This is a genomic window from Halochromatium sp., from assembly GCF_046541315.1.
Taxonomy (GTDB): Bacteria; Pseudomonadota; Gammaproteobacteria; order Chromatiales; family Chromatiaceae; genus Lamprobacter.
This window is the reverse complement of record NZ_JBKHDN010000001.1, coordinates 1-57139: the sequence shown is the minus strand read 5'-3', so window position 1 is coordinate 57139 and position 57139 is coordinate 1. Positions and strand designations below refer to the sequence as shown.

At 65.2% G+C, this 57139-nt stretch carries 49 protein-coding genes, 3 tRNA genes and 1 pseudogene; 41 read left to right on the top strand and 12 right to left on the bottom strand.

What is annotated here, in order from left to right; genetic code table 11:
- Positions 1 to 38: 38 nt before the first annotated feature.
- The 3 genes from ACLFQI_RS00265 to ACLFQI_RS00255 form a co-directional block, all read right to left on the bottom strand.
- Complete coding sequence (locus tag ACLFQI_RS00265; RefSeq protein WP_410756787.1) at positions 39 to 1517, bottom strand: M48 family metalloprotease; 1479 nt, start codon at positions 1515 to 1517, stop codon at positions 39 to 41.
- 124 nt (positions 1518 to 1641) lie between these two features.
- A complete protein-coding gene (locus ACLFQI_RS00260) occupies positions 1642 to 3036 on the bottom strand; it encodes a DUF2201 family putative metallopeptidase (RefSeq protein WP_410756786.1) in 1395 nt (464 codons plus the stop codon).
- A gap of 20 nt (positions 3037 to 3056) precedes the next feature.
- Positions 3057 to 4100 carry an AAA family ATPase gene (locus tag ACLFQI_RS00255; RefSeq protein WP_410756785.1) on the bottom strand — a complete coding sequence of 348 codons (1044 nt, stop codon included), beginning with the start codon at positions 4098 to 4100 and terminating at the stop codon, positions 3057 to 3059.
- Positions 4101 to 4450: 350 nt separating this feature from the next.
- On the opposite strand from ACLFQI_RS00255, the gene ACLFQI_RS00250 reads away from it, so the two are divergent.
- The 10 genes from ACLFQI_RS00250 (at position 4451) to ACLFQI_RS00205 (ending at position 14120) form a co-directional block, all read left to right on the top strand.
- Entirely contained in the window at positions 4451 to 4648 is a 198-nt protein-coding gene (locus ACLFQI_RS00250; protein ID WP_410756784.1) for a hypothetical protein, read from the top strand.
- Positions 4649 to 4798: 150 nt separating this feature from the next.
- Positions 4799 to 5161 (top strand): sel1 repeat family protein, encoded by a 363-nt coding sequence (locus tag ACLFQI_RS00245; RefSeq protein ID WP_410756783.1) that lies wholly within the window; start codon positions 4799 to 4801, stop codon positions 5159 to 5161.
- A gap of 66 nt (positions 5162 to 5227) precedes the next feature.
- A complete protein-coding gene (gene tig, locus ACLFQI_RS00240) occupies positions 5228 to 6532 on the top strand; it encodes a trigger factor (RefSeq protein WP_410756782.1) in 1305 nt (434 codons plus the stop codon).
- Between the two features lie 50 nt (positions 6533 to 6582).
- The gene (gene clpP, locus ACLFQI_RS00235) at positions 6583 to 7221 is read left to right on the top strand and encodes an ATP-dependent Clp endopeptidase proteolytic subunit ClpP (RefSeq protein WP_410756807.1); all 639 of its coding nucleotides are present in this window, start codon (positions 6583 to 6585) and stop codon (positions 7219 to 7221) included.
- Positions 7222 to 7427: 206 nt separating this feature from the next.
- Entirely contained in the window at positions 7428 to 8699 is a 1272-nt protein-coding gene (clpX, locus tag ACLFQI_RS00230; RefSeq protein WP_410756781.1) for an ATP-dependent Clp protease ATP-binding subunit ClpX, read from the top strand.
- Between the two features lie 183 nt (positions 8700 to 8882).
- The gene (gene lon, locus ACLFQI_RS00225; protein ID WP_410756780.1) at positions 8883 to 11330 is read left to right on the top strand and encodes an endopeptidase La; all 2448 of its coding nucleotides are present in this window, start codon (positions 8883 to 8885) and stop codon (positions 11328 to 11330) included.
- 289 nt (positions 11331 to 11619) lie between these two features.
- A complete protein-coding gene (locus tag ACLFQI_RS00220; protein ID WP_410756779.1) occupies positions 11620 to 11892 on the top strand; it encodes an HU family DNA-binding protein in 273 nt (90 codons plus the stop codon).
- Between the two features lie 31 nt (positions 11893 to 11923).
- Positions 11924 to 11999, top strand: a tRNA-Val gene (locus ACLFQI_RS00215).
- 27 nt (positions 12000 to 12026) lie between these two features.
- Positions 12027 to 12103: transfer RNA gene (locus ACLFQI_RS00210), tRNA-Asp, on the top strand.
- A gap of 82 nt (positions 12104 to 12185) precedes the next feature.
- Positions 12186 to 14120, top strand: coding sequence for a SurA N-terminal domain-containing protein (locus ACLFQI_RS00205; RefSeq protein WP_410756778.1), 1935 nt, complete (start codon positions 12186 to 12188; stop codon positions 14118 to 14120).
- 93 nt (positions 14121 to 14213) lie between these two features.
- Here the strand turns inward: ACLFQI_RS00205 and ACLFQI_RS00200 are convergent, their stop codons facing one another.
- A complete protein-coding gene (locus ACLFQI_RS00200) occupies positions 14214 to 14990 on the bottom strand; it encodes an enoyl-ACP reductase (protein ID WP_410756777.1) in 777 nt (258 codons plus the stop codon).
- Between the two features lie 105 nt (positions 14991 to 15095).
- Between ACLFQI_RS00200 and ACLFQI_RS00195 the strand changes: the two genes are divergently transcribed.
- The 7 genes from ACLFQI_RS00195 to ACLFQI_RS00165 all read left to right on the top strand — a co-directional run bounded on the left by ACLFQI_RS00195 (position 15096) and on the right by ACLFQI_RS00165 (position 25194).
- On the top strand, positions 15096 to 17261 hold the full coding sequence (locus ACLFQI_RS00195; RefSeq protein WP_410756776.1) for an ABC transporter substrate-binding protein: 2166 nt from the start codon (positions 15096 to 15098) through the stop codon (positions 17259 to 17261).
- Positions 17258 to 18235 carry an ABC transporter permease gene (locus ACLFQI_RS00190; RefSeq protein WP_410756775.1) on the top strand — a complete coding sequence of 326 codons (978 nt, stop codon included), beginning with the start codon at positions 17258 to 17260 and terminating at the stop codon, positions 18233 to 18235. Before ACLFQI_RS00195 ends, ACLFQI_RS00190 begins: the two co-directional genes overlap by 4 nt.
- 10 nt (positions 18236 to 18245) lie before the next feature.
- On the top strand, positions 18246 to 19766 hold the full coding sequence (locus tag ACLFQI_RS00185) for an ABC transporter permease (RefSeq protein ID WP_410756774.1): 1521 nt from the start codon (positions 18246 to 18248) through the stop codon (positions 19764 to 19766).
- Positions 19763 to 21820: a dipeptide ABC transporter ATP-binding protein gene (locus ACLFQI_RS00180; protein ID WP_410756773.1), complete on the top strand. Its 2058-nt coding sequence runs from the start codon at positions 19763 to 19765 to the stop codon at positions 21818 to 21820. The genes ACLFQI_RS00185 and ACLFQI_RS00180 overlap by 4 nt, the downstream gene beginning before the upstream one ends.
- Positions 21821 to 21933: 113 nt before the next feature.
- Positions 21934 to 23145, top strand: coding sequence for an EAL and HDOD domain-containing protein (locus ACLFQI_RS00175; RefSeq protein WP_410756772.1), 1212 nt, complete (start codon positions 21934 to 21936; stop codon positions 23143 to 23145).
- A gap of 222 nt (positions 23146 to 23367) precedes the next feature.
- The gene (locus ACLFQI_RS00170) at positions 23368 to 23613 is read left to right on the top strand and encodes a hypothetical protein (RefSeq protein ID WP_410756771.1); all 246 of its coding nucleotides are present in this window, start codon (positions 23368 to 23370) and stop codon (positions 23611 to 23613) included.
- Between the two features lie 150 nt (positions 23614 to 23763).
- A complete protein-coding gene (locus tag ACLFQI_RS00165; RefSeq protein WP_410756770.1) occupies positions 23764 to 25194 on the top strand; it encodes a hypothetical protein in 1431 nt (476 codons plus the stop codon).
- 195 nt (positions 25195 to 25389) lie between these two features.
- Here ACLFQI_RS00165 and ACLFQI_RS00160 read toward each other — a convergent pair whose 3' ends face one another.
- The 7 genes from ACLFQI_RS00160 to ftsY all read right to left on the bottom strand — a co-directional run bounded on the left by ACLFQI_RS00160 (position 25390) and on the right by ftsY (position 33990).
- On the bottom strand, positions 25390 to 27411 hold the full coding sequence (locus ACLFQI_RS00160) for a sodium-translocating pyrophosphatase (protein ID WP_410756769.1): 2022 nt from the start codon (positions 27409 to 27411) through the stop codon (positions 25390 to 25392).
- 117 nt (positions 27412 to 27528) lie between these two features.
- The gene (locus ACLFQI_RS00155; protein ID WP_410756768.1) at positions 27529 to 28314 is read right to left on the bottom strand and encodes a hypothetical protein; all 786 of its coding nucleotides are present in this window, start codon (positions 28312 to 28314) and stop codon (positions 27529 to 27531) included.
- Between the two features lie 99 nt (positions 28315 to 28413).
- On the bottom strand, positions 28414 to 29958 hold the full coding sequence (locus ACLFQI_RS00150) for a hypothetical protein (protein ID WP_410756767.1): 1545 nt from the start codon (positions 29956 to 29958) through the stop codon (positions 28414 to 28416).
- 183 nt (positions 29959 to 30141) lie between these two features.
- Positions 30142 to 30990, bottom strand: coding sequence for an RNA polymerase sigma factor RpoH (gene rpoH, locus ACLFQI_RS00145; protein ID WP_410756766.1), 849 nt, complete (start codon positions 30988 to 30990; stop codon positions 30142 to 30144).
- 205 nt (positions 30991 to 31195) lie between these two features.
- Positions 31196 to 32176: a permease-like cell division protein FtsX gene (gene ftsX / locus ACLFQI_RS00140; protein WP_410756765.1), complete on the bottom strand. Its 981-nt coding sequence runs from the start codon at positions 32174 to 32176 to the stop codon at positions 31196 to 31198.
- Positions 32177 to 32845 carry a cell division ATP-binding protein FtsE gene (ftsE, locus tag ACLFQI_RS00135; RefSeq protein ID WP_410756764.1) on the bottom strand — a complete coding sequence of 223 codons (669 nt, stop codon included), beginning with the start codon at positions 32843 to 32845 and terminating at the stop codon, positions 32177 to 32179. It lies immediately after the preceding gene.
- The gene (ftsY, locus tag ACLFQI_RS00130) at positions 32842 to 33990 is read right to left on the bottom strand and encodes a signal recognition particle-docking protein FtsY (RefSeq protein ID WP_410756763.1); all 1149 of its coding nucleotides are present in this window, start codon (positions 33988 to 33990) and stop codon (positions 32842 to 32844) included. Before ftsY ends, ftsE begins: the two co-directional genes overlap by 4 nt.
- A 136-nt stretch (positions 33991 to 34126) precedes the next feature.
- Between ftsY and ACLFQI_RS00125 the strand changes: the two genes are divergently transcribed.
- The 6 genes and pseudogenes from ACLFQI_RS00125 to ACLFQI_RS00100 form a co-directional block, all read left to right on the top strand.
- Positions 34127 to 35536: a M16 family metallopeptidase gene (locus ACLFQI_RS00125; RefSeq protein ID WP_410756762.1), complete on the top strand. Its 1410-nt coding sequence runs from the start codon at positions 34127 to 34129 to the stop codon at positions 35534 to 35536.
- Complete coding sequence (locus ACLFQI_RS00120) at positions 35526 to 36968, top strand: M16 family metallopeptidase (RefSeq protein WP_410756761.1); 1443 nt, start codon at positions 35526 to 35528, stop codon at positions 36966 to 36968. The genes ACLFQI_RS00125 and ACLFQI_RS00120 overlap by 11 nt, the downstream gene beginning before the upstream one ends.
- Positions 36969 to 36978: 10 nt before the next feature.
- Positions 36979 to 37554: a 16S rRNA (guanine(966)-N(2))-methyltransferase RsmD gene (gene rsmD, locus ACLFQI_RS00115; protein WP_410756760.1), complete on the top strand. Its 576-nt coding sequence runs from the start codon at positions 36979 to 36981 to the stop codon at positions 37552 to 37554.
- A 71-nt stretch (positions 37555 to 37625) separates the two neighbouring features.
- The gene (coaD, locus tag ACLFQI_RS00110; protein WP_410756759.1) at positions 37626 to 38102 is read left to right on the top strand and encodes a pantetheine-phosphate adenylyltransferase; all 477 of its coding nucleotides are present in this window, start codon (positions 37626 to 37628) and stop codon (positions 38100 to 38102) included.
- Between the two features lie 84 nt (positions 38103 to 38186).
- Complete coding sequence (locus tag ACLFQI_RS00105) at positions 38187 to 38441, top strand: YfhL family 4Fe-4S dicluster ferredoxin (RefSeq protein ID WP_200247696.1); 255 nt, start codon at positions 38187 to 38189, stop codon at positions 38439 to 38441.
- Between the two features lie 90 nt (positions 38442 to 38531).
- Positions 38532 to 38990, top strand: a pseudogene (locus ACLFQI_RS00100) (gamma-glutamyltransferase); the annotation flags it as partial.
- Between the two features lie 45 nt (positions 38991 to 39035).
- Here ACLFQI_RS00100 and smpB read toward each other — a convergent pair.
- Complete coding sequence (gene smpB / locus ACLFQI_RS00095) at positions 39036 to 39515, bottom strand: SsrA-binding protein SmpB (RefSeq protein ID WP_410756758.1); 480 nt, start codon at positions 39513 to 39515, stop codon at positions 39036 to 39038.
- Positions 39516 to 39628: 113 nt separating this feature from the next.
- On the opposite strand from smpB, the gene tpiA reads away from it, so the two are divergent.
- The 18 genes from tpiA to ACLFQI_RS00005 form a co-directional block, all read left to right on the top strand.
- Positions 39629 to 40393 carry a triose-phosphate isomerase gene (tpiA, locus tag ACLFQI_RS00090; RefSeq protein ID WP_410756757.1) on the top strand — a complete coding sequence of 255 codons (765 nt, stop codon included), beginning with the start codon at positions 39629 to 39631 and terminating at the stop codon, positions 40391 to 40393.
- A gap of 63 nt (positions 40394 to 40456) precedes the next feature.
- A complete protein-coding gene (secG, locus tag ACLFQI_RS00085) occupies positions 40457 to 41002 on the top strand; it encodes a preprotein translocase subunit SecG (RefSeq protein WP_410756756.1) in 546 nt (181 codons plus the stop codon).
- A 74-nt stretch (positions 41003 to 41076) separates the two neighbouring features.
- Positions 41077 to 41161: transfer RNA gene (locus ACLFQI_RS00080), tRNA-Leu, on the top strand.
- A 176-nt stretch (positions 41162 to 41337) separates the two neighbouring features.
- Positions 41338 to 41694, top strand: a complete 357-nt coding sequence (locus ACLFQI_RS00075) for an NADH-quinone oxidoreductase subunit A (RefSeq protein WP_410756755.1) — start codon at positions 41338 to 41340, stop codon at positions 41692 to 41694.
- Positions 41695 to 41749: 55 nt separating this feature from the next.
- Positions 41750 to 42226 (top strand): NuoB/complex I 20 kDa subunit family protein, encoded by a 477-nt coding sequence (locus tag ACLFQI_RS00070; RefSeq protein ID WP_200247712.1) that lies wholly within the window; start codon positions 41750 to 41752, stop codon positions 42224 to 42226.
- 8 nt (positions 42227 to 42234) lie between these two features.
- A complete protein-coding gene (locus ACLFQI_RS00065; RefSeq protein ID WP_410756754.1) occupies positions 42235 to 43080 on the top strand; it encodes an NADH-quinone oxidoreductase subunit C in 846 nt (281 codons plus the stop codon).
- Entirely contained in the window at positions 43073 to 44332 is a 1260-nt protein-coding gene (locus ACLFQI_RS00060) for an NADH-quinone oxidoreductase subunit D (protein ID WP_410756753.1), read from the top strand. The genes ACLFQI_RS00065 and ACLFQI_RS00060 overlap by 8 nt, the downstream gene beginning before the upstream one ends.
- Positions 44332 to 44859 (top strand): NADH-quinone oxidoreductase subunit NuoE, encoded by a 528-nt coding sequence (gene nuoE / locus ACLFQI_RS00055; protein ID WP_410756752.1) that lies wholly within the window; start codon positions 44332 to 44334, stop codon positions 44857 to 44859. Before ACLFQI_RS00060 ends, nuoE begins: the two co-directional genes overlap by 1 nt.
- 13 nt (positions 44860 to 44872) lie before the next feature.
- On the top strand, positions 44873 to 46162 hold the full coding sequence (gene nuoF, locus ACLFQI_RS00050) for an NADH-quinone oxidoreductase subunit NuoF (RefSeq protein WP_410756751.1): 1290 nt from the start codon (positions 44873 to 44875) through the stop codon (positions 46160 to 46162).
- Positions 46163 to 46239: 77 nt separating this feature from the next.
- On the top strand, positions 46240 to 48681 hold the full coding sequence (gene nuoG, locus ACLFQI_RS00045; protein WP_410756750.1) for an NADH-quinone oxidoreductase subunit NuoG: 2442 nt from the start codon (positions 46240 to 46242) through the stop codon (positions 48679 to 48681).
- 12 nt (positions 48682 to 48693) lie between these two features.
- Positions 48694 to 49749, top strand: a complete 1056-nt coding sequence (gene nuoH / locus ACLFQI_RS00040) for an NADH-quinone oxidoreductase subunit NuoH (protein WP_410756749.1) — start codon at positions 48694 to 48696, stop codon at positions 49747 to 49749.
- 67 nt (positions 49750 to 49816) lie between these two features.
- Positions 49817 to 50308: an NADH-quinone oxidoreductase subunit NuoI gene (nuoI, locus tag ACLFQI_RS00035; protein WP_410756748.1), complete on the top strand. Its 492-nt coding sequence runs from the start codon at positions 49817 to 49819 to the stop codon at positions 50306 to 50308.
- Positions 50309 to 50549: 241 nt separating this feature from the next.
- Positions 50550 to 51200: an NADH-quinone oxidoreductase subunit J gene (locus ACLFQI_RS00030; protein ID WP_410756747.1), complete on the top strand. Its 651-nt coding sequence runs from the start codon at positions 50550 to 50552 to the stop codon at positions 51198 to 51200.
- The gene (gene nuoK / locus ACLFQI_RS00025) at positions 51197 to 51502 is read left to right on the top strand and encodes an NADH-quinone oxidoreductase subunit NuoK (protein ID WP_410756746.1); all 306 of its coding nucleotides are present in this window, start codon (positions 51197 to 51199) and stop codon (positions 51500 to 51502) included. The genes ACLFQI_RS00030 and nuoK overlap by 4 nt, the downstream gene beginning before the upstream one ends.
- Positions 51503 to 51533: 31 nt before the next feature.
- Complete coding sequence (nuoL, locus tag ACLFQI_RS00020; protein WP_410756745.1) at positions 51534 to 53528, top strand: NADH-quinone oxidoreductase subunit L; 1995 nt, start codon at positions 51534 to 51536, stop codon at positions 53526 to 53528.
- Between the two features lie 19 nt (positions 53529 to 53547).
- A complete protein-coding gene (locus ACLFQI_RS00015; RefSeq protein WP_410756744.1) occupies positions 53548 to 55107 on the top strand; it encodes an NADH-quinone oxidoreductase subunit M in 1560 nt (519 codons plus the stop codon).
- Positions 55108 to 55119: 12 nt separating this feature from the next.
- A complete protein-coding gene (gene nuoN / locus ACLFQI_RS00010; RefSeq protein ID WP_410756743.1) occupies positions 55120 to 56571 on the top strand; it encodes an NADH-quinone oxidoreductase subunit NuoN in 1452 nt (483 codons plus the stop codon).
- Between the two features lie 209 nt (positions 56572 to 56780).
- Positions 56781 to 57139, top strand: a 359-nt coding sequence (locus ACLFQI_RS00005) for a DUF4336 domain-containing protein (RefSeq protein WP_410756742.1), incomplete at its 3' end; no start/stop codon positions are given.

Sequence of the window (57139 nt, the reverse complement as noted above, 5' to 3'; positions counted from 1 at the left end):
CGCGCGGCCCGCCCCGCGCGGCCCCCGCGCTGAAAGAGTCAGTTGCGCGCCTCGCGCGCGCGCTCGAGGGCCTTCAGCTCGGCGAGGCGCACCTGAAGCCGCGAAGCCAGGTGAAAATCGAGGTCATCGAGGCGGAGGGCAAGCTCGAGCTGGCGGATCGCCGGTTCCAGCTCATTGCTGTGGTAGAGGTATTCGGCGCGATAGCGATGGTTCAGCGCGCGCTGGCCGGCTTGCCCGGCCGCATCCGCCATCAGCTCGTAGATCGGGGCGATATCGGAACGCTGCGCCACGAAGCGCTCGAGGGCCGCGAGGGCCTGCGCGGGCTTGCCGGCGGCCATCAATGCTTCGGCATAGGCCTGATTGAGCGGCCAATTGCCGGGCGCCAATCCCACCGCGCCCTTGAGGTCGCGCACCGCTCGCTCGGGCTTGCCGGCGCGGCGGTCGATCTCGGCGCGCAGGACGAGGAACTCGGTCTGGCTCGGATGCGCCTCGATGAGGGGCGCGAGTTGCTTGCGCGCGGTCTCGAGGCGCCCGGCCCGGGTCAGCGCGAGCGCATAGCCATAGCGTTGCGCGGTCTCGTCGCGGTAACGACCCTGTTCGAGGGTGTTGGCGAAGTGTTCGACGGCGCGCGCTGGATTGGATTCGCGGCGCTGGCGCAGGTTGGCGCGTGCCAGATGGAAGCGCAGGCTGTCCGGACGCTGGCGCACGCCGTGTTGACGGGCGCGGTTCATGGCGTCGGCGATGCGGCTGGTGGTCACCGGATGGGTGCGCAGGAACGCGGGCGCCGCGCTGTCCGCGATCCGCGTCGTCCTTGCCAAGCGCTGGAAGAAGCCCGGCATCGCATAGGGGTCATGGCCGGCGCGCGCGAGGGTGTCGATGCCGATGCGATCGGCCTCTTCCTCGTTGGCGCGGGTGAAGTTGATCTGTTTCTGCGCGGCGGCCCCCTGAACGCCCATCAGCCCGGCGGTGCCGATCTCGGCATCGACCGTCGCCCCGAGCACGGCGGCGGCGAGCAGCAGCGCGGTGGCTGGCAGGGCCATCTGCTTCTGCGTCTCGAAGCGGCGCATCAGATGGCCTTGGCTCACGTGCGCGAGCTCGTGCGCGATGACACTGGCGAGTTCGCCCTCGGTTTCGGTGGCGAGGATCAAGCCGGCGAAGACACCGATGTGGCCGTCGGGACCGGCAAAGGCGTTGATCGTCGGCTCCTCGATCAGGAAGAAGCGGTAGCGCCCCGGATGCCCGCTCGCGGCGACCAGCTGTTGGCCGAGCGTCTCGAGGTAATCGGTCAGCACCGGATCATCCGAGATCGGTAGCGCCTTGCGCACCCACTTCATGAACTCCTGGCCGAGATCACGCTCTTCGGCGCGCGACATCAGGCGATCGGCCGAGCTGCCGAAGTCCGGCAGCGCGAACGGGTCCGCCGACCCCATGGCCGGCAGCAAGACCAGCATGATGGCGACGATCAGTGCCGGCATGCGCGCCCGAGTCGAGAGGCGCGCCGACATGCGCGCCGACATGTGCGCCGGGGTGCGGGCTGAGGGACGAGCCCGAGCCGGGAGGCGCGCCGGGAGACGCACGGGGATGTGAGCCCGGATGCGCCGGCTGAGGAAAGGATGGGGGAGCGTCATTCGGGATTGCGCCTCAGTTCAATTGCACGCGCTGTCCCCAAGGGACGCTCGCGCGACCCTTGACCAGCCAGATGACCGGATACGGTGGCTCCTGGTCCGGGAAATGGCCGTTGGCATCGGTGAAATACACCAGCAGGTCCGGACTCAGTCCCTGGTCTTGCACCCATTGGAACACGGGCCTGAAACTCGTGCCGCCACCGCCCTGGAGGTCGCGTGGGCGCTGGAAGCGTTCCCAGGGCTCGAAGCGGAAGGGGGCGCCCGCAGCGAGCGCGCTGTCGCACGGCAGCAGCATGACCCGCGCCTGGACTTGCGCCTTGAGGGCATCGACTTCATCGATGAAGGCCTGCACCTCGGTGTCCTTGATCGAGCCGGAGGTATCGATCGCGACCACCAGATCGATGTGCTGGCTGCGCAGGCTTGGCAGGATATGCGCGCCCTCGCGCCGGGAGGGCCGCGACCAGCTGTAGTCGTGGCGCGAGAGGGCGTTCATGTAGCGGGCGAGGAGCATGCGCCAGGGCAGTTGCGGCTGCAGGAGGTGGTCGATCATGCGCTTGAGTTCGCCGCTCAGCCGGCCGGCCTGCATCGCCTGTTGCGCGGCACCGGCGAGGCGCTGCTGCCATTGCACCTGCAGGGTCTCCTGCTCGTCCGGAGTCAGCGGCGGCGGGGCGCTGGCGGCATCGGTGCTGGCGTCGGCCTCGGGCATGGCCTCGGGTGCCGCATCGGACCCTTGCCGGCCGCGCGCAGGCGTCGGCGGGCGCTGGTTGCGCTGTGGCGCGCCCTGGCCCTGTTCGCCGCTCTCGGCCTGGCTCGGCTGGCGTTGCTCCTGGACGGCGCGCTCATCCATGCCGGAGTGCTGACCCTGACCCTCGGCCTCGCGATCGTAGGCATGGGTGTCGAGGGTCTCGGACCGATCGTTGTCGTCGATCAGCGGATAGATCTCCTCGGCGGTCATGCCCTTGTACATCGGCATCAGCAGCGCGTTGGGCGGCGGTTTCAGCCCGTCCTCGACCAGCAATGGATTGATGGCATAGTCGCAGGCCAGATCCCAGCGCTGTTTGATCCGGTGCTGGCGGCGCGCGAAGTGCGAGAGGGCGCAATGCAGGGCCTCGTGGGCCAGCATGAATTGGGTCTCGTCGAGGCTGAGCGCATCGAGATAGTCCGGGTTGTAGTAGAAGGCGCGCGCATCGGTGGCCGTGGTCGGGCACCAATCGCCGCTGGCGGCCCGTAGCGGCAGGCGCAGCACGAGCGCCCCCAGGAAGGGCTTGTCGAGGATCAGCCGGGTCCGCGCCGCCGCGAGCTTGGTCTCGATGGCCGCGCGCGCGTCTGCGTCGAGCGCGGGCGCGCCGGCCGCGCTCGGGCCTTCGCCGTGCGGATGGGTCTGGATGTCGCCGATGGAATCAGCAGCCATGGGTGTGGATCGTCGCGAGGTCAGTGATAGAGCATGACATCGGCGATGGCGTTCGCCCAGTCGGCGAAGGCCGGCACCTCGAACAGCGCGCCGCCGATGGCGCGGTGCAGATCGGACACCAGCATGACGCCCATCTCGCGCTGCGGGAAGCGTCCGGCATAGATCAGGATATGACCGATCACGGCCGGTTGCTCGGGACTGCCCTGGGCGCGGATGGCCTTGCCGACCAGCGCCGCCGCGACCGCGTACTGCAGATCGATCTCGCTCGGCACCGGCACCGGCTCGCCGCGACAGATGGCGTCGAGATCCGGCATTTGATCGATACTGGCGACGAATGCGGCCAGCTCGATCCCGGCCGCCGGTCCCACGCAGGCCTGCAAGGTGCCTTGCAACAACTGTGGATCATCCTGGAATTTCTGCAAGGCACGATGGGCGAACTCCCAGGAGCGCGGTGACGGGAAGGCCACCGGGTTATGCGCCGGATCGAAGTCGAACAACAGTTCCGGGCGAAAGCGCAGGAAGGCGATGACGCGCTCATCGATCCCCTTGGCATAGGCCCAGGCGACCCAGTCGTCGAGGTGCGTGTCGACCTCGAAGTGGGAGAACCGGTTCGCCAAGGGCGCAGGCATGCTGTAGGTCACGCCGCGGTCGCCTTGGCGATTGCCGGCGGCGAAGATCGCCCAATGCGCCGGCACCTGGTACTCGCCGAGCCGGCGATCGAGGATCAGCTGATAGGCGGCGGCCGACACCGCTGGCGGCGCCGAGGTGATCTCGTCCAAGAAGAGGATCCCGGCCCGACCGTGGCGCTGGACATCCGGCAGTAGCGCGGGGATCGCCCATTCGACGTGCTGGTCGACCCGAAACGGGATGCCGCGCAGATCGCTCGGCTCCATCTGCGAGAGGCGGATATCGATCACCGGCACCCGATGACGCTGCGCGACGAGCGCGATCATCTGGGACTTGCCCACCCCCGGCGGCCCCCACAGCATGACGGGCGTGTGATGCCCCTCGGCGGCACTGGCGAGTTCGCGCTCGAGGACGGATAACAGCTGGGCGGGACGCATGATGGGGCGATCTCCTCTCAATCGATCGGGCTCGGCGCCGAAGCGAGACTCGGCTGTAAGATTCGTCGGCTAAGGTTGGGTTGCGCCGCCGCCGATCGCAAGCGCGGCGCGCCCGACCCTGGACTCCGTGGGCCGCTTGTCCGGCCTGCTGCGAGTGCCTCGGCGCTGCGGCCCTGGTGCGCATTAGAAAGAAACGGTATTCTTATCCGTTAAGCCAGATTCGGGCGAATGCGCGCCGTGGCGATCCCCCGCGCGCGCGGCGCTTCGGCAACCGGTCCGACGCGCTCCCGTCAAGGGCTTGGATCAGATCATTGCAACCGAATCTCATTTAGTTGACCGGAGACTGGACGATGAACCAATTCTATTACGACGCCGTCACCAAGATGGAGCAGCTCGGCGTCGACGACGAGTATATCCAAGGCTGGCAATGCGGGTTCCTGCAGAACCCGAAGCGCGAAGAGCAGCGCTTGACCGAGGCCTACGAGGCAGGTTACGCCGATGGCGAGGAGAAGAACACCGACAACTTCTCTCAGTGGGCCAAGGGCTGATCGCCGGTCCTCGTCAAGCGGGCCGGCGGTTGCCGCGCAGATTGGCGTCGACCGGCGCCTCTTGGCCCGGCGGTTGTCAAGGCGGGATGTTCCCGCCTTTTTTATGCCCCATGATCCGTCGATGGATCCCAAGCTCGGGAGGGAGCGGCGATGGCCGATAATAGCTATCTCAAGCATCTCGTCTTGCTACGCAACGATCCTTCCGTCGTCCCGCAGGTGCGCGCGGCGGCCGCGCGCGGCGAGGTGGATGCGTTCTATGCCCTGGGGTTGATCTACGCCGAGGGTCGCGGGGTCACCATCGATCTGGCGCAGGCGCACTATTGGCTCTCGCTCGCCATCGAGCAGGGCGATCAGGATGCCGACCTGTTGCGCAACATCGTCGGCAGTCGGATGAGCGACGATGAATACGCGGCCGCGCAGCGGTTGCGCGCGAAGCCGGCGCTCGAAATCATCGGCTCCAAGCCGGCGGCTCCGCCCGGATCAGGATCCAGCGGGCGCGCGGACTTGGTCTAGCGCCGCTTTTAGTGGTATTTTTAACCGTTTTCCCGGTGCCGCCGGCACCATGGCCGGAGGACAACAATGCAAGTATCGGTCGAGACCGGGGACGGTCTCACGCGACGGTTGAGAGTCGAGCTGCCTGCCGAGGAGATCGAGCAGGAGATCGAGAAACGTCTGCAAAACTATGCCCGCTCCGCGCGTTTGCCGGGCTTCAGGCCTGGCAAGGTGCCGCTGCGCATGCTCCGCCAGCGCTATGGCGACTCGGTGCGCCTGGAGGTGTTCGGCGAGCGCATCGAGGCGAGCTTTCCGCAAGCGATCGCCGAGGCCGAACTGCGCCCGGCCGGTCGTCCCGACATCGAGCCCGATCTGGATCGGGACGCCGGGCGTTACGCCTATCTCGCTGAATTCGAGGTCATGCCCGAGCTGACGCTGACCTCGCTCGACGGACAGTCGGTCCGCCGCCCGCAGGTCGAGGTCACCGAGGCCGATGTCGACGAGACCCTTGAGCGGATACGCCAGCAGCGCAAGCGCTGGGAGCCCGTCGAGCGGGTGGCGGCGAGCGGCGATCGCCTCAGTCTCGACTTCGAGGGCTTTATCGATGGCGAGCCCTTCGCCGGCGGACGCGGCGAGGGGGTTCAGCTCGAGATCGGCAGCGGGCGCTTCATCCCCGGCTTCGAGGAGCAGCTGATCGGCACCGCCGTGGGCGACAAGCCCGTGGTCGAGGTGACCTTCCCCGAGGATTACCAGCAGACGGCGCTGGCGGGTCGGTCGGCCCGCTTCGATGTGGTGGTCAAGCGCGTCGAGGAGCCGATCCTGCCCGCACTCGATGCCGATCTCATCGCCGAGTTCGGCGTCGAGGATGGCGATGTCGAGCGTTTTCGCGCCGATGTGCGTGCGAATCTGGAGCGCGAGCTAGCGCAGCGGGTCAAGGCACGGGTCAAGGAGCAGGTCATGGACGCGCTGCTCGAGGCCCATCCGCTCCCCATCCCGGCGGCGCTGCTCGCCGACGAGATCGACTCGCTGCGCCAGATGACGATGCGGAATCTGGGCGGTGCCGGCTCCCAGATCTCCGAGAGCAAACTGCCAGACGAGCTGTTTGCCGATAATGCGCGCCGTCGCGTCGCGCTCGGGTTGATCATCGCCGAGGTGATCAAGCAGCAGGAACTCTCGCCCGATCCGGAGCGCGTGCGCGCCGCGCTCGAGGAGATGGCGGCGAGCTATGATGATCCACAGGCCGTGATCGACCATTACTATGCCGACCGGCAACGGTTGGCGTCGATCGAGTCCATGGTGCTCGAGGACGTGGTCGTCGAGCATCTGCTTGAACAGCTCCAGGTCACCGACGAGCCGATCAGCTTCAGCGAGCTGACGGCGCAGCAACAGTGATGCCTGATGCTGGCTGATCCTTCCTCAACCAAGCCGAGCCCTAGATGACGATGAACACCGAAAACGCCCATCAGCGCAGCGATCCGCAGGCGCTGGGTCTGGTTCCCGTGGTGGTGGAGCAGACCGCCCGCGGCGAGCGCTCGTTCGATATCTTCTCGCGCCTGCTCAAGGAGCGCGTGGTCTTTCTCGTCGGTCCCGTCGACGATCATGTCGCCAACCTGGTGGTGGCGCAGCTGTTGTTCCTGGAATCGGAGAATCCCGACAAGGACATCCACTTCTACATCAACTCCCCTGGCGGTTCGGTGACCGCTGGCTTGGCGATCTACGACACCATGCAGTTCATCCGCCCCGAGGTCAGCACCATGTGCGTCGGGCAGGCCGCGAGCATGGGCGCGCTGCTGCTCGCCGGCGGCGCCGCCGGCAAGCGCTCTTGCCTGCCGCATTCGCGGATCATGATCCATCAGCCGCTCGGCGGCTTCCAGGGCCAAGCCAGCGATATCGATATCCACGCGCGCGAGATCCTGCATGCGCGCGAACAACTCAACCAGATCCTGTCCCATCACACCGGGCAACCGATCGAGCGCATCGCCGACGATACCGAGCGGGATCGCTTCATGGGGGGCGCGGACGCGGTGGCCTACGGCCTCATCGACAAGGTGCTCGATCGACGCGCCAAACCCGCTGACTGAGGCGTCGACCGGCTTGAACGCGGCGCCGGCGGTGCTGAGTTGGTAAGACGGTTGCAATGACCTATATCCGGATGCAGGTCGAGATGTGCATGTTGCCATCTGGACAGCTCGGGTTATGATCGGGAAACGCTTGGCGGCCGATCGTTCCGTCCTCCCCGCCCCACTTCCGTCCGGCCCCGCAGCGCCCAATCTTGGAGAGATGATCTATGAGCGGAAACACCCATGGAAAGAGCGATGAAGGCAAGCTCCTGTATTGCTCATTCTGCGGTAAGAGCCAGCACGAGGTTCGCAAGCTGATCGCGGGTCCCTCGGTCTTCATCTGCGATGAATGCGTCGAACTCTGCAACGACATCATCCGCGAGGAGATGCAGGAAGGCCTCGGCGAGGCCACCAGTCGCCTGCCCAAGCCGCGCGAGATCAACGACTCGCTCGATCAGTATGTGATCGGCCAGGAAAAGGCCAAGAAGGTTCTCTCGGTCGCGGTCTACAACCACTACAAGCGCCTGGAGGTCGCTGACGCCAAGGAAGAGATCGAGATCTCCAAGAGCAACATCCTGCTGATCGGGCCGACCGGCTCGGGCAAGACCCTGCTCGCCGAGACCCTGGCGCGGTTGCTCAACGTCCCCTTTACCATCGCCGACGCCACCACGCTGACCGAGGCCGGCTATGTCGGCGAGGATGTCGAGAATATCATCCAGAAGCTCCTGCAGAAGTGCGACTACGATGTCGAAAAGGCGCAGAGCGGCATCGTCTACATCGACGAGATCGACAAGATCTCGCGCAAATCCGACAATCCGTCGATCACCCGGGATGTCTCCGGCGAGGGCGTGCAGCAGGCGCTGCTGAAGCTGATCGAGGGCACCATCGCCTCGGTCCCGCCCCAGGGTGGGCGTAAGCACCCGCAGCAGGAGTTCCTGCAGGTCGATACCAGCAACATCCTGTTCATCGTCGGCGGCGCCTTCGCCGGGCTCGACAAGGTGATTCGCGACCGCTCGAAGAAGACCGGCATCGGTTTCTCGGCCGAGGTCCACGGCAACGACGACCGGGCGATCGGCGAGTTGCTCAGCCATGTCGAGCCCGAAGACCTGATCCGCTATGGGCTGATCCCCGAGTTCGTCGGCCGCCTGCCGGTGATGGCGACGCTCGAGGAACTCGACCAGGAGGCCCTGATCCGCATCCTCACCGAGCCCAAGCATGCGCTCACCAAGCAGTATGCGCGCCTGTTCGAGATGGAGGGGTGCGAGCTTGAGCTGCGCGAGGACGCGCTGCGCGCGATCGCGGCCAAGGCGATGGAGCGCAAGACCGGCGCGCGCGGCTTGCGCACCCTCATGGAGCAGGTGTTGCTCGATACCATGTACGACCTGCCGTCGATCAACGACGTGAGCAAGGTCGTGGTCGATGCCTCCGTGGTCAACGGCGAGAGTCCCCCGTTCGTGATCTACGACGGTGGCGAGCAGCAACGCGCGGCCTCCGAGTGACCCCTCGGTCTTTCTCTTGCAGCTGCGCCTGCGGTGCTGATTGAAGCATCCGGGCGCCGCCCTAACCTCGTTCCCAATCGGGCATTCCCAATCGGGTATTCACGCAACACCTGCCACGTCGGCCGATGATCCCCACGGGGTCAGCCCCTCGGGCCGACGGGCATCAGCAGATGGGCACAGTCTATGGGCAAGAGTGATTCGGGCTCTGGGGTCGTTGATGCACTGACCTCCGGCCAGGCCATTCCGGTACTGCCGCTACGCGACGTCGTCGTGTATCCACACATGGTGATCCCGCTCTTCGTCGGCCGTGACAAGTCGATCAAGGCGCTGGACGCGGCCATGACCAGCGACAAGCAGATCCTGCTGGTCGCACAGAAGAACGCCGAGGTCGATGATCCCTCGGTCAAGGATCTGCACGCGATCGGCACCCTCGCCAACGTCCTGCAGCTGCTGAAGCTGCCGGACGGCACGGTGAAGGTGCTGGTCGAGGGGCATCAGCGCGCCAAGGCGAACCGCTACATCTCGACCGACGATGCCTTCACCGCCACCGCGTCCCCGCTCGCCGAGACGCTCGAGGCCGACGAGCGCGAGCAAGAGGTGCTGATGCGCTCGGCGGTGGCCCTGTTCGATCAGTACGTCAAGCTCAACAAGAAGGTGCCGCCGGAGGTGCTGACCTCGCTCGCCAGCATCGACGAGGCCAGCCGCCTGGCCGATACCATGGCCGCGCACATGTCGCTGAAGCTCGACGAGAAGCAGCGCGTGCTGGAGATGATCGATGTGCAGCAGCGCCTCGAACATCTGATGGGGCTGATGGAGTCGGAGAACGACATCCTGCAGATGGAGAAGCGCATCCGTGGCCGCGTCAAGCGGCAGATGGAGAAGAACCAGCGCGAGTACTATCTGAACGAGCAGATGAAGGCGATCCAGAAGGAGTTGGGAGAACTCGAGGACGCGCCGAACGAACTCGAGGATCTCGGCAAGCGCATCGAGGCCGCAGGGATGCCCAAGGATGTGAAGGAGAAGGCGACAGGGGAGCTGAACAAGCTCAAGCTGATGTCGCCGATGTCGGCCGAGGCGACCGTGGTGCGCAACTATATCGACACCCTGGTCTCGGTGCCTTGGAAGAAGCGCACCCGCATCCGCAACGATGTCGGTGTCGCCGAGAAGGTGCTCGATACCGATCACTACGGGCTGGAAAAGGTCAAGGAACGCATCACCGAGTACCTGGCCGTGCAGCAGCGAGTGCGCAAGCTCAAGGGGCCGATCCTCTGTCTGGTCGGCCCGCCCGGCGTCGGCAAGACCTCGCTCGGTCAATCGATCGCCCGCGCTACGAATCGCAAGTTCGTGCGCATGTCGCTTGGTGGCGTGCGCGACGAGGCCGAGATCCGCGGTCACCGACGCACCTATATCGGTGCCTTGCCGGGCAAGATCATCCAGAATCTGTCCAAGGCCGGCTCGCGCAATGCGTTCTTCCTGCTCGACGAGATCGACAAGATGGCAATGGACTTCCGCGGCGATCCAGCCTCAGCCTTGCTCGAGGTGCTCGACCCGGAGCAGAACAACACCTTCAACGACCATTATCTCGAGGTCGATTTCGATCTCTCCGAGGTGATGTTCGTCGCCACCGCCAACACGCTGAAGATCCCGCCGGCACTGCTCGACCGCATGGAGGTGATCCGTCTCTCGGGCTACACCGAGGACGAGAAGATCAACATCGCCGAGCGCTACCTGATCCCGAAGCAGATGAAGAACAACGGGCTCAAGCGCGGCGAGCTGACGATTCGCGAGGCCGCCTTGCGCGACCTGGTGCGCTACTACACGCGCGAGGCCGGGGTGCGCAATCTCGAGCGCGAGATCTCGAAGATCTGTCGCAAGGTGGTCAAGGAGATCCTGCTGAAGAAGCCGGACAAGACGGTCACGGTGACGCCCAAGTCGTTGGACAAGTACCTCGGCGTGCGGCGCTTCCGCTTCGGCCTGGCCGACGAGCACGATCAGGTCGGGCAGGTGACCGGTCTGGCCTGGACCGAGGTCGGCGGCGAGTTGTTGCGCATCGAGGCGGCGTTGGTGCCGGGCAAGGGCAAGTTCATCTTTACCGGCCAGCTCGGCGATGTGATGCAGGAGTCGATCCAGGCGGCGATGACGGTGGTGCGCTCGCGCGCCGAATCGCTCGGTATCGAGACCGATTTTCATCAGAAGTACGACATGCACATCCATGTGCCCGAGGGCGCGACGCCGAAGGATGGGCCGAGCGCGGGCGTGGCGATGTGCACCGCCCTGGTCTCGGCGCTGACCCAGATGCCGGTGCGCGCGAGTGTCGCCATGACTGGCGAGATCACGCTGCGCGGCGAGGTGTTGCCGATCGGCGGCCTCAAAGAGAAGCTGCTGGCGGCGCATCGTGGCGGTATCGAGCAGGTGCTGATTCCGCACGAGAACGAGCGCGATCTGGTCGATATCCCCAGGAACATCAAGCAGAGCCTGGACATCCGACCGGTGCGCTGGATCGACGAGGTCCTGGAGTTGGCGCTGGCCGGCCTGCCCGCCCCGCGTCCGGACGAGGAGAATGCGGTGGGGGAGGCCGCGCCTCCGGTCGAGGAGAAGAAGCCCGACGCGGGTGTGCGCACGCACCACTGAGTCAGGCGGGCATCTGACGGCGGGCATGGCTCGGCGGATGCGCGAGGCCTGAGCGGCCGAGCGGGTGCGGCCTCGCGGCTGGACTCTTGCGGGTGCCGCGTTCTCGTCCCCGGCGCGCATCGCCGCTGCTTTTGGGTTGACACCTCCGGGGACCTCCTTAACAATCCTGGACTCATCAGGGCGACACAGTCGTTCTCATCCATGTCGTGAGTCGAGCCAGTGTTGGCTCGACTCACGCGTTTACGCACGGCAAAACGGCCCCAGGGCATGGGGTCAATCAGGGGGATCAATGAATAAATCAGAACTCGTGGACGCGATGGCCGATGCGGCCGATATCTCCAAGTCTGCGGCAGCTCGCGCGCTCGACGCGCTGACCGACTCCGTCGCGGCCACCCTGAAGAACGGTGAATCCGTCTCGATCATCGGATTCGGTACCTTTTCCGTGAAGGAGCGTGCCGCGCGCACCGGGCGCAACCCGCAGACCGGCGAGGCGATCCAGATCGCGGCCTCAAAAAATCCGTCATTCAAGGCTGGCAAAGCCCTCAAGGATGCGATACAATGACTGCTTCATTCGGGCGGGTGCCTAGCAGATCGGGTGCTTAGCTCAGCTGGGAGAGCATCGCCCTTACAAGGCGAGGGTCGCAGGTTCGATCCCTGCAGCACCCACCACCCAGGGTTGCGGCACCACAGTTTTTTGGAGTGGTAGTTCAGTTGGTTAGAATACCGGCCTGTCACGCCGGGGGTCGCGGGTTCGAGTCCCGTCCACTCCGCCATCACGTTGAAACGGGGTATCCTCTTGGGGTACCCCGTTTTCATTTGTCCCGTCATTTCTTCGCACGCTGAGTCCGACACGCTATGTTGCAGGAGATCCGAGAACGCGCGCAGGGCTGGGTCGCCTGGGCCGTCATCATTCTGATCAGTATCCCCTTCGCCTTCTGGGGCATCGATTCCTACTTCGGCGGAGGGAAGGAGCCGGTGGTCGCCAGCGTCAACGGTACCGAGATCACCGAGCAGGCCTTCAATCAGAACGTCAATCGCACCCGCATGCAGCTGCGGGATCAGTTGGGCGATGCCTACGATCCCGCCTTGTTCGGCGACGCGCGCATCCGCGCCGAAGTCCTCGAGCGCATGATCCGCGAGACCCTGCTCCTGGAGGACTCCGAGGCCATGGGGCTGCGGACCTCGGATCAGGCCGTGCGCGCGGCCATCCTCGGCGAGCCCGCCTTTCAGCGTGACGGCGCCTTTTCCAAGGCCGAGTACGAACAGGTGCTGCGGCTCCAGGGCCTGACGCCATCCGCCTATGAGGCCTCGTTGCGCCGTCAGTTGTTGATCACCCAGCTACCGCGCGCGATTCGCGCAACCGCCTTCGTCACCGATGCCTTGGCCGAACGCAGCCTGAGCCTGGTGCGACAGCAGCGGGCGTTGACCTATGTGCCGGTGCCGAGCGTCGCCTTCGAGGAGGGCGTTGAAGCGCCGAGCGATGCGGCCATCGCCGCCTACTACGATGAGCATCCGCAGCAGTTCGCCACCCCGGAGCAGGTCCGCATCGCCTATCTGCTGCTCGATGCGGCCCGTCTCTCGGCGCCGGATCAGCGCCTCGACGAGGCGACCTTGCGCGAGCAGTATGAACAGCGCCGCGACGAGTTCACCGCCCCGCGCGAGCGGCGGGTCCGTCATATCCTGCTGACGGTCCCGGAGGAGGCCGATCGGGCCACGCGCGCGGCGACCCGCGAACGTCTGCTAGCCATTCAGGAGCGGCTGCGCGACGGCGAGGCCTTTGCCGAGGTGGCCGCCGAGGTCTCCGAGGATCCAAGCAGCGCCGACAGCGGCGGGGCACTTGGCTGGATCGGCCGTGGCATGCTCGATCCGGCCTTCGAGCAGGCCGTCTTCGCGCTCGAACCCGAGACCCTGAGCGACCCGGTGCGCAGCCGCTTTGGCTACCATCTGGTCGAAGTCTTGGATGAGCGTGGCGGCGAGCCACGGCCGTTCGAGGCGGTGAAGGACGAGCTGAAGGCCGAGCTGCGTGACGGTGGCAGCGAGGGCATCTTCTTCGAACAGGCCGAGCAGCTCGCAACCCTGACCTATGAGTCGCCCGACAGCCTGGTGCCGGCGGCCGAGACCCTCGAACTCGAGATTCAGGAGAGCGATTGGATCGACCGCAGCGGCGGCGAGGGCCTGTTTGCCCATCCGAAGGTCATTGACGCCGCCTTCAGCGAGGAGGTGTTGGAGCGGGGCCATAACAGTGAACTGCTCGAGCCCGATCCCGACGGGTTGCAGGCCATGGTGCTGCGGGTCGTCGAGCATCGCGAGCCCGCGGTGCGGCCGTTGGCGGAGGTGAGAGACGAGATCGTCGCCCGGCTCGAGGCCCAACAGGCCGCCGAGGCCGCCCAAGCCGAGGCCGAGGCCATCGCGGAGCGGGTGCGGGCGGGACAGACGCTTGCCGAGGCGGCCGCGGGTTTTGAGGTCATTGACGCGGGCCAAGTCGGGCGCGCTGCGGACGAGCTGCCGCCCGCGGTGATTCGGCTCGCGTTCTCGCTGCCACGGCCCGATGCGGATGCCGAGATCCGGGTCGGCAGCACCAGCGCCGAGGACGGCGGCGATGCCTTCGTGGTGCTGGTCTCCGAGGTCATCGACGGCGATCCGGCGCGGCTCGACGCGGCTGAAATCGAGGCCGAGGCCGGCGTGCTCGAACGGACGCTGGCGACCGCCGATGTCGATGCGGTGTTGGCCGATATGCAGGCGCGGGCGAAGATCGAGCGCAAGCCGGTCGTCGCGGACGACTCCTTGTAGACCGGCGGCGCCCAGACTCGAACCCGGACGCTCGAATCCGGACGCTCGGATCCAGGGTCGAGGATCCAGCGCCGAACTCAGGTCAGCAGGATTTCAGCCCAGACCGAGGATGTGGTAGCCGGTGTCGACGTAGAGCACGTCGCCGGTGATGCCGGAGGCGAGATCGGAGCAGAGGAAGGCGCCGGCGTTCCCCACCTCATCGATGGTGACGTTGCGCCGCAGCGGCGTGCGTTCCTCGACCTGCTTCAGCATCGAGCGGAAATCGGCGATGCCGGCGGCGGCCAGGGTGCGGATCGGACCCGCCGAGACGGCATTGACGCGCGTGCCCTCCGGTCCGAGCGACGCCGCCAGATAGCGCACGTTCGCCTCCAGGCTGGCCTTGGCGATCCCCATCACGTTGTAATTCGGCACCGCGCGCACCGCGCCCAGGTAGCTCATGGTGAGGATGGCGCCGTTGCGCCCCTGCATCAGTGGCCGGCCGGCCTTGGCCAGCGCCGCCAGACTGTAAGAGCTGATATCGTGCGCGGTGGCGAAGCCCTCGCGCGTGACGCAATCGACGTAATCGCCCTCGAGCTGTTCCTTGGGCGCGAATGCGATCGAGTGCACGATGCCATCGAGCGCGTCCCAGCCCTCGCCGAGCATGGCGAAGCAGTGTTGGATCTCCTCGTCGTTGGAGACATCGAGCGGCAGCACGAAGTCGGCATCGCATTGCGAGGCCAGATCCTCGACCCGGCTCTTGAGCTTGTCGCCCTGATAGGTGAAGGCCAGGGTCGCGCCCTCGCGATGCATGGCCTGGGCGACGCCCCAGGCGATCGAGCGGTTACTGGCAACGCCGGTGATGAGGATACGTTTATCGGACAAGAAGCCCATAGAGTCTCTCCAAACGGATATTGTGTAGGATAGGGGCGCGGCAAACCGCCCGTGTTCCAAGCGGCCCTTAACGTTACCGAAACTCAGCCTGCGCGGAAAGTATCCATGTCCAGAGCCCGCCGCTTCTTGCCGTTGCCGATGGTCGTCGTGCTGCTGCTCGGCGCTTGTGGCCAACCGCCCTGGAACAATCCCTATCCAGCCTCGCAATCCGGCGAGAACATCCTCTACGGCGCCTTCACCGAGCGGCCCAAGCACCTCGACCCGGTACGCTCCTACAGCGAGAACGAATACGCCTTCATCGCCCAAATCTACGAGCCGCCGCTGCAATACCATTTTCTCAAGCGCCCGTACGAGCTGGTGCCGCTGACCGCCCGGGCGCTGCCCGAGGTGCGCTATCTGGACGCGGACGGGGAGCCGCTGCCGGCGGATGCCGATCCGCGCCAGGTCGCGGTGAGCGAGTATCTGATCGAGATCGCGCCTGGCATCCACTATCAGCCGCATCCCGCCTTCGCCAAGGATGCGCAGGGCGTCTACCGCTATCATCGGCTCGATGCCCAGGCGATCGCGCGCGTCAACACCTTGCATGACCTGCCCGAGACCGGCACCCGCGAGCTGATCGCCGAGGACTATGTCTACCAGATCAAGCGCCTGGCCACGCCCTGGCTGCATTCGCCGATCGCCGGGCTGATGGGCGAGCACATCCTCGGCTTCAAGGCCCTGCGTGAGCGCATCGCCGCCGAGGCGCCGGCCCCGGTGGACGCCGAGCGGCTGTTCTTCGATCTGCGCCAGGTGCCCTTCGAGGGCGCCGAGGTGATCGACCGCTATCGCTATCGGATTCGGCTCAAGGGCCGTTATCCGCAGTTCGTCTATTGGCTGGCGATGCCGTTCTTCGCGCCCATGCCCTGGGAGGCCGAGGCCCTCTACGGCCAGCTCGGCATGAAACAGAGCAACCTGACGCTGGATTGGTATCCGGTCGGCACCGGGCCCTTCATGCTCAGCGAGAACAATCCAAACCTGCGCATGGTGCTGGCGCGCAATCCGCACTTCCACGGCGAGCGCTACCCGAGCGAGGGCATGCCCGGGGACCGGGCCGCCGGGCTGCTCGCGGATGCCGGCCAGCCGCTGCCCTTCGTCGATCGGGCCATCTACAGTCTGGAGCAGGAGAGTATCCCGTACTGGAACAAGTTCCTGCAGGGGTTCTACGACAGCTCGGGCGTCAGCTCCGATGCCTTCGATCAGGCGATCCAGTTCGATGCGGCGGGCGAGGCCGATCTCACCGATGAGATGCGCGAGAAGGGCATCGAGCTGGTCACCGCGGTGCAGACCTCGATTTGGTACATGGGCTTCAACATGCTCGACCCGCTGCTCGGCGGCGAGTCGGAACGCGCGCGGTTGCTGCGCCAGGCGATCAGTATCGCGGTCGATTTCGATGAATACATCTCGATCTTCGCCAACGGCCGCGGCGTCGAGGGGCAGGGGCCGCTGCCGCCCGGCATCTTCGGCCACCGCCAGGGCGAGGCCGGGATCAATCCCTATGTGTTCGATTGGCGCGATGGACGCGCGCGGCGAAAATCGCTGGACGAGGCGAAGGCGCTGCTCGCTGAGGCCGGCTACCGGGACGGACGCGATCCCGACAGCGGCCGCCCGTTGACCATCTACTATGAGGCCATGGATGCCGGGCCCGACGGCAAGGCGCGGCTGAACTGGATGCGCAAGCGGTTCGCCAAGCTCGGCATCGAGCTGGTCGTGCGCGCCACCGATTACAATCGCTTTCAGGAGAAGATGCGCAAGGGCACCGGTCAGGTCTTCATGTGGGGCTGGAATGCCGACTATCCGGACCCGGAGAACTTCTTCTTCCTGCTCTATGGTCCCAACCGCAAGGTCGATGGCGGCGAGAACGCGGCCAATTACCAGAATCCGGAGTTCGACCGGCTCTTCGAGCGGATGAAGAACATGGATGACGGCCCCGAGCGCCAGGCCGTGATCGATCGGATGACCGAGATCGTGCGGCACGACGCGCCCTGGTCCTTTGGCTTCTATCCCAAGGCCTTCAGCCTGCACCACCAGTGGCTCGACAACGTGAAGCCGAATCTGATGGCGAATAACACCCTCAAGTATCGGCGACTCGATCCCGCGTTGCGCGAGCAGCTGCGCGCGCGATGGAATCCACCGGTGCTCTGGCCGATCGCGGCGCTGGTGGCGATCCTGATCCTCGGCGCCATCCCTGCGTTCCTGGTCGCGCGCCGGCGCGAGCGGAGCCGCGCCCGATGAGTGCCTATATCCTGCGCCGCCTGCTCTACGCGATCCCGATCCTGATCGGTGTCAATCTGATCACCTTCGTCTTGTTCTTCGTCGTCAATTCGCCCGATGACATGGCGCGGATGCAGCTCGGCGACAAACGCGTGACCCAAGAGGCGATCGACACCTGGAAGGCCGAGCATGGCTACGACAAGCCGCTGCTCTACAACGCCGAGCGCGGGGGGTTGGAGGCACTGACCGACAGCATCTTCTTCGAGAAATCGCTGAAACTGTTCGCGTTCGACTTCGGTCAATCGGACAGCGGTCGCGATATCGGCTTCGACATCCGCCAGCGCATGTGGCCGAGTCTGGCGATCGCGCTGCCGACCCTGCTGGTGGGGCTGGCGATCGCGATCAGCTACGCCTTGATGATCGTGTTCTTCCGCGCCACCTATATCGATTTTGGCAGCGTGGTGCTGTTGGTAGCGATGATGTCGATCTCCGGGCTGTTCTACATCATCGGTGGTCAGTTCCTGATCGGCAAGCTGTTGCATCTGGTGCCGATCTCGGGCTACGACACCGGGTTCGAGGCGCTGAAGTTCTTGATCTTGCCGGTGGTGGTCGGCGTCGTCGCCGGCATCGGCAGCAGCACGCGGTTGTATCGCACCTTCTTCCTCGAAGAGATCAATCGCGACTATGTGCGCACCGCGCGCGCCAAGGGGCTGCGCGAGCGCGCGGTGCTGTTTCGCCACGTGCTGCGCAATGCGCTGATCCCGATCCTCACCGGCGTGGTCGCGGTCCTGCCGCTGCTGTTCATGGGCGCGCTGATCATCGAGTCCTTCTTCGGCGTGCCCGGTCTTGGCAGCTACACCATCGATGCGATCAACCGCCAGGACTTCTCGATCGTGCGCGCGATGGTCTTCCTCGGCTCGGTGCTCTACATCATCGGGCTGATCCTGACCGACATCTCCTACACCCTGGTCGACCCCCGAGTCAGGCTGTCTTGAGGGCCATGCCGTGCCAGTCATCCTGATCACTGACGCCCTCGTTTTCGTGCTGATCGCGGTCGCTATCGGCTTTGGCCTCTATGCCGCGCGCCATGAGCATCTGCGCGGGCCCTGGCTGCAAGTCGGGCGCTCGCCGGTGGGGGTCGCCGCACTGGTGGTGGTCCTGTTCTATGTCGGCATCGGACTGCTGGATTCGCTGCATTTCCATCCGCGTGTCGAGCCGGTCGCGCAGGCCGCCGCAGCCTCCCAGAGCGCGGTGGGCAGCGATCCGGCCGCTGATGGAGGAGAGCCGGCGGCGGTCGCGCAGGCTCAGGGGGCCGACGAGACGGCGGGCCAATCCGCCAGCACGAGGACGCCGACCTATTCGACCCAGATCATCTCGGTGCTCGATCTCTGGCTCAGCGGGCTGCGCGAGCGCCAGGAGAAGACCTTCTCCGCGCCCTTTGCCACGCATCTCTTCGTCAAGGAACCGATCGAGCAGCCGGATGGCAGCGTCACGCGCGGCTATCCCCGCCTCGAACATGGCGGCACGCATCTGGCCGATCCCGCGCGGCGCGCTGTCGATATCGGCCTGCGCGGGCTGTTCGGGATGGTCAAGGGGCTGCTCGTCTGGGCCGCGCTGATGGCGGTGCTGATCGGGCTGCTCGCGATGCGCTGGCGCCAGTCCTTCAATGAGCGCGCGCGGGCGATCTGGCGCGGCGAGACCGAGCTGCCCTGGCGCGTGGGGCTGATCACGCTGGCGCTGATGCTGGTGCTGAGCTTCGTCGCCGCCGAGCTGGCGGCCAAGTACCACATCCTGGGCACCGACAAGGTCGGCGAGGACGTGTTCTATCAGAGCCTGAAGAGCATCCGCACCGGCCTGGTGATCGGCACCCTGACCACGCTGGTGATGCTGCCGGCGGCGGTGATCCTGGGCATCATGGCCGGCTATTTCGGCGGCCGCACCGATGATGTGATCCAATATCTCTACACCACGCTGAATTCGATTCCGGGCGTGCTGCTGATCGCGGCCGCGATCCTGATGCTGCAGGTCTATATGACCAACAACGCCGACCAATTCCAGAGCTTGGTCGAGCGCGCCGATCTGCGCCTGCTGTTCCTCTGCATCATCCTCGGCGTCACCAGTTGGACCGGTCTCTGCCGACTGCTGCGCGGCGAGTCCCTGAAGCTGCGCGAGGCCGACTATGTGCAGGCGGCGCGCGCGCTCGGGGTGCGGCATTCGACCGTGATCGGCCGCCACATCCTGCCCAATGTGCTGCATATCGTGATGATCACCCTGGTGCTGGATTTCAGCGGCCTGGTGCTGGCCGAGGCGGTGCTCTCCTATGTCAACATCGGGGTCGATCCGACCATGAACAGCTGGGGCAACATGATCAATAGCGCGCGGCTGGAGCTGGCCCGCGATCCGGTGGTCTGGTGGTCGCTGGCGGCGGCCTTCGTGTTCATGTTCACCCTGGTGCTGGCCGCCAATCTGCTGGCCGACGTGGTGCGCGATGCCTTCGATCCCCGCTTGCGGAGTGCGGTTCGATGAGCGACGGCTTGCTGCAGGTCTCGAATCTGACGGCGCAGCTCGGCGCCGACGAGCGGCCGGTGCGGGTCTGCGATGGCATCGATTTCGAGATCCGCCGGGGCGAGACCCTCGCACTGCTGGGCGAGTCTGGCTGTGGCAAGTCGATGACGGCGTTGTCGCTGATGCGCTTGCTGCCGCTGTCGGGTCGCATCACCGATGGCTCGGTGCGGCTCGCTGGCCGCGAGCTGCTGGCCTTGACCGAGCGCGAGATGCGCGGCGTGCGCGGTGGGCGCATGGCGATGATCTTCCAGGAACCGCAGACCTCGCTGAACCCGGTGCTCAGGGTCGGCGAGCAGATCGCCGAGGCGGTGCGGCTGCACCAGCGTCTGCCGAAGGCGGCGGTCGGCGCGCGGGTGGTCGAACTGCTGCGGGCGGTGGGGATTCCCGATCCCGCGCGGCGCGCGCGCGAATTCCCGCACCAGCTCTCGGGTGGCATGAAGCAGCGGGTGATGATCGCCATGGCGCTCGCCGGCGACCCGCAACTGCTGATTGCCGATGAACCAACCACCGCGCTGGATGTCACCATCCAGGCGCAAGTGCTGCAATTGCTCAAAGGGCTGCAAGCGCGAACCGGGATGGCGGTGCTGCTGATCACCCATGACCTCGGGGTGGTCGCCGAGACCGCCGACCGGCTGGCGGTGATGTATGCCGGGCAGATCGTCGAGCAGGCCAGCGTCGCGACCTTCTTTGCGGCGCCGGCGCATCCGTACAGCCGCCAGCTGATGGCGAGCGTGCCGAGCGCGCGCAAGCGCCGTGGCGAGCTGGCGGTGATCCCGGGTCGGGTGCCAGCGCTGGATCGGGCCTTCGTCGGCTGTCGCTTTGCCGAGCGCTGCCCTCAGGTCATGCCCGCCTGTCGCGCGGCCCCGATCGGTTGGTTTCGGCCCCACCACGAGCAACAGGTGCGCTGTCTGCTCTGGGCCGAGGGGGCAGCGGGTTTCCAGGAGGCAGGCACTGGAGCGAGCGCGGCGGAGGCGGCCGCCGGCGAACCGGGCTTGGACGCGGCGCGAGGGGAACCCGCCGAGCCCGCCGCGCCGGTATTGCTCAGCGTTGAGGGGCTACGGGTCCACTTCCCGATTCAGCGCGGTCTGTTCCGCAGCACGGTTGGCCATGTGAAGGCGGTCGACGGGGTCGATCTGAGCCTGCGGGCCGGGCGGACCCTGGCCCTGGTCGGCGAGTCGGGGTGCGGCAAGACCACCGTTGGCAAGGCGCTCCTGCGGCTGGTGTCGCCCACCGCTGGCCAGGTGCGCTATAACGGCGTTGATCTCGCTGCGATTGGGGCTGGGCGGATGCGCCGCTATCGCAAGGATCTGCAGATCATCTTCCAAGACCCCTTTGCCTCGATGAATCCACGCATGTTGGTCGGCGATATCGTTGGCGAGGGGCTACAATCGCTGGCCCTCGAACAGGGCCGCGCGGCACGGCGGCGGCGGGTGGCGGCGTTGCTGGAGCAGGTCGGCATCGGCGAGCAGGCGATGGATCGCTACCCCCATGAGTTCTCCGGCGGCCAGCGTCAACGCATCTGCATTGCCCGCGCGCTCGCGGTCGAACCCAAAGTGATCATCTGCGACGAGCCGACCAGCGCCCTGGATGTCTCGGTGCAGGCGCAGATCCTGAACCTGCTCAAGCGGCTACAGGACAGGCTTGGGCTTAGCTATCTGTTCATCACGCACGATCTCTCGGTCGTCGCCTATCTGGCGCATGAGGTCGCGGTGATGTATCTGGGCCGGATCGTCGAGCAGGGTCGCGCCGCCGAGGTGCTCGATGAGCCGCGCCATCCCTATACGCAGGCGCTGCTCTCGGCGGTGCCGATGATGGACAAGGCCGAGCGCCGCCAGATCATCCGGCTCGCGGGCGATATGCCGTCACCCGCGACGCCTCCGGCCGGTTGTCACTTTCATCCGCGCTGCCCACTCGCCATTCCCGAGTGCGCGCGGGCCTACCCGCAGATCCAACGACTGCCAGGAGGACGCTGGGTGCGCTGTTCCCGACTCGATGCCGCCGGCGCGGGCACCTAGCGGACCGCCGGCTGCCGTTGCCGTTCCCGCTCGGTGATAGACTGCGCGGTTGCAGGCAGTGGCGCGAGCGATGAACAACGCGTCGCGAGACAGCACCCCCAAGGAGAGACACGATGGACGAGATTTTCGTCGGGCGTCAGCCGATCTTCGACCGTCACTCAAAGCTCTACGGCTATGAACTCTTGTTCCGCGATGGTTCCGGCAACGCTGCGGGGGAGGTGGATGGCGACCGGGCGACCTCGCAGGTGATCGTGAACGTGTTCCTGGAGTTCGGCCTCGATCGCATCGTTGGCCCGCATCGCGCCTTCATCAATCTCTCCCGGCGCTTCTTCGTCGAGCGTCAGTCGCTGCCATTACCCGCGCAACGCGTGGTGCTGGAGGTGCTGGAGGACGTGCAGCCCGATGCCGAGGTGATCGCCGGCTTGCGGGCCTATGTGGATGACGGCTTCATGGTGGCACTGGATGATTGTGTGTTCCAGGCGTCGGTGCGACCCTTGATGGAGTTCGCGCACATCGTCAAGCTCGATATCATGAACTGGTCGCGAGAGGAACTCGTTGAGCAAGTCCGATCGTTCCAGGCCTACGATGTCAAGTTGCTGGCGGAAAAGGTTGAAAACGAGGAGGCCTTCGAATACTGCAAACAGCTCGGGTTCGATTACTTCCAGGGCTACTTCCTGTCCCGGCCGACGATCGTGCAGGGGACCCAGATCCCGCTCAACCGGCTCAAGCTGCTGGAGCTGACGACCAGGCTGCAGAATCCGGAGGTCGATGTCGCCGAACTCGAGGAGATCATCGGCCATGATGTCAGGCTCAGCTACAAACTATTGCGCCACCTCAATTCCGCCTTCTTCGCGTTGCCCAGGGAGGTGGAATCCTTGCGCGCGGCGGTGGTCTATCTTGGCCCCCAAAGGATCCGGCGCTGGGCCTCGTTGTTGCTGCTCGCCAAGCTCGACAACCAGTCCAGCGAGCTGATGGCTCAAGGGATTCAGCGCGCCAAGATGTGCGAGCTGCTGGCGATGCTCGCCGGGCGCGCGCATGCCGACATCTATTTCACCGTGGGGCTGTTCTCGCTGCTGGATGCGATGATGCGGGCGCCGCTGGCGGAGGTGCTCGATGCGCTGCCGCTGACCAGCGAGGTGCGTGACGCGCTGTTACATCGCCAGGGGCCTTATGGCGAGGCGCTGACGAGCGTCATCGCCTACGAACAGGGTGATTTCCAACAAGCCCGGTTTGCGCGGCTGACCCCTGCGCAGATGACCGAAGCCTATCTCCAGGCGGTGGCGTGGGCGGACCAGTCCGCAGATGTGCTGACTTCGCCGCACTGAGGAGGGCGATCGGCGTCTTCCGGGGGTGAAGAAGGCGACGGTGGGGCTGGCCAGCGCGGCGGGACTGGGTCGGCGAGATCTTTCAATGCGCGATCGACAAGACAGCGTCCCGCCACTATGGCAGGATAGCCCCTCGACCTTCGGGGTAGGGTCCTCCCTCAAGCGTAGGGCCCCTAACGGTTGTATAGCATCATGGGACATCTAGAGAACTGGCTACTCGGTTTGGCGACATTTCTGGCGCTCATTTTCTTTTTATATGCTGTCTTCGATGTGGCGCGTCGTCTCCTGGCACGGCTCGCACTCCACCTATGCCGGATGCGCGAGTCGCCTGAAGGGGGGTTCATCTGCGAACTGAAGCGCAAGCTGCACAATTACGCGGATAAATCCCTCTGGCCGCGTTTCGTGATGATGGGCGTCTCCTTTGCGGTGCTCTTCTACATCCTGGTCGAACACTCGCCAAAACTCTGATCACAGTCCAACCACAATCCCCGCAGCACCTCTGCTCGGCAGCGCGAGCGGATGCCAACAGAGCGTGCTGAGGCCTGCGCGCGTCGGCCACCGATACCTCGGTGGCGGCCCCGGCGCGGCCGACGTTGACGGCGAACAGGTATCTTTCCCATGTCTATGACGATGTCGCAATTCCTGGGGTCCCATGGGCTCGTTCGCAACCCTTTCATCGAGGAAGAAGCGCAGAACGACAAGGTGTTCGAGGAGCTTCTGAACGAATCCGACTACACCTTCAATCATCAGGCCTGGGACAAGTTCTTCGGTGAACCGCCCGGACGCGGCACCTCGATGATTTTCGGCGTGAAGGGGAGCGGCAAGTCAGCGCTGCGCCTGGCCCTGGAAAAGAACATCGAGCACTTCAACCGCGAGCATGAGGAGAACATCCTGATGCTGCGTTACGATGACTTCAACGGTTTCCTCGAGGCGTTTAAGCGCAAGCGGGAGCAGCAGGACCGGCGCCGTCAAGAGCCGATCACGCTGAAGGATTTTGGCTTGGCGCAACATCTCGATGCGATTTTGGTCTGCGGCATGGAGGCCTTGCTCAGCGAGATCAAGAACACGGACGTGCCCTTGGAACGTCTGGAGCGCTATCGCCGTCATGATCTGATGATGCTGATGGCGTTTTATGTCAGCGGTCCGCCGGATCGCTACAACCGCATCATGAGCTCGTTGGCGAGACGGTTGTTGCCGCGCGGGCTGATCAAGGGCTTCTTCAGCAGCCTCAAGGGCCTGATCGTTGGGCTGATGACACTGGGGATCGCGCCGTTGGCGCAGCGGAACTTCTACCGCGGGGTCGCGCGTTCCGCCGAGCGCGAGATTCTGGTGCGCGATCGCAATATGCGCGATGTCGAGCGCGCGCTGCATTGGATTCCGCCGAGCTATCTCAAGGATCAGGACGTGAAGCGCGGCGGCTGGCGCGACGATGACGATGTGCGCCGGTTATTCGCGACCAAGTTCATCGATATCATGCTCAGCCTTGGCTATCAGCAGATCGTGGTGGTCATGGACAAGGTCGACGAGCCCTCATTGATCAATGGCGACCGCGAACGCATGCAGGACTTCGTCTGGCCGCTCTGGAACAACCGCATCCTGCAACTGCATCCGAACCTCAGCTTCAAGATGCTGCTGCCGCGCCAGCTCTACGAATCCGTGCGCAAGGCCAGCACCGAGAAGGCCAATGAGGCGCGCTTCGACAAACAGAAGATCATTTATCCGTTTCGCTGGGGCGATAAGCAGTTATTCGACATGATGTCGGCCCGCCTGCGCATCTGCCGGGCCGATCCGAGTCATCCCTATCCGCTGGATAATCTCTTTGCCTCGGCGATCCCGCAGCGCGAGATCCTGGGGGCATTGGACAAGCTGCGCCAGCCGCGCTTCGTGCTCAATTACCTCTACCGTCTCATCGCCGAGACCTGTGCTCAGGCCGATCAGATCGGCAACCAGCCGGTGCTGATCTCGCACGAGGTCTTCTATCAGATCACCGCCACCATCGGCGAGGATATCAAGCAGTACTATCAGACGCTTGGCGAGAGCCCAGAATAGTCTGCGGCAGTAGTCTGCGGCCATCGCCCGATCCTCGCCGGGCAAGCGCGCGCGAGGCCGACCATGAATAAATGAAACCGACGCCGGTTGCCCGGTGTCGGCGTATGCCTGTGCGATTGTCCATTGGCTGCTTCCCGAGGAGGGCTGGACAGTGGCTCTCGCATCGGGAAGCAGTCGAACGACGTGGTCGATGGATCAGCCCAGCAGGCTGTTACCGAGCAGCGGCGCGATCACCAGGCTGACGATGGCCATGACGTTGATGAGGATGTTCATCGACGGGCCGGAGGTGTCCTTGAACGGGTCGCCGACGGTATCGCCGACCACGGTCGCCTTGTGGGTATCGGAACCCTTGCCGCCGTGATGGCCCTTCTCGACGAACTTCTTGGCGTTATCCCAAGCACCGCCGGCGTTGGCCATGGTCAGCGCCAGCAGCACGCAGCCGAGCAGGGCGCCGCCGAGCATACCGCCGAGCGCCGCCGGGCCGAGGATGAAACCGACCGCCCAGGGCGCGGCGATGGCGATGACGCCGGGCAGCACCATCTTCTTCAATGCCGCCGTGGTGGCGATATCCACGCAGCGCGCGGTATCCGGCTCGGCGGTGCCCTCCAGCAGGCCGGCGATCTCGCGGAACTGGCGGCGGATCTCGTTGATCATCGCGAATGCCGCCTCGCCGACCGCGGTCATGGTGATGGCAGCGATGGCGAAGGGCAGGATGCCGCCGATGAACAGTCCGATGATCACCATCGGATCGCTCAGCAGCAGCTCGAAGTCCGGCACATGCTGCGACACGCTCTCGATGTAGGCGGTGATGATGGCCAGTGCCGCCAGTGCCGCCGCGCCGATCGCAAAGCCCTTGCCGATGGCGGCGGTGGTGTTGCCGAGTTCGTCGAGGGAATCGGTGATGCGGCGCGTCTCGACGCCCAAGCCCGCCATCTCGGCGATACCGCCGGCGTTGTCGGCGACCGGACCATAGGCATCGATGGCCATGGTGATGCCGACGGTGGCCAGCATGCCGACAGCGGCGATGCCGACGCCATAGAGGCCGACCAGGGCGTTGGAGACGAAGATAATGACGCAGATGGTCAGCAACGGCACGATCACCGAGCGCATGCCGACCGCGAAACCGGTGATGATGACCGTGGCCGCGCCGGTCTCGCCGGCCAGTGCGATGCTGGCGACCGGCTTGGACGAGGTGTAGTACTCGGTGACCAGGCCGATGACGATGCCACCGAGGGCGCCGACCAGGACCGCGCCCCAGACGGCCGCGCTGACACCGGTGCCGACGATCACGAAGTAGGCTGCGACGATGAACAGGATGCTGGCGCCGATGGTGCCGATGCGCAGCGCCCGCTCCGGGGTCTGGCTGGAGAAGAGCCGCACCAGGACGATGCCGACGATCGAGCACAGCAGGCCCGCTGAAGATAGGGCCAGCGGCAAGAACATGAGCGCCTGGCGCTCGCCGAGCGGATCCATGATATCCACTGCCAGGGTCGAGGCGATGGCGATGGTGGCGATCATGGCGCCGCAGTAGGACTCGAAGATGTCCGAGCCCATGCCGGCGACGTCACCGACATTGTCGCCCACGTTATCGGCGATGACGCCAGGGTTGCGCGGGTCATCCTCGGGAATCCCCGCTTCCACCTTACCGACCAGGTCGGCGCCGACATCGGCGCTCTTGGTGAAGATGCCGCCGCCGACGCGCGAGAACAGCGCCACGCTCGAGGCGCCCATGCCGAAGCCGTGGATGGCGTGCGCCGTCTCCGGGTCGCCACCGAACAGCAGGTAGAGGGTACCGAGGCCGAGCAGACCCAGCGAGGCCACCGCCAGCCCCATGATCGAGCCGCCGAAGAAGGCCACCGTGAGCGCCTCGGCCGGCCCTTTGGTATGCGCCGCGACAGTGGTGCGGACATTGGCTTGGGTCGCGGTGCTCATGCCGATGAAACCGGCGAGCGCCGAGGTGAAGGCGCCCACGACGAAGGCGAGCGTCGTCTTCCAGCCCAGGAAGAGGAATAGGACCACCACGAGCACGGCGGCGAACAGGCCGAGCACCGTGTATTCCCGGCGCATGAAGACCATGGCGCCGAGATGGATGGCGTCGCCGATGGCGGCGACCGTCGACTCGCCCTTCGGATAGGCCTTGACGACGCGAAAGATCAGATAGGCCGCCAACAGGCCGAAGATACCTAGGATGATGGGGATGAGAGCATTCAGGCTCATGGTATTCAGATGACTCTCCTTCTCGCTCGAATCGTTGTCGTTGTCATGTTCAGCGGGTCGAGCCGCTGACGCGGCGGTGGCCTGGAGCAGCCCGCGTCCACCGCGAGGGCGATACCGTCACATGGCGCGCCAGAAGCGATAATGGGTCGCCTCGATCTCATCCAGCGTTGGCATCGGGAAGAAACGGGTCGCCTCTTGCGAGGCGAACATGAAACCGTGGCGAATGACCTTGTAGGGAATGGTGTCGAAGGCGCTGTCGAGACGCAGCCCCTTGGTCAGCTTGCTCGGCTCGGCGCGCAGCTCCATGATGGCGGCGCGCAGATTCGAGGGATGCAAACCGGGGATCGGCGGGTGCATGGTCGGGCGCTCCTCGAATTCCTCGAGGAAGTGCTCGATATCCAGGTCGACCTGGGTGTAGAACTGTTTCGGCGCGCCCTTGGGGAAGTCCGGATCGGTGATGTACTTGCCAAAGGCGGGAAAATCGAGCCGTGACATCACCAGCATGCGCAGCGGCGCGATATTGGCGTAGATGCGCAGGAAGCCGGCCTCGTGGGTCTTGTCGTAAGGCGCCGGCGCGAGTCCGAGGGTATAGCCTTCCGGCGTGCTCAGGAAGAGGCGCTGAATGGCCTCGAGATCGATGTGCTCGAGCACCCGGTAGGTGGAGATGAACTTGGTCGCCTTCGGCCGGCCGTCCGGGTGTGGCTGCAAGGCCGCGAGCGCGTCGTCGATCTTGAAATAGGGGTGGCGGTAATCGAGATCGATCTCCGCGAATACCACCTTGCCAGCGTAATAACGCACCGAGCCTGCGGTGTAATGCTTGGCGAAGGCCTCCGGATCGAGTTGTGACGCGACCAGCGCCGGGTTCGGGGCCAAGATCTGATAAAGATGGCTGTCGTATGGCATACGCGACTCCCCCTTGGTTATCCGCCTGCCATCTGCCAAAGGCAGGTCGGTTCGGGAAAGCGCTGGATTATGCCGGTTTTCCCGCCCTGGGGACAGCCCCTAACGCACCCGCGCGACCGGCATCATGTCGACATCGCAGGCGCCGCCGACGGTGATCCGTCGCTCGCGGCCACTGTCGTCGCACGAGGCGCCGCGATCCTCGACGCGGCAGTTGATGGCCAGCGGCTGGCCGACATTGAGCCAACTCGGCGTGCGCCGGTAGCGGCCGATGCGGGAAAAGCGGCAGCCGCTGGAGACGCCATAAGGCGTGCAGCCGCGACCGCCGCTCAAGCGGACCTTACGCGCGTCGACGATGAAGCCGGGGTAGTTGTCCTCGATGCGCACGGCATCGATCAGCCCCTTTTGCTCGAAGCGAAACTCCTCGAACCGATAACCGCTGCCGATCCGGTCCCCGACCTGGATGCGCTGGTTCGCGAGCAAGACGTGATCGGCGCCCTTGTTGGCGACAGCGCCGGACAGGTACTCGATCCGATCATACTGCGGAAAGCATTTACCCATCGCCGGCGGATGGTAGTAATGGCGTAGCTCGGTCAGCGCATCCAGCGGGGTGCCCGGGAATACCGTCGCCAGCGCCGGCGTGCCGCCGTAGAGGATGGTCTCGGCAGCGCCGACGCTCTGCGCGTACATGGCCTGGATACGCTCGTAATGCTCGTGCTGGGCGAGGTCGGTGCGCAGATAACAGGAGGTGAGCCCGGAGATCTGGGTCAGGTAGGCATCCCAGATATTGTATTGCGAGACATCGGAGGCGATGCCCTGGAAATCGCCTGGAAATCGGCAGCCCTGACGTTGCAGGCATTGACCGACGCCGCGGTTACGGATCGAGAGCACCACCACATTGCGCTCACAGGCGCCGTAGGCCGAGCAACCACGATCGAGATGCCCCTCATAGATGGCCGTGCGCAGGCTGTAATCGAGGTGTTTGGCGCGGGCCAGCGCGGTGTGGTCCCAGCGCCCCTGGTGCCTGTCGATGAAGCGGTCCCAGGCCAGCGCGAGTCGCGCCCGCCGCCCGAGCAGGGCGGCGTCGACCGAGGCGCACTCGGGCGAGTTGTGGAAGACGCGCACGATCTTATCCAGCTGGCTGTGCCCCTGCCGCTCGGCGACGGCCGCATCGCCCTGGCCGGGCGGAGCAAAGAAGGGCGGCTTGCGCAGGATATAGAGGTCGCGCACATTGAGCACATGGCGCACGGAATCGTCGCAATGGTGGTTCTCGACCCGGAGCGATTCGCGCTCGGCAAAGGCCCGCTCGAAGCGCGTCCTGGCACGCTCGCCCTTGTCCTCGGCCGGGTTGACGACGACCTCGAAGCCCACGTAAGGGGTGCCTTCGGCATCGGTGAGCGCGCGGCCGTCGCGAACCACCAGACAGGGGATGACGGCGGTTCCCTGCGGCAGGCGACCGACCGCTCGGCCTGGGCCATTGGGGCCGATCTCGTAGTACGGGATCTCCAGCGGGCCGTTGAACTTGTAGAGCGTCATCAATGGGGTTGCCGGGACTGTCGCGGCGGCTGCCAGCGGCGTGACGAGGAGGCCGCAGGCGAGGAGGCCCACCGCGATACGCGCCTGGGCGCGCGCGAAGGCAAGGATCATAGAGGTCATCGGTGGGCGCTCGCGATGGAACCGTCGATCAGGAGACTGTGTGGTCGTTGTCACGCGCGCCTGGTGCCGTGCGCTCTTGCAGGGGGCGGTCCTCGCCTGGCAGCGTCGTTGTCACGCGCGTGGCCGGACTGGGGGCTGGCGCTCGCCGATGCGCCAGCCCGAGCCTTGGCGTCGTCAGAGTTCGAGCTGCACGCGCAGCTTGTTCATCGCGTTCTTCTCGATCTGCCGGATGCGCTCGGCCGAGACATTGAACTGCTGGGCCAGCTCATGCAGCGTTTGCTTGCGCTCGTTCAGCCAACGCTCGCGCAGGATCGTTTTGCTGCGCTCGTCGAGCTGCTCAAGGGCGGCGAACAGGCGCTCGCGTTGCCAGCCATCGTTGTCCTCGCGCTCGAGTGCGGCGGCCGGCTCCATGCGGGTGTCCGGCAGATAGGTCGAGGGCGCCGAGGGGGCTTCGTCATCATCGTCGTCGTGACCATCGAACGACATATCATGATTCGAGAGCCGCGATTCCATCTCCAGCACGGTCTCGGGCTTGACGCCGAGATCGGCGGCGACATCGTCGACCTCTTGCTTGGTGAACCAGCCCAGGCGCTTCTTGGAGCTGCGCAGGTTGAAGAACAGCTTGCGCTGCGCCTTGGTGGTGGCGACCTTCACGATGCGCCAGTTGCGCAGAATATACTCGTGGATCTCGGCGCGAATCCAGTGGACCGCGAAGGAGACCAGCCGCACGCCGACGTCCGGCTCGAAGCGTCGCACCGCCTTCATCAGTCCCACCGTGCCCTCCTGGATCAGATCCGGCAGGGGCAGTCCGTAGCCGAGATAGCCACGCGCGATGCGGATGACGAAGCGAAGGTGCGACAGCACCAGTCGCCGCGCCGCCATCATGTCCCCGTCGTCGCGCAGGCGGACGGCGAGGGAACGCTCCTCCTCGGCGGTGAGGACGGGAATCTGATAGGCGCTCGAGATATAGGTGTCGATGTTGCCAGTCGATAAGGTTCCAATAGCTGCGATGTCGTTGCTCATGATGACATACCCTAGTGTTTTACTCAGGATTGATGCTAGCAGCGTTTGCGACGTTTGACAATAGTCGCGACAGGGTTTTTGTGCGGGTTTTGAACGGAAAGTTCCTGTGGCAAAGGGTAGACAACCCGGCATATCGATGCGATCCAGCGAGCATCGTCTTCGCCGGCTTTGATGGCATCTTGGGCGACAAGTTCGCGTGCCTGCTTCAGCGCTCGTCATCGATATCAAGATGGCGGCCGACGGCGATCCAGCTGCCGAGGATGCCGAGCAGCGCGCTACCGGCGAGCAGGAGGGCGGCGTCGGCGAGACCGAGCCCCCGCAACGCGAACCCACGCTGGTAAAGATTGGCCAGGGAGGCGGCTTGGTCGGCGAGCAGCCAGACCATCAGGTTGACCAAGAGCCAGGCGAGGAGACCGCCGAGGAGCCCATACCAGGCCCCACTATAGAGGAAGCGGCGGCGGACGAAACCGTTGGTGGCGCCCACCAGGCCCATGATGTGGATCTCGTCGCGGCGGTTCTCGATCTCGAGCCGGATGGTATTGCCGATCACCAGCAGCACGCCGAGGCCAAGCAGCAACGCGAGCAGGGCGACGCCGGCGCGGAGCAGGCCCAGGATGGCCTGGAAGCGTTGCGCCCATTGCGCATCCTCGCGCAGGAAGGCGACCTCGGGCAGGGCCTCGATGGTGGCGAGGAAGGGCGCCAAGCGCGCGGGCTCCAGCGCCGAGGGGCGCAGTTGGAGTTCGAGCACCACCGGCAGGGGATTCTCGTCGAGCTGATCCAAGGCGCCGCCGAGGCCGCTATAGGCACGAAACTCGGCCAGTCCATCGGCGCGGCTGATCAGCGTCACCGCCTCGACCTGCGGGCGCTGCGCGATGCGCTCGCTCAGCCGCGCGCCTTCGGCCTCGTCGAGATCTTGGCGCAGGAACACCGACACTGCGGCGCTGCGCCGCCAGTCGCCGCCAAGCGTCTTGAGGTTGTCGAGCGCCACCACCAGCGCGGTCGGCAAGGCCAAGGCAATGGCGACCGCAGCGACCGTCATCAGCGTGGCCAACGGCTGCCGGAGCAGCCGCCGCAGGGTCTCGAGCGCGGTCTCTCGATGGTGTTCGAGCCAGGCCGAGAGACGCCGACGAGGCCGGCCGGGGTTACGAGCCTGGCGGCGATTCACGGGAAAGCGGCGTCTCGCCATCTACCAGTTCCCCGAGTCGGCGACCAGTCGACCTTGGTGCAGCCGCAGGATGCGGTGCGCCATGCGGCTGACCCGCGCCTGATCGTGGGTGGCGATGAGCAAGGTGACGCCGACCTCATGGAAGCGCTCGAACAGGGTATAGATCTCGCTCGACAGATCCGGATCGAGATTGCCGGTGGGCTCGTCGGCGAGGATGATCGGCGGCCGCGCGACCACCGCGCGGGCGATGCCGACGCGCTGCTGCTCGCCGGCGGAGAGCGCGATCGGCTGCGCGCGCTCGAGGGCGAGCAGACCGACTTGATCGAGCGCCGCGCGCACGCGCCGACCGACCTCGCGCTTGGACAGGCCGGCCACCACCAGCGGCAGGGCGACATTGTCGTAGACCGTGCGATCGTTCAGCAGCCGGTGATCCTGGAAGATCATGCCGAGGCCGCGGCGATGGTCGGGGATGCGCCGCCGCGGCAGATCCGCGAGCGAGCGGCCATCGACGAGGATGCGGCCGCGGCTCGGGCGTTCGAGCAGGCCGATCAGTTTCAGCAGGGTACTCTTGCCGGCGCCCGAGTGGCCGGTCAAGAAGACCATCTCGCCGGCGGCGAGTTCGAGACTCAGATCCTTGAGGGCGTCGCCGCGCTGCGGATAGCGCTTGTTGACGTGCTCGAACCGGATCACGGACTCAGTAGGGCATTCAGGAAGGCCTCGGCCTCGAACGGCCGCAGGTCCTCGACCTGTTCGCCGACGCCGATGAAGCGGAATGGCACTTGCAGGCGCTCGGCGATGGCGAAGATGATGCCGCCCTTGGCGGTGCCGTCGAGCTTGGTCAGGGTGATGCCGGTCAGCGGCAGGGTGTCGTTGAACTGCAGGGCCTGCTGCAGCGCGTTCTGCCCGGCGGTGGCGTCGACCACCAGCATCACCTCGTGCGGCGCGTCGGCATCGAGCTTCTTGAGCACGCGGGCGATCTTGCGCAGTTCCTCCATCAGGTTCGATTTGGTATGCAGGCGTCCGGCGGTATCAGCGATCAGCACATCGATGCCGCGTGCGGTCGCGGCCTGGAGCGCGTCGTAGATCACCGAGGCCGGATCGGCGCCGGTGTGCTGCGCGATCACCGGCACCTGATTGCGCTCGCCCCAGGCCTGCAGCTGTTCGACAGCGGCGGCGCGAAAGGTGTCGCCGGCCGCGAGCATGACGCTGTTGCCCTCGTCCTTGAGCTGGCGCGCGAGCTTGCCGATGGTGGTGGTCTTGCCGGCGCCATTGACACCGACCATCAGGATCACCTGCGGCCGGCCCGGCGCCGGCTGTCGCACCGGCGCTTGGTTGGCGACCAGGAGACTGGCCAGCTCGCGGCGCAGCGCGGCGAGGAAGGTGTCCGGCTCCAGTGCCTCGCGGCGTTTTACGCGATAGGCCAGATCGTCGATGATGCGGCGCGTGGCCGGCATGCCGACATCGGCCGCCAACAAGAGCATCTCAAGCTCTTCGAGCAGATCGTCGTCGATCTCGGTGCGGCCGGAGACCAGGTCGCCAATGTCGGCGTTGAGCACCGCGCGCGTGCGCGCGAGGCCGGCCTTGAGTCCAGCGAAGAGGCGCCGCTGCTGGGCCGCCTCTTCCTCGCGTTGGGTCGCGGCGCGGGCGATCGCCTCGCCGAGGCGTCCCTGTCCGGGCGTCGCGTCGGGTGGCCTGTCCGCGCCCGCTGGCTCCGGGACTGGCTGCGCGAGCGGCGCTCTACTCGACTGCGGGTCGTCGCCCGCGTCCTTGGGCGCGTCCTTGGGCGCGTCCTGGGTGTCGGCCTGGCGCTGTTGTTTCTTTCCGAATCCGAACATGGGTGGTCTCTGGGTCCTCGGTCGATACGATGTCGCGGCCAGCGCTGCTAGGCAGGCGACCGGTGCATTGTAACAATGCACCGTTGTCGCCATTTACCGGCCAGTTTAGATTGATGCGATGGACAAAATCCCGATGATGAGACATTCCGTCCTCATGCTGCTGGCGGCGATCCTCGTCGCCCCCGCGCTCGGCGCCGCTCGGGCCGATGATGCAGCCGCCGGCGCGCGCCCCGAGGTGCACGAGCGGGTGTTAGACAATGGGCTCAAGATTCTCGTGAAACGCGACGATCGCGCGCCGATCGTCACCTCTCAGGTCTGGTACAAGGTCGGCTCCAGTTACGAGCACGACGGCGTGACCGGCGTCTCGCATGCCCTCGAGCACATGATGTTCAAGGGCACGGAACGGCTCGCGCCCGGCGAGTTCTCGCGCATCATCGCCGAAAATGGCGGCGATGAGAACGCCTTTACCGGCCGTGACTATACCGCCTATTTCCAGACCCTGGCCGCAGATCGCCTCGAGATCGCCTTCGAGCTCGAGGCGGATCGGATGCGCAACCTGACCTTGGCCGCCGATGAATTCGTCAAGGAGATCGAGGTGGTGAAGGAGGAGCGCCGCCTGCGCACCGATGATGATCCGGAGGCGCTGACCTTCGAGCACTTCAACGCCACCGCCTATGCCGCCTCCCCCTATCGTCACCCGATCATCGGCTGGCAGAGCGATCTCGAGGTCATGGACGTCGAGACCCTGCGCGATTGGTATCGCATGTGGTACGCGCCGAACAACGCGACCCTGGTGGTCGTCGGCGCCGTCGAGCCGGAGGCGGTCTTTGCGCTGGCCGAGGACTCTTTCGGCGCCCTCGAGCCGGGCCCGGCGCTGCGGCCACGCCCGCGCGAGGAGCCCAGGCAACGGGGCGAGAAGCGGCTGGTGGTGGCGGCGCCGGCCAATGAGCCCTACCTATTGATGGGCTGGAAGACGCCGGCACTGAGCGATGCCGAGCAGTCATGGGAGCCCTATGCGCTGGAGATGCTGGCCTCGGTGCTGGATGCGGGCTCGAGTTCGCGCTTCAGCCGCGAACTGGTGCGCGGCGAGCGGCTGGCTGCCGCAGTCGGGGCCAGCTACAACGCCTTCACGCGTCTCCCGGGGATGCTGCTGATCGATGCCACGCCGGCCACCGGCACCTCGCTCGACACCCTGGAGCAGGCGATCCTCGCCCAGCTCGAGCGGTTGCGGGCCGAACCGGTGAGCGAGCAGGAGCTCGCGCGTATCCGCAGTCAGCTGATCGCCGATAAGGTCTACGAGCGCGACAGCGTGTTCTATCAGGCCATGTTGCTCGGACAGTACGAGACCGTCGGGCTTGGTTGGGAACTCGTCGAGCAAACGGTCGAGCGGCTGTCGGCGATCACTCCAGCGCAGATCCAGGCGGTAGCGCGGCGCTATCTGACGGACGCGAACCGCACTGTCGCCGTGCTCGATCCGCAGCCATTGGATGACCACAAGACCGCGAGCGCGACGACGAAGACCGCAGGAGGCCGCCATGTACAATAGACCTCGGCAATTCCGGGTGACCACGCACCTGCTGAACAAGTGGGCCGTCGGGCCGAGCATGCTGCTCGCGCTTGGCATGCTCGTGATCCAGAATGCGCAGGCGGGGCCGGAGATTCAGCGCTGGTGGACACCGACCGGGGCCAAGGTGCTGTTCGTCTCCGCGCCAGAGCTGCCGATGGTCGATGTGCGGGTGGTCTTCGATGCCGGCAGCGCCCGCGATGGCGAACGGCCCGGGCTCGCATCGTTGACCGCAGCGATGCTGAGCGAGGGCGCGGGCGACCTGGACGCCGATGCCATCGCCGAGCGTATCGAGGCGGTGGGGGCCGAACTCGGCGCCGGCGTGGATCGCGATACCAGCTTCGTCCGGCTGCGCTCGCTGACCGAGTCCGAGGCGCTGGAGACCGCTCTTGACACGCTGATCAAGGTGCTCGCCGAACCGCGCTTCGACGCCAGCGAGTTCGAGCGGGTGCGGCGCAACCGCTTGACCGGGTTGCGCCTGGACGAGCAGGACCCAGGCAGCGTCGGACGCAAGGCATTGTATCGGGCGATCTTCGGCGACCATCCCTATGCCTCGGACCCGAGCGGGACCGCCGCGAGCGTCGCTGCCTTGACCGTCGATGACCTGCGTGCCTTCCACCAGCGCTATTACGGCGCGGCGAACGCGACCGTTGCTCTCGTCGGGGCGCTCGATCGCGCCCAAGCCGAGACCCTCGCCACGCGTCTCACGGCCGCGCTTCCCGACGCCGAGCCCCCGCCATCCTTGCCGCCCGTGCCCGCACGCGAAGAGGGTGAGGTAGAACGGATCGGATTCCCCTCCAGCCAAACCCATCTCTACCTTGGCCAGCCCGGCATGCGGCGCGGCGATCCCGACTACTTCGCGCTCTACCTCGGCAATCACATCCTCGGGGGCGGCGGGCTGGTCTCCCTGTTCATGGAGGAGGTGCGCGAGAAGCGTGGGCTTGCCTATAGCGTGTATAGCTACTTCATGCCCTTGGCGCGGACGGGTCCGCTGATCATGGGGCTGCAAACCCAGAACGCGCAAGCCGAGGGCGCGCGGCAAGTGCTACTGGATACGCTGACGCGATTCGTCGAACAGGGGCCGACCGAGGAGGCGTTGCAGGCGGCGATCAAGAACATCACCGGCGGCTTCCCGCTGCGCATCGCCGGCAACAGCAAGATCGTCCGGTATCTGGCGGTCATCGGATTCTACGATCTCCCGCTCGACTACCTCGACAGCTTCCCGGAGCGCATCCGCGCCCTCAGCGCCGAGCAGGTTCGGGACGCGTTTCGCCGCCGGGTCGATCCCGAACGCTTGGCGGTGGTGATGGTCGGCGACATCCCCGGGACCGACGCCAGCGTCGAGGTCGATGTCGGGGCGGAGGCCGAGGCACGGGCGCATCGGCCCGGCGCGGACACGGGTGGCCAGGACTGAGCCTGGGCGTTTGCGCCTCATCGGTGGCCGCTGGCGCGGCCGGCGGCTACCGGTCCTGGCGCAGCCGGGGCTGCGGCCGACGAGCGATCGCATTCGCGAAACCCTGTTCAACTGGTTGGCGCCGAGCATCGAGGGTTGCCGTGTCCTAGACTGCTTCGCCGGCAGTGGCGCCCTGGGGCTGGAGGCGGCCTCGCGCGGTGCCGGGTCGGTGACCATGATCGAGCGCAACGCGGCCGTGGCCGACCGGCTCAAGGCCAATGTGCGTGAGCTCGGCGCCGATCAGGTGAGCGTCTATCGTGCCGACGTGCTGGCATGGCTCGCGCGCGCGTCGCTGGTGCCGGTCGATTGTTGTTTCCTGGACCCCCCCTTTGGCGCCGGCCTGCTCGCGCCCGCGCTGCAGCGACTGGACGCGGGCGGTTGGCTGACGGTGGGCGCGCTGGTCTACATCGAGACCGATCGGGCGACGCCGCTGCCGCAGGTGCCCGGGCATTGGCGGTGGCTTCGGGAGAAGCAGGCGGGACAGGTGCGCTATGCGTTGGCACGGGTCGGTCCCGAAGGGGCCTGCGGGCGCGCGCCTGACGGATGATCGGGCCGGTTTGGCCGGTCATGATTTGTTATGCTTCGCGGCCCCGACCCACCTCACCAAGGGCACAGAGCTTGCGTAGCGTCGTCTATCCGGGGTCTTTCGACCCGATGACCAATGGCCATAGCGATCTCATCGATCGCGCCTCGCGGTTGTTCGACCGCGTGATCGTGGCGGTGGCGCGCGACAGCGCCAAGCACCCGACCTTTTCTGCGGAGGAACGGGTTGCGCTGGCGCGAACCATCTGCGAGGCGATGGAGAATGTCGAGGTCGTGCCCTTCTCTGGCCTGCTGGTGGATTTTGCGCGCTCGATGCAGGTCCATGTGATCATGCGCGGCCTGCGCGCGGTCTCCGACTTCGAGTACGAGTTCCAGCTTGCCGGCATGAACCGGCGCATGGCGCCAGAGATCGAAACCCTGTTTCTGACCCCGGCGGAGCAATATGCCTATATCTCGTCGTCGCTGGTCAAGCAGATCGCGCGTCTGGGGGGCGACGTCTCGGGGTTCGTCGATGCCAGCGTGCATGCTGCATTGCGGCAAAGGTTTGGATAAACTTTGCGCCATCCCAATGTCCCCAGCCAACGGACGCTGGTAATCTCCGCAGGCTTTATTTCTGACATCTATAGGAGTCCAACCATGGCGCTTATCATCACCGACGAATGCATCAACTGCGATGTCTGCGAGCCCGAGTGCCCGAATGGCGCCATCTCGCAAGGTGACGAGATCTACGTCATCGAGCCGGATCTGTGCACCGAATGCGTCGGTCACTACGAGACCTCGCAGTGTGTCGAGGTCTGCCCGGTCGACTGCATCATCGTCGATCCGGACCACAAGGAGACCGAGGAAGAACTGCGCGCCAAGTATGAGCGCATCACGGGTGAGTCGAGCTGACCCAAGAGGCCGTCCATGTTCTGCTTGCCGATGATTGCCAGGCACTGGCTCTCAGCTCGGCAAGTCGTTGATGGACGCCTTCTAGGCTGGATGCCAACCCACGCCAAGGCTCCCGACGGGGGCCTTTTTTGCGCCGCGCGCAACCGCTTGCTGCTGCTGGCGGCGTTGCTGCCGCTCTGGTTGCTGCCGGTCTGGACCCCAGCCGGCACGGGGCCGCTGACCGAATCGGTGGAGCCTCCGCGCCCGCCAGCGCAGGCGGTGGCGAGCGCGCATCCAGCGGCGACCGAGGCCGGGCTGGCCTTGCTGGAAGCCGGCGGCAATGCCTTTGATGCGGCGGTGGCGATCAGCGCGGTGCTGGCCGTGGTCGAGCCCTACGGCTCGGGGCTTGGCGGTGGCGGTTTTTGGCTGTTGCACCGCGCCGCCGACGGCCGGGATTGGATGATCGATGGTCGCGAGCGGGCCCCGCTCGCGGCGACCCGCGACCTCTATCTGGATGACAGCGGCGCCTTGATCCCGAAGGCCTCGCTGAATGGACCGCGTGGCATCGGCAAGGCCGAGGTGCGGGCGCTAGCGCCTTGACCTGCGCAGGCCGGTCTAGTGCTGCTTGAAGAGGCGCTCCTTTTCGCGCTGCCAGTCGCGCTCCTTGGCGTCGGCGCGCTTGTCGTGCAATTTCTTGCCCTTGGCCAGCCCGATCTCGAGCTTGGCGCGGCCGCGCTTCCAGTAGAGCGCCAGGGGCACGAGCGTGTAGCCGGCGCGCTCGGTCTGGCCGATCAGGCGGCTGAGTTCGGTGCGCTTTAAGAGCAGCTTGCGGGTGCGCGTCGGGTCCGGATCGACATGGGTCGAGGCCGATGGCAGCGGGGAGATATGACAGCCGATCAAAAAGCCCTCGCCATGCAGGATCTTGACGTAGGCCTCCTTGAGCTGGACGCGTCCGGCGCGCATGCTCTTGACCTCCCAGCCCTCGAGGACGAGGCCCGCCTCGTGGCGCTGTTCGACCTGATATTCGTGCTTGGCCTGCTTGTTCAGCGCGATGGTGCTGCTGGGGGTACTGGTTTTTTTCTTGCCTTTCGCCATCGCCACAGTCTAAGCCACTGGGCGCCGCGACGGAAACAACTTTCTTCGCCACGCGCTTGCGCGGCCCCATGGAGGCCGTTAGAATGATCGGCTCTTTTCTTCGGGAGACAGTCATGCGTCAGCCCCTGATCGCGGGAAACTGGAAGATGAATGGCAGCAAGGTCATGACGGCCGAGCTGTTGACTGCCATCAAGGCCGGCCTCGGCGATATCGAGGCCTCCGAGGTCGCGGTGTGTCCGCCGTTTCCCTATCTCCATATCGCCGAGGAGATGCTGAGCGGGACCCCCATCCGCTACGGCTCGCAGGATTGCTCGCGCGAGGAAGACGGCGCCTTCACCGGTCAGGTTTCAGCGACCATGCTGAAGGATTTCGGCTGTACCTACGCGATCGTCGGTCATTCCGAGCGGCGCCTGTTCAATGCCGAGACCGATGCCGTGATCGCGCGCAAGTATCAGATGGTCACGGCCCATGGCTTGACGCCCATCCTCTGTGTCGGCGAGACGCTCGAGGAGCGTGAGCAGGGCAAGACCGAGGAGGTGGTCGCCCGCCATCTCGACGCGGTGCTCGAGTTGCCCGGCGGCGTTGCCGAGCTGGCGAAAGGCGTGATCGCCTACGAGCCGGTGTGGGCCATCGGGACCGGCGTCACCGCCACCCCGGAGCAGGCGCAAGAGGTGCATGCCTTCCTGCGCCAGCGCGTCGCCAAGAAGGACCCTGAGGTCGCGGCCGAATTGCGCATCCTCTATGGTGGCAGCATGAAGCCCGGTAACGCGCTCGAGTTGATGGCACAGGCCGATATCGATGGCGGTCTCATCGGTGGGGCAGCACTCAAGGCGGCTGACTTCCTGGCGATATGCAAGGCGGGCGATGCGAACGCCTAAACCGATGCGGGCTTGGCATCCGCCGAGCCACCGCCCAGACCGAGATCGAGACCGAGACCCCTCATGCAGCTCATATTGACCGTCCTCCATCTCGTCCTCGCGATTGGCATCATCACGCTCGTGCTGCTCCAGCATGGCAAGGGTGCCGATGCCGGCGCGGCGTTCGGCAGTGGTGCCTCGTCGACGGTCTTTGGTGCGCAGGGTTCCGGCTCTTTTCTCTCGCGCTCGACCGCGATCCTGGCCATCCTGTTCTTCTTGACCAGTATCGTGCTGGCCTACTTTGCCGCCCGCGTCGGTGAACCGGAAGGGCTCATGGATGACCTCGACAGGCCGATTCCTGTCGCTCCGGAGCAAGAGGGACCGCGAGACGGACCGCCGATTCCCGAGTCAGCACCCGAGTCAGCCCCGGGGCCAACCCCTGAGTCAGCGCCCGGGCCAGCCTCCGAGGAGGTGCCAGCGGTCGATGATCTGCCCGCGCCGTCCGAGAATGCCGAGGTGCCCGGTGACGGAGCGTCCGATCTGCCGCCCGCAGCGACGGACAGCGCGAACCGCGAGCAGGATGGGACCAACCCAGCCGATTCGCAAAGCGAGTTGCCGCCGGTCGATTAGGCGCGATTTGAGACGAGGCGAAAATTACGTAACCTGTCAGTCACGACATCTGCGATAATAGACAGGATGAATTTGCCGACGTGGTGGAATTGGTAGACACGCTGTCTTGAGGGGGCAGTGGCGCAAGCCGTGCCGGTTCGAGTCCGGCCGTCGGCACCAATCAGACAAGGCGACACCCGCTTGCGGGGTCGCCTTTTTTATCGGCGACACCCTGTCAACTCATTGATTATCATGGTTTTGCGTTGTTTCAGTTGGTTGACAGTCAGGGCTGCATGCACTAGCATGCAGAAGGTTTTCGTCGCCTAAAACGACCAACGTCCTGGAGCCACCGCTAGATGTTAGAGAACTATCTCCATATCTTGATCTTCCTGGCGGTCGCGATTCTGATCGGCTTCGCGCCCCGCGCGCTCGGCATGCTGCTCGGCCCGCGCCGGCCTGATCCCGAGAAGGATGCTCCTTACGAGTGTGGCTTCGACGCCTTCGAGAGCGCGCGCATGAAGTTCGATGTGCGCTACTACCTGGTCGCCATCCTCTTCATCCTGTTCGATCTCGAGATTGCCTTCCTGTTTCCCTGGGCCGTGGTGCTCGAGGACTTGGGAACAGCGGGATTGCTCGCCATGTCCGTGTTCTTGGGTATTCTCGTCGTCGGCTTCATCTACGAATGGCGCAAGGGCGCCCTCGACTGGGAATGACCGGCGACACCTAACCGTCGGCACGAGCGAGCGGCTGAGTTAAAGAGGGGGCTAGATGGGTATCGAAGGCATTCTCGAAGAGGGCGTGGTCACCACCACCGCCGACAAGTTGATCAACTGGGCGCGCACTGGCTCGCTGTGGCCGATGACCTTCGGTTTGGCCTGTTGCGCGGTGGAGATGATGCACGCCGGCGCCGCGCGCTATGACCTGGATCGCTTCGGCATCATCTTCCGCCCGAGTCCGCGCCAGTCCGATGTGATGATCGTCGCCGGCACCCTGGTCAACAAGATGGCACCGGCCTTGCGCAAGGTCTATGACCAGATGGCCGAGCCGCGCTGGGTGATCTCGATGGGTTCCTGCGCTAATGGTGGTGGCTACTATCACTACTCCTATTCGGTGGTGCGCGGCTGCGATCGCATCGTGCCGGTGGATGTCTATGTGCCCGGCTGTCCGCCAACGGCGGAGGCCTTGCTCTACGGCATCTTGCAGCTGCAGAACAAGATCCGCCGCACCAACACCATCGCGCGGTGACCCGACTCATGTCCGATCCGATCCTCATCACCGGCGACGCGCGCCTCGACGAACTGGCCGCGCGCCTGAGTGCTGCTTTCACGGCAACGGCAGCTAACGCAGAGGCGAAGTCGACCGATGCTGAGCCTGCTGACGCTGAGCCCGGCAACGCCAACCCCAGCGACGCCGAGTCCGCTCAAGCCAAGCCCAAAGGCGCTCCCGCCGGTCACTCCCTGAGCGCCGATCGCGGCGAACTGACGCTTGCGGTTCCAGCCAGCGCCCTCATCGAGACCTGCACGCGGCTGCGCGATGACCAAGACTTCGGCTTCGAGCAACTGATCGACCTCTGCGGCGTCGATTACGCCGCCTACGGGCTCTCGGAATGGGCGACCACCGAGGCCGCGCACTTCGGCTTCGGCCGTGGCGTCGATCGCGATCTCGAGCTCGAGACCGATCACCCTGAGCGCTTTGCCGTCGTCTATCACCTGCTCTCGCTCGCGCACAACTGGCGGCTGCGGCTGGTGGTGCGCACCGGCGGCGCTCAGCCTCTGGTGCCCTCGGTGGTGTCGATCTGGTCCGCCGCCGATTGGTTCGAGCGCGAGGCCTTCGATCTGTTCGGCATCCTCTTCGACGGCCATCCCGATTTGCGCCGCATCCTCACCGACTACGGCTTCGTCGGCCATCCATTCCGCAAGGACTTCCCGCTCAGCGGCCATGTCGCGATGCGCTACGATCCCGAGCAGGCGCGCGTGGTCTACGAGCCGGTCGAGATCGAGCCGCGCGTGCTGGTGCCCAAGGTCATCCGCGACGACAGCCGCTACCTCGGCGACGACCATCCGGCCGTCACCGGTGCCAAGGACGCAGCCAATGCCTGAGATTCGCAACTACACGCTGAACTTCGGTCCCCAGCATCCGGCCGCGCACGGGGTGCTGCGCCTGGTGCTGGAGATGGACGGCGAGGTCATCGATCGCGCCGATCCGCACATCGGGCTGTTGCATCGCGCGACCGAGAAGCTCGCCGAATCCAAGCCCTACAACCAGTCCATCGGCTACATGGACCGGCTCGACTACGTCTCGATGATGTGCAACGAGCACGGCTATGTGCGCGCGATCGAGAAACTGCTGGGTATCGAGGCGCCGATCCGCGCGCAATATATCCGCACCCTGTTCGACGAGATCACCCGCATCCTCAACCACCTGATGTGGCTCGGCGCGCATGCGCTCGATGTCGGCGCGATGAGCGTCTTCCTCTATTGCTTCCGCGAGCGCGAGGACCTGATGGACTGCTACGAGGCGGTCTCGGGCGCGCGCCTGCATGCGACCTATTACCGACCGGGCGGGGTCTACCGCGATCTGCCCGAGCAGATGCCGCGCTTCGCCGAGGAAAGCTCCAAGTGGCACGGCAAACGCACCATGCGCAGGCTCAACAAGCCCCGCAGCGGTTCCTTGCTCGATTTCATCGAGGACTTCAGCGAGCGCTTCCCCAAGCTGGTCGATGAGTACGAGACCCTGCTCACCGATAACCGGATTTGGAAGCAGCGCACCGTCGGCATCGGCGTGGTCGATGCCGAGCGCGCCAAGAACATCGGCTTCACCGGGCCGATGCTGCGCGGCTCAGGAGTGGCTTGGGATCTGCGCAAGATGCAGCCCTACGCGGCCTATGACCGGGTCGACTTCGATATCCCGGTGGGCCAGAACGGCGACTGCTACGACCGCTATCTGGTCCGCATCGAGGAGATGCGCCAGTCCAACCGCATCATCAAGCAGTGCATCGATTGGCTGCGCGCCAATCCCGGTCCGGTGATGGTCGACGACCATAAGGTCGCGCCACCGACTCGGGTCGGTATGAAGGACGACATGGAGGCGCTGATCCATCACTTTAAGCTGTTCACCGAGGGCTACTGCCCGCCGCCGGGCCAGGTCTATGCGGCGGTTGAGGCACCCAAGGGCGAGTTCGGTTGCTACATCGTCTCCGATGGCGCCAACAAGCCCTATCGGTTGAAAGTCCGCGCGCCCGGCTTCCCGCATCTCGCGGCGATGGACGAGATGGCCAAGGGCCACATGCTCGCCGATGTGGTCGCCATCATCGGCACCATGGATATCGTGTTTGGGGAGATCGACCGCTGATGAGTTTTCGCACGACACCGCTCGCGGTCATCCACGATGTCGACAAGGAGACGTTGCTCACGCCCGAGTTGCGCGCCGAGATCGACAAGCATGTCGCCAAGTATCCGCCGGAATGGAAACAGTCCGCGGTGATGCCGGCGCTGACGCTGGTGCAGGACCACAACGGCGGCTGGTTGACCCGCGAGCTGATGGATCAGGTCGCCGCCTATCTGGACATGCCCGAGACGGCGGTCTACGAGGTCGCCACCTTCTATGCGATGTACGACCTGGAGCCAGTCGGCCGGCACAAGGTCTGCGTCTGCAACAGCGTCTCCTGCATGCTCGGCGGTGCCGAGGAGCTGATGCACCATATCGAGAAGAAGTACAAGGTCGCCCCTGGCGGCACCACCGCCGATGGCAAGCTGACGTTCAAGGAGTTCGAATGTCTCGGTGCCTGCCGGCACGCCCCGGTGGTGATGGTCGATAAGACCTATCACGAGTGCGTGACCCCGGACGCTATCGACAAGATCATCGACGACCTCGACTGAGCGCGCGCGAGCCATGGCTGAGAACCACAACACCGTTTGCTTCCGCACCCTGCACCTCGACCCCCAGGTGCGGCATACCCTCGACAGCTATCGCAGCGTCGGCGGCTATGTGCAATGGGAGCGCATCCTGCGCGAGAAGCCCGATCCGGACCAGCTCATCGCCGAACTCAAGACCTCGGCCCTGCGCGGGCGTGGCGGCGCCGGTTTTCCAACCGGGCTGAAGTGGAGCTTCATGCCGCGCAGCAAGCCGGGTCAGAAGTACATCGTCTGCAATTCGGACGAAGGCGAGCCGGGCACCTGCAAGGACCGCGATATCCTGCGTTTCAATCCCCATCAGCTGATCGAGGGGATGGCGATCGCCGGTTACTGCATGGGTGCGACGGTCGGCTACAACTACATTCGCGGCGAGTTCTACGAGCCGACCGCGCGCTTCGAGGGCGCGCTGGAAGAGGCCTACGCGGCCGGCATGCTGGGCAAGGACCTGCTCGGCTCGGGCATCGATTTCGATCTCTACACGCATCTCGGCGCCGGTGCCTACATCTGTGGCGAGGAGACGGCGCTGCTCGAATCGCTCGAGGGCAAGAAGGGCCAGCCGCGCTTCAAGCCGCCGTTCCCGGCCCAGGCCGGGCTCTACGGTAAGCCGACCACGATCAACAACACCGAATCCCTGGCCTCGGTGCCGGTGATTTTGGAAAAGGGCGGCAAATGGTTCCTCGAGCAGGGTCGGCCGAACAATGGCGGCCCCAAGCTGTTCTCGGTCACCGGCCATGTCGCGCAGCCGTGCAATCTCGAGATCCCGCTCGGCACGCCGTTCAAGGATCTGCTTGAGATGGCCGGGGGCGTCAGCGGCGGCCGCGCGCTGAAGGCGGTGATCCCGGGCGGCTCCTCGGTGCCGGTGGTGCCGGGCGAGGTGATGATGCGCACCGACATGGACTACGACTCGATCGCCAAGGCCGGCTCGATGCTCGGCTCCGGCGCGGTGATCGTCATCGCCGAGGGCACCTGCATGGTGAAGGTGCTTGCGAATCTGGCGCACTTCTACGCGCACGAGTCCTGCGGCCAGTGCACGCCCTGTCGCGAGGGCACCGGTTGGCTGGCGCGGGTGCTCGATCGGATACTGGCGGGCAAGGGGCGATCGCAAGACCTTGATTTGCTCGACAATGTCGCCGGTCGTATCGGCGGTCGCACGATCTGCGCGCTCGGCGATGCCGCCGCGATGCCGGTGCAGAGTTTCCTCAAGCATTACCGATCCGAGTTCGAGCATCTCATCGAACACGGCCGTTCGCTGGTCGAGGCGGCCTGAGCGCCATGCTCATGGCCCGAGCTTCTCGCGCAGCCCCATGACGCCGCAGCGCAACCACAGCAGGTAGACCCAAATCGATGTCGGACGACAAGATCACCCTCGAGATCGACGGCCGTGTCTGCACGGCGGCGCCCGGTGAGATGATCATCGCGGTGGCCGATCGCGAGGGCATCGCGATCCCGCGTTTCTGCTATCACGAGAAGCTCTCGATCGCGGCCAACTGCCGCATGTGCCTGGTCGAGGCGGAGCAGGGCGGGCGCCCCTTCCCGAAGCCGATCCCGGCCTGCGCGACGCCGGTCAGCGATGGCATGAAGGTGCTCACGCGCTCGCCGAAGGCGCTCGATGCCCAGCGCGGCACCATGGAGTTCCTGCTCATCAATCATCCGCTCGACTGCCCGATCTGCGATCAGGGCGGCGAGTGCGAGCTGCAAGACGTCTCGATGGGCTATGGCGAGGACGTCTCGCGCTTCAGCGAGCGCAAGCGCGTGGTCAAGGATGAAGACCTCGGGCCGCTGATCGCCACCGAGATGACCCGCTGCATCCACTGCACCCGCTGCGTGCGCTTCGGCGCCGAGATCGCCGGCCTGCGCGAGCTGGGCGCGACCGGCCGCGGCGAGGACATGCGCATCGGCACCTTCGTCGAGCATACGATGGCGCATGAGCTTTCGGGCAACATTATCGATCTCTGTCCGGTCGGCGCGCTGACCTCGAAGCCCTATCGATTCACCGCGCGCGCCTGGGAGCTGACCTCGGCGCCCAGCATCGCGCCGCATGACGGGGTCGGCTCGAACCTGCACCTGCATCTGCGCGGTGGCCAGGTCATGCGCGTGCATCCGCGCGACAACGAGGCGGTGAACGAGTGCTGGATCTCGGATCGCGACCGTTTCAGCTACGAGGGCCTGAACAGCCCCGAGCGCTTGACCGCGCCGATGCTCAAACGCGACGGTCGCTGGCAGGCGGTCGACTGGCAGGCGGCCCTGCATGCGGCGATCGAGGCGCTGCAGGCGCCGGGGCCGGATCAGCTCGGTTGCTTGGTCGCGCCGAGCGCGACGCTGGAAGAGCAATTCCTGCTACAGCGACTGGTGCGCGCGCTGGGCAGCGATCATATCGATACCCGGTTGCGCCAGCAGGATTTTCGCGCAGATGCCGCCGATCCCGCATGCCCTTGGCTCGGGCTTCCGATCGCCGAACTCGAACAGCAGCAAGGCGTGCTGCTCATCGGCAGCGATCCGCGCCAGGAGCAGCCCTTGCTGGCGCACCGTCTGCGCAAGGCCGCGCTCGATGGCGCGACCATCGCGTTGCTGAATCCCTACGCGGTCGATCTCAATCACGCCAGCCTGCAGCTAGTGACCGCGCCGCCGGCGCTGGCCTCCGAGCTGCGGGCGCTCTTGCAGGCGCTCGGCAAGCCGGTACCGGGCGCGACCGCCGAGGTCAGCGACCGGCACCGACAGATCGCCGCCGCGCTGCAAGCGGCTGGCAAGTCCGGGCAAGGCCTGGTGCTACTCGGCGCGCTGGCCGAGGCCGATCCCGATTACGGCCTGCTGCGGGCGCTGGCGGCCGCGCTCGCCGAGGCCGCCGAGTGCAAGCTCGGCTTCCTCGCGCTAGGCGCGAACAGCGTCGGCAGCCGGCTGGCCGGCAGTCTGCCGCATCGCCTGCCGGGCGGCGCGGTTGCGAAGCGGCATGGTCTCGATGCCCAGGCGATGTTGACCGACCCACGCCAAGGCTATCTGCTCTGGGGCCTGGAGCCGGAGCGCGATCTCGCCGATCCGAGCCTGGCAATGGCCGCGCTGCGCAGCGCCCAGCAGGTGGTGGCCTGCAGCCAGTTCAAGAGCGCGGCGCTCGCTGAGGTCGCTGACGTGCTGTTACCGATCTCGGCCTTCGCCGAGACCGCGGGCACCTTCGTCAATGCCGAGGGGCGCTGGCAGCGCTTCCAGGGCGCGGTCGCCCCGGCCGGCGATGCGCGCCCGGGCTGGAAGGTCTTGCGAGTGCTCGGCACCATGCTCGAGTGCGAGGGATTCGACCAGAACAGCGCCCGCGAGATTCACGACGAGGTGGCCCAGGTCTGTGCCGATCTCGCGCCGGATAACCGGTTGGGCGATGCGCAGGCGTTGACCTCGATCACCGAACGACCGCCACCGTCCGGCTCCGACCTGACCCGCATCGGCAACCTGCCGATCTATGCCAGCGATGCGTTGGTGCGCCATGCGCCGGCCTTGCAGCGCACGCCCTTGGCCGAGTCGCTGGCGGTGCATCTGCATCCGCGGCAGGCCGCCGAGCTGGGGCTGGCCGCGGGCGATCAGGCGCGTCTGCGCCAGGAGACTGGCGCGGGCCTGAGCAGGGGTTCCGGAGCGGGCATTGACAACGCGGCGGCCTCAGAGGTCGCGTGCGCGGCCCGGGCGGCGGTCGTGTTCGATGACCGCGTCGCCCTCGGCTGCGCGCGGATTCCAGCCGCCGTCGACGGCAGCGAGATGCTCGGGCCGTGCATCGGTCCGCTGCGTATCGAGAAGATCGAGGCCTAGGAGCGCAAGCAGATGATGGACTTATGGAACTGGCTGCCACTGCCGTTGCGGAGCCTGATCGCGATCCTCACGATCGTCGGCCCGTTGCTCGCGGTGGTGGCCTGGTACACCTATGCCGAACGCAAGGTGATCGGCTATATCCAGGTGCGCATCGGGCCCAATCGGGTCGGCTGGCGCGGACTCTTGCAGCCGATCGCCGACGCGCTCAAGCTGATGGTCAAGGAGATCGTCATCCCGACCAAGGCCAATAGGGGGCTGTTCCTGCTCGCGCCGCTGATCTCGATCGTGCCGGCGCTCGCGGCCTGGGCGGTGGTGCCGTTCGATGCCGGGCTGGTGCTGGCCGATATCAATGCCGGTCTGCTCTATGTGCTGGCGCTGACCTCGCTCGGCGTCTACGGCGTCATCATCGCCGGCTGGGCCTCGAACTCGAAGTACGCGCTGCTCGGCGCAATGCGCGCGGCGGCGCAGATCGTCGCCTATGAGATCGCGATGGGCTTCGCGCTGGTCGGGGTACTGGTCGCCGCCGGCAGCCTGAACCTGAGCGCGATCGTCGAGGCGCAATCCGGCAATCTGCTGACCTGGTTCTGGCTGCCGTTGCTGCCGCTGTTCGGGGTCTATTTCATCTCCGGCGTTGCCGAGACCAACCGCGCGCCCTTCGATGTCGCCGAGGGCGAGTCCGAGATCGTCGCCGGCTTCCATGTCGAATACTCGGGCATGGCATTCGCCATCTTCTTCCTCGCCGAATACGCCAACATGGTGTTGATCGCGATGCTGGCGACACTGCTGTTCTTCGGCGGCTGGCTGTCGCCGTTCCAGGGCATTCCGGTGCTCGACGAGGCCACGGCCTGGGTGCCGGGCATGATCTGGATTCTGCTCAAGACCTTCTTCTTCATGTTCGTCTTCCTCTGGCTGCGCGCGACCTTTCCGCGCTACCGCTATGACCAGATCATGCGGCTGGGCTGGAAGGTGTTCATTCCGATCACGATCGTCTGGATCCTGGTGGTCGCCGTGGCCGTGCTCGCGCAGTTGCCGCCCTGGTGGTCGGCGGCGACCGCCGCGCTGGGATGACCGGCTGGGAACCGCAACGATGCGTGACCGCGCCTCCCGCGCTAGTCGATAGCCGATAGAGTGAACCATGCTTCAAGCCGCTCGCACTTATCTCAACAGTCTCCTGCTCGTCGAACTGTTCCGCGGAATGGGCCTGACCGGGCGCTACCTGTTCAAGCGCAAGTTCACGGTGCAGTATCCGGAGGAGAAGGCGCCGGTCTCGCCGCGTTTTCGGGGTCTGCACGCGCTGCGCCGTTACCCGAACGGCGAGGAGCGCTGCATCGCCTGCAAGCTCTGCGAGGCTGTCTGTCCCGCGCTGGCGATCACCATCGAGGCCGAGCCGCGCGCCGATGGATCGCGGCGCACGACACGCTACGATATCGATCTCTTCAAGTGCATCTACTGCGGCTTTTGCGAGGAATCCTGCCCGGTCGATTCGATCGTCGAGACCGACATCTATGAGTATCACTTCGAGAATCGCGGCGAGAACATCATGACCAAAGACACATTGCTCGCGATCGGGGATAAATACGAGTCGCGCATCGCGGCGGCCCGCAGCGCGGATGCGCCCTATCGCTGAGAGCGAGAACCTGGTTGCTCGCCGAGGCAATCGAGGCAAGCGATTCAGAGAACGCGAGGACACTGTTCATCAACGACCTCCCACCTGGAAGGCCATTGTCTGGCCCATAGCGGGATGTCGATGGGCAGCGATGAACGAGCGCAGTGGCTACTGTCGCTGCCCGATTGAACGATCGACTGTCAACGTCTGCCTGCGCGCGTGAGAGCCGGTCTCCCGCGCAGCCACGCCAGCTGGAAATTCCATGGGCTTCGAAAAATTTCTCTTCTCTGTGTTCGCGGCCATCACCGTCTTCGCTGCGGGGATGGTGGTGACGCGCCGCAACCCGGTGCACGCGGTGTTGTTTCTGGTGTTGGCCTTTGTCAGCAGCGCGGCCCTGTGGCTGTTGCTGGAGGCGGAGTTCCTCGGCATCGTGCTGGTGCTGGTCTATGTCGGCGCGGTGATGGTGCTGTTCCTGTTCGTGGTGATGATGCTCGATATCGACATCGCCGCGCTGCGCGGGCAGTTCATCCGCTACCTGCCGCTCGGGCTGCTGATCGCGCTGGTGATGGTGGTGAATCTGTTCCTGGTGCTGGGACCGTCGAACTTCGGGCTCGAGCTGTTCGCCAAGCCCGAGGCGCGGCCCGCCGACTACAGCAATACGGTCGAACTCGGGCTCGATCTCTATACCACCTATCTGTATCCGTTCGAGATCGCCGCGGTGATCCTGCTGGTCGCCATCGTCGCCGCGATTCGCCTGACGCTGCGCCGGCGCCCCGAGACCAAGTATCAGGATGCCTCGCAACAGGTACGGGTGAAGAAGGGGCCGGATCGCATCCGTCTGGTGTCGATGCCGGCCGCGCCGCGTCTGGGTCAAAACGCGGCGGCACCGGCGCTGAAGGAGGACTCCGAATGATCGCGCTCTCCGATTACCTGCTGCTTGGCGGCCTGCTGTTCTCGATCTCGGTCGCCGGGGTGTTCCTGAACCGCAAGAACGTGCTCATTTTGCTGATGTGCATCGAACTGATGCTGCTGGCGGTGAACATGAACTTCGTCGCCTTTGCGCATTTCCTCGGCGATCTGAGTGGTCAGATCTTCGTCTTCTTCATCCTCACCGTCGCTGCCGCCGAAGCCGCGATCGGGCTCGCCATCCTGGTGGTCCTGTTCCGCAACCGGCGCACCATCAACGTCGACGATCTGGACATGCTCAAGGGTTGAGCCCACCGGACACCGCTCGGAGAATCCTTCAATGGAGAGCCTTTATCTGACCATCGTGCTGGCGCCGCTGATCGGCGCCATCATTGCCGGCTTCTTCGGCGGCAAGATCGGCCGCGTGGGCGCGCACTCGGTCGCGATTGCCGGCGTCGGCCTGTCCACCGTGCTGTCGCTCTGGGTCCTGTCGCGCTTCATCTGGCACGAGGAGCCGGCCTTCAACGACAGCGTCTACACCTGGATGGTCGCCGGCGGCCTCCGCTTCGAGATCGGCTTCCTGGTCGATCGCCTCACCGCGCTGATGATGGCGGTGGTGACCTTCGTCTCGCTGATGGTGCACATCTACACCATCGGCTACATGGCCGACGACGCCCATAACTGGCCCGAGGATTCGCGCGTCGGCACCAACAGCTATCAGCGCTTCTTCAGCTATATCTCGCTGTTCACCTTCTCGATGCTGATGCTGGTGATGTCGAACAACTTCCTGCAGCTGTTCTTCGGCTGGGAAGCGGTGGGCCTGGTCTCCTATCTGCTGATCGGCTTCTACACGGTGCGCGAGTCGGCGATCTCGGCCAATCTCAAGGCCTTCCTGGTCAACCGGGTCGGGGATTTCGGCTTCATCCTCGGGATCGCCGCGGTGGCGATGTACTTCGGCTCGCTCGACTATGCCGAGGTCTTCGCGCAGGCGCCGGACCTCGCCGACACCCAGGTCGCGGTGTTCGGCGGGGTCTCGTTGATGACGCTGATCTGCATCCTGCTGTTCATCGGCGCCATGGGCAAATCGGCACAGATGCCGCTGCATGTCTGGCTGCCGGACTCGATGGAAGGCCCGACGCCGATCTCGGCGCTGATCCATGCCGCGACCATGGTCACCGCCGGTGTCTTCATGGTCGCGCGCATGTCGCCACTGTACGAGCTTTCGAGCACGGCGCTGTCGTTCGTGCTGGTGATCGGCGCGGTCACCGCCTTCTTCATGGGCCTGGTCGGGCTGGTGCAGAACGACATCAAGCGCATCGTCGCCTATTCGACCTTGTCGCAGCTGGGCTATATGATCGCCGCGCTCGGCGCCTCGGCCTATGCCGCCGGGATCTTCCATCTGATGACCCATGCCTTCTTCAAGGCACTGCTGTTCCTCGCCGCCGGCTCGGTGATCATCGCCATGCACCACGATCAGGACATCCGCAACATGGGCGGGCTCAAGCGCTACATGCCGATCACCTGGATCACCGCGCTGCTCGGCTCGCTGGCGCTGATCGCCTTCCCCGGCTTCTCCGGCTTCTTCTCCAAGGACGCGATCATCGAGGCGGTGGGGCATTCGCACATCGGTGGCGCTGGCCTCGCGCATCTGCTGCTGACCCTGGGCGCCTTCGTCACCGCGCTCTATAGCTTCCGGCTGTATTTCCTGGTGTTCCACGGCGAGCCGCGCATGGATCATCACGCCCGCTCGCATCTGCACGAGACGCCCTGGGTGGTGACTGTCCCGCTGATCGCGCTGGCGATCCCCTCGGTGTTCATCGGCTGGTACGCCATCGAGCCGCTGCTGGTGCAGAACTGGCTTGGCGATGCGATCACCGTCAAGCCCGAGCAGGACACGCTGCATCATCTGGCCGCGCATTGGCACGGGCAGCGCGAATTCATTCGCCATGGCATGCAGGCATTGCCGTTCTGGCTGTCGATGGCGGGACTTGGGCTGGCGGCCTACTATTGGCTGTACCAGCATCGACGCAATCCGAACATCGATGTCGAATTGCAAGCGCGTGGCGGTCGTCTGACGCGCCTGCTCGAGGACAAGTACGGCTTCGACGACTTCAACCAGCGCGTGTTCGCGGGCGGCAGTCAGCGCATCGGCCGCTTCCTCTGGAAGAGCAGCGACCAACGCGTCATCGATGGCGCGGTAGTCAACGGCTCGGCGCGGGCGGTCGGCTGGCTTGCGGGCGTGGTCCGGCACCTGCAGAGCGGCCTGCTTTACCACTATGCCTTCGCGATGATCCTTGGCCTGGTGATGCTCTTGACCCTGTACGTGACCTTCTAAGACGCGGGAGACCTGGCGCATGTTATTGGAATTTCCCTGGCTCTCGCTGGTCATCTGGCTGCCGATCATTGGCGGTATCGTGGTGATCGCCAGTGGTGAGCAGAATGCCGAACTGACCAAGCGCATCGCCTTGGTGTACGCGCTCCTGACCTTCCTGGTCAGCCTGATCCTCTGGTTCGGCTTCGATCCCAGCACCGCCGAGATGCAGTTCGTCGAACGTTCGGCCTGGCTGCCGGCGCTCGGTATCGAATACCACCTCGGCATCGATGGCATCTCGATGCCGCTGATCCTGCTCACCACCTTCATCGGCATCTTCGTCATCATCGCCGGCTGGGATGTGATCCGCCATCGGCCCTCGCATTACATGGCCGCCTTCCTGATCATGGAGGGCATCATGGTCGGTGTCTTCTCGGCGCTGGATGCGATCCTGTTCTACGTCTTCTGGGAGGCGATGCTGATCCCGATGTTCATCATCATCGGGGTCTGGGGCGGGCCGAATCGGGTCTACGCGACCATCAAGTTCTTCCTCTACACCTTCTTCGGCTCGGTGTTCATGCTGGTCGCGCTGCTCTATCTGTCCTTTGAGACCGGCAGCTTCGACATCCTCGGCTTCCATGCCGCGCCGCTGGGGCTGACCGCGCAGATCCTGATCTTCATCGCCTTCCTGCTCGCCTTCGCGGTCAAGGTGCCGATGTTTCCGGTGCATACCTGGCTGCCGGACGCGCATGTCGAGGCGCCGACCGGCGGTTCGGTGATCCTGGCGGCGATCATGCTCAAGATCGGTGGCTATGGCTTCCTGCGCTTCAGTCTGCCGATCACCCCGGATGCGAGTGCCGCGCTCGACTGGCTGATCATTGCGATGTCGCTGATCGCGGTGATCTACATCGGCCTGGTGGCCTTGGTGCAGCAGGATATGAAGAAGCTGATCGCCTACTCGTCGATCGCGCACATGGGCTTCGTCACCCTCGGCTTCTTCGTCATCTTCGGCATCTTACAGCGCGCCGAGACCGCTGGCGCGGTGATGGGCATCGAGGGCGGCATGGTGCAGATGATCTCGCACGGCTTCATCTCCGGCGCGCTGTTCCTCTGCGTCGGCGTGCTCTACGACCGCATGCACACGCGCGAGATCTCGGCCTACGGCGGGGTGATCAACCGCATGCCCTGGTTCGGCGCCTTCGTCGTCTTCTTCGCCATGGCCAATGCCGGGCTGCCGGGCACCTCCGGTTTCGTCGGCGAGCTGATGGTGATCCTCGCCGCCTTCCAGGCCGACTTCTGGTTCGCCTTCCTGGCCGCGACCACGCTGGTGTTGGCGGCCGCCTTCACGCTCTGGCTGGTGAAGCGGGTGATCTTCGGCGAGGTCGGCAACGAGCAGGTCGCCAAGCTCGAAGATCTCGATCGCCGCGAAACGCTGAATCTCGGCGTGCTCGCCGCCGCGACGCTCGCCATCGGCCTCTGGCCCAAGCCGCTGATCGAGGTGATGGAGCCGACCATCGAGCAGCTGGTGCAGCAGGTGCAGGTCAGTAAACTGCCGTCGGCGATCGCGGTCGACGACGCCCCGATTGCCGGTCTCAAGCCCTAAGGGATCCCTGTCATGACGACGCTTACCCCCTCCTTGACCTCTTCGATGATCGCGATCCTGCCGGAGCTGGTCATCCTGGTGACCGCCTGCGGTGTATTGATCGTCGATCTCTATACGCGCGCCGAGCACAAGCAGAGCAATCACAACCTGACCATCATCGGCCTGGTGCTGGCGTTGATGGCCGTGGGTGCGGTCGGCAGTCCGGTGCCGACCGCGGCCTTCAGCGCGAGCTTCATTCGCGATCCGATGAGCGATCTGCTCAAGGGCGCGATCCTCGTCGTCTCGCTGCTGACCTTCATCTACGCCAAGGATTACATGCGCGACCGCGAGATGTGGGTCGGCGAGTACCATGTGCTGCTGCTGTTCGCGGTGCTCGGCATGCTGATCATGGTCTCGGCGAACGGCTTCCTGACCCTCTATCTGGGCCTGGAGCTGCTCTCGCTCTGTCTCTATGCGTTGGTCGCCTTCGATCGCGATTCCAAGCAGGGCGCCGAGGCGGCGATGAAGTACTTCGTGCTCGGCGCGCTCGGCTCGGGCATGTTGCTGTATGGCATCTCGATGCTCTATGGCGCCTCGGGTGGCTTCGCCTTCGCCGATGTCGCCGCTGCCGTCGCCAGTGCCGGCGTCGACGACAGGATCCTGGTCTTCGGCTTGGTCTTCGCGCTGATCGGCATCGCGTTCAAGTTCGGCGCCGTGCCCTTCCACATGTGGCTGCCGGATGTCTATCAGGGCGCGCCGACGCCGATCGTGCTGTTTCTGTCCAGTGCGCCGAAGATCGCCGCCTTCGCGATGGCCGCGCGTATCCTGATCGAGGCGCTCGGCGGGCTGCAATCGGACTGGGGCGAGATCCTGGTGATCCTCTCGGTGCTGTCGTTGGCACTCGGCAATGTCGTCGCCATCGCGCAGACCAATATCAAGCGCATGCTGGCCTATTCGACCATCTCGCACGTCGGCTTCATCTTCCTCGGGCTGCTTGCCGGCAGCGAGCAGGGCTATGCCTCGGCGATGTTCTACTCGGTGGTCTATGCGCTGATGTCGGCCGGCGCCTTCGGCGTGCTGCTGATGATGTCGAGCAAGGGCCAGGATGTGCAGGAACTGGATGACCTCAAGGGCCTGTCCGACCGCGCGCCCTGGCTGGCGGCGATGATGGCGCTGATGATGTTCTCGATGGCTGGCGTGCCGCCGATGGTCGGTTTTGTCGCCAAGCTGCTGGTGCTGGAGGCGATCATCGCCCAAGGGATGGTCTGGCTGGCGATCGTCGCGGTGGTGTTCTCGATCATCGGCGCCTTCTACTATCTGCGCGTGGTCAAGCTGATCTACTTCGACAAGCCGGTCACCGAGGTGCCGGTGACGGCCGACGCCAGCGCGCGGGTGGCGATCACCGTCAACGGCGCCGCGATCCTGTTGCTCGGGATGTATCCGGCAACCTTGTTCACGCTCTGTCAGCAGGCGTTTTCGGGTTGAGGCGGTCAGTTCCTGACCATCGACCTAGTGCAACGCTGCTGAAGTCTCGATACATGCTGATGACTCACACCGTTGTCGATATTGGAGCTTGGGCACTTTCGGGCGGTATCGAATCTTTGGCAGCATTGCACTAGTTGTCCCCTGTTGGGTCGCGGTCTCGCTCAACCGGCTCGGCTGAGCATGGCGTTATGCAAGTAAGGGACAGAGCCGTGCAGCTTAATCAGGTCGGCGACGAAATATGGACCTATGATGGGTGCGAAGTCGATTTTTATGGGTTTACTTTTCCCACAAGGATGACAGTCGTGAGATTGCGAGGTGCGGATCTTTGGATCCACTCGCCAGAAAAGCTTAGTGAACAATTGAAGCAAGAGTTGGCGGCATTTGGGACGGTCCGCTATCTGATTTCTCCAAATAAGCTGCATCATCTCTTTCTTGGGCAGTGGATAGAAGCCTATCCCAAAGCGCGGAAGTATTCAGCGCCGGGCCTTGCACGCAAGCGGCGGGATATCAAGTTCGATGCCGAGCTATCCGAATGCTCTGATGGTGAGTGGAGTCGAGAGATCGAGCA

What these genes read in the sequence shown, in the direction of transcription:
- ACLFQI_RS00265 (WP_410756787.1), bottom strand. Translation starts at nt 1,517, where the DNA reads ATGTCGGCGCGCATGTCGGCGCGCCTCTCGACTCGGGCGCGCATGCCG.
- ACLFQI_RS00260 (WP_410756786.1), bottom strand. Translation starts at nt 3,036, where the DNA reads ATGGCTGCTGATTCCATCGGCGACATCCAGACCCATCCGCACGGCGAA.
- ACLFQI_RS00255 (WP_410756785.1), bottom strand. Translation starts at nt 4,100, where the DNA reads ATGCGTCCCGCCCAGCTGTTATCCGTCCTCGAGCGCGAACTCGCCAGT.
- ACLFQI_RS00250 (WP_410756784.1), top strand. Translation starts at nt 4,451, where the DNA reads ATGAACCAATTCTATTACGACGCCGTCACCAAGATGGAGCAGCTCGGC.
- ACLFQI_RS00245 (WP_410756783.1), top strand. Translation starts at nt 4,799, where the DNA reads ATGGCCGATAATAGCTATCTCAAGCATCTCGTCTTGCTACGCAACGAT.
- tig (WP_410756782.1), top strand. Translation starts at nt 5,228, where the DNA reads ATGCAAGTATCGGTCGAGACCGGGGACGGTCTCACGCGACGGTTGAGA.
- clpP (WP_410756807.1), top strand. Translation starts at nt 6,583, where the DNA reads ATGAACACCGAAAACGCCCATCAGCGCAGCGATCCGCAGGCGCTGGGT.
- clpX (WP_410756781.1), top strand. Translation starts at nt 7,428, where the DNA reads ATGAGCGGAAACACCCATGGAAAGAGCGATGAAGGCAAGCTCCTGTAT.
- lon (WP_410756780.1), top strand. Translation starts at nt 8,883, where the DNA reads ATGGGCAAGAGTGATTCGGGCTCTGGGGTCGTTGATGCACTGACCTCC.
- ACLFQI_RS00220 (WP_410756779.1), top strand. Translation starts at nt 11,620, where the DNA reads ATGAATAAATCAGAACTCGTGGACGCGATGGCCGATGCGGCCGATATC.
- ACLFQI_RS00205 (WP_410756778.1), top strand. Translation starts at nt 12,186, where the DNA reads ATGTTGCAGGAGATCCGAGAACGCGCGCAGGGCTGGGTCGCCTGGGCC.
- ACLFQI_RS00200 (WP_410756777.1), bottom strand. Translation starts at nt 14,990, where the DNA reads ATGGGCTTCTTGTCCGATAAACGTATCCTCATCACCGGCGTTGCCAGT.
- ACLFQI_RS00195 (WP_410756776.1), top strand. Translation starts at nt 15,096, where the DNA reads ATGTCCAGAGCCCGCCGCTTCTTGCCGTTGCCGATGGTCGTCGTGCTG.
- ACLFQI_RS00190 (WP_410756775.1), top strand. Translation starts at nt 17,258, where the DNA reads ATGAGTGCCTATATCCTGCGCCGCCTGCTCTACGCGATCCCGATCCTG.
- ACLFQI_RS00180 (WP_410756773.1), top strand. Translation starts at nt 19,763, where the DNA reads ATGAGCGACGGCTTGCTGCAGGTCTCGAATCTGACGGCGCAGCTCGGC.
- ACLFQI_RS00175 (WP_410756772.1), top strand. Translation starts at nt 21,934, where the DNA reads ATGGACGAGATTTTCGTCGGGCGTCAGCCGATCTTCGACCGTCACTCA.
- ACLFQI_RS00165 (WP_410756770.1), top strand. Translation starts at nt 23,764, where the DNA reads ATGTCTATGACGATGTCGCAATTCCTGGGGTCCCATGGGCTCGTTCGC.
- ACLFQI_RS00160 (WP_410756769.1), bottom strand. Translation starts at nt 27,411, where the DNA reads ATGAGCCTGAATGCTCTCATCCCCATCATCCTAGGTATCTTCGGCCTG.
- ACLFQI_RS00155 (WP_410756768.1), bottom strand. Translation starts at nt 28,314, where the DNA reads ATGCCATACGACAGCCATCTTTATCAGATCTTGGCCCCGAACCCGGCG.
- ACLFQI_RS00150 (WP_410756767.1), bottom strand. Translation starts at nt 29,958, where the DNA reads ATGATCCTTGCCTTCGCGCGCGCCCAGGCGCGTATCGCGGTGGGCCTC.
- rpoH (WP_410756766.1), bottom strand. Translation starts at nt 30,990, where the DNA reads ATGAGCAACGACATCGCAGCTATTGGAACCTTATCGACTGGCAACATC.
- ftsX (WP_410756765.1), bottom strand. Translation starts at nt 32,176, where the DNA reads ATGGCGAGACGCCGCTTTCCCGTGAATCGCCGCCAGGCTCGTAACCCC.
- ftsY (WP_410756763.1), bottom strand. Translation starts at nt 33,990, where the DNA reads ATGTTCGGATTCGGAAAGAAACAACAGCGCCAGGCCGACACCCAGGAC.
- ACLFQI_RS00125 (WP_410756762.1), top strand. Translation starts at nt 34,127, where the DNA reads ATGAGACATTCCGTCCTCATGCTGCTGGCGGCGATCCTCGTCGCCCCC.
- ACLFQI_RS00120 (WP_410756761.1), top strand. Translation starts at nt 35,526, where the DNA reads ATGTACAATAGACCTCGGCAATTCCGGGTGACCACGCACCTGCTGAAC.
- ACLFQI_RS00105 (WP_200247696.1), top strand. Translation starts at nt 38,187, where the DNA reads ATGGCGCTTATCATCACCGACGAATGCATCAACTGCGATGTCTGCGAG.
- smpB (WP_410756758.1), bottom strand. Translation starts at nt 39,515, where the DNA reads ATGGCGAAAGGCAAGAAAAAAACCAGTACCCCCAGCAGCACCATCGCG.
- tpiA (WP_410756757.1), top strand. Translation starts at nt 39,629, where the DNA reads ATGCGTCAGCCCCTGATCGCGGGAAACTGGAAGATGAATGGCAGCAAG.
- secG (WP_410756756.1), top strand. Translation starts at nt 40,457, where the DNA reads ATGCAGCTCATATTGACCGTCCTCCATCTCGTCCTCGCGATTGGCATC.
- ACLFQI_RS00075 (WP_410756755.1), top strand. Translation starts at nt 41,338, where the DNA reads ATGTTAGAGAACTATCTCCATATCTTGATCTTCCTGGCGGTCGCGATT.
- ACLFQI_RS00070 (WP_200247712.1), top strand. Translation starts at nt 41,750, where the DNA reads ATGGGTATCGAAGGCATTCTCGAAGAGGGCGTGGTCACCACCACCGCC.
- ACLFQI_RS00065 (WP_410756754.1), top strand. Translation starts at nt 42,235, where the DNA reads ATGTCCGATCCGATCCTCATCACCGGCGACGCGCGCCTCGACGAACTG.
- ACLFQI_RS00060 (WP_410756753.1), top strand. Translation starts at nt 43,073, where the DNA reads ATGCCTGAGATTCGCAACTACACGCTGAACTTCGGTCCCCAGCATCCG.
- nuoE (WP_410756752.1), top strand. Translation starts at nt 44,332, where the DNA reads ATGAGTTTTCGCACGACACCGCTCGCGGTCATCCACGATGTCGACAAG.
- nuoF (WP_410756751.1), top strand. Translation starts at nt 44,873, where the DNA reads ATGGCTGAGAACCACAACACCGTTTGCTTCCGCACCCTGCACCTCGAC.
- nuoG (WP_410756750.1), top strand. Translation starts at nt 46,240, where the DNA reads ATGTCGGACGACAAGATCACCCTCGAGATCGACGGCCGTGTCTGCACG.
- nuoH (WP_410756749.1), top strand. Translation starts at nt 48,694, where the DNA reads ATGATGGACTTATGGAACTGGCTGCCACTGCCGTTGCGGAGCCTGATC.
- nuoI (WP_410756748.1), top strand. Translation starts at nt 49,817, where the DNA reads ATGCTTCAAGCCGCTCGCACTTATCTCAACAGTCTCCTGCTCGTCGAA.
- ACLFQI_RS00030 (WP_410756747.1), top strand. Translation starts at nt 50,550, where the DNA reads ATGGGCTTCGAAAAATTTCTCTTCTCTGTGTTCGCGGCCATCACCGTC.
- nuoK (WP_410756746.1), top strand. Translation starts at nt 51,197, where the DNA reads ATGATCGCGCTCTCCGATTACCTGCTGCTTGGCGGCCTGCTGTTCTCG.
- nuoL (WP_410756745.1), top strand. Translation starts at nt 51,534, where the DNA reads ATGGAGAGCCTTTATCTGACCATCGTGCTGGCGCCGCTGATCGGCGCC.
- ACLFQI_RS00015 (WP_410756744.1), top strand. Translation starts at nt 53,548, where the DNA reads ATGTTATTGGAATTTCCCTGGCTCTCGCTGGTCATCTGGCTGCCGATC.
- nuoN (WP_410756743.1), top strand. Translation starts at nt 55,120, where the DNA reads ATGACGACGCTTACCCCCTCCTTGACCTCTTCGATGATCGCGATCCTG.